Below are 56,662 nucleotides of genomic sequence, written 5' to 3'. Positions count from 1 at the left end.
CGAGCGCGCCTTGCCGGTGCGCACGAAGCCGAGCCACGCGGGGTTCGGCTTCGAATACGGCGCGGTGATCACCTCGACGATGTCGCCGCTCTTCAGCTCGGTGCGCAGCGGCAGCAGCTCGTTGTTGATCTTCACGGCGACGCACTGGTTGCCGAGATCGCTGTGGATCGAATACGCGAAGTCGAGCGCCGTGGCGCCGCGCGGCAGCGCCATGATCTTCGACTTCGGCGTGAACACGTAGACCGCATCCGGGAACAGGTCGATCTTCACGTGCTCGAGGAATTCGCTCGAATCGCCGGCCTCGCTCTGGATGTCGAGCAGCGACTTCAGCCACTGGTGCGCGCGCTTCTGCACGTCGCTGAGATCCGCGCTGCTGCCGTTCTTGTACAACCAGTGGGCGGCAACGCCCGCCTCGGCGATCTCGTGCATCTTGCGCGTGCGCACCTGGAACTCGATCGGCGCGCCGAACGGGCCGACGAGCGTCGTATGCAGCGACTGGTAGCCGTTGATCTTCGGGATCGCGATGTAGTCCTTGAACTTGCCCGGCACCGGCTTGTACAGCGCATGCAGCGCACCGATGCACGTATAGCAGTCGAGCGGATTCTCGACGACGACCCGGAAGCCGTACACGTCGAGCACCTGCGAGAACGACAGCTGCTTGTCGCGCATCTTCCGGTAGACGCTGTAGATGGTCTTCTCGCGCCCGGTGATCTCGGCGTCGATCTTCGCATCCGCCATCGCGCGCTGTGCGGCTTCGAGGATCTTGCCGATCACCTCGCGGCGGTTGCCGCGCGCGGCCTTCACGGCTTTCTCGAGCGTCGCGTAGCGATGCGGGTTGAAGTTCGCGAAGCTCATGTCCTGCAGCTCGCGATAGGTATTGTTCAGACCGAGGCGGTGCGCGATCGGCGCATAGATGTCGAGCGTCTCGCGCGCGACGCGGCGGCGCTTTTCCATCGGCACCGCGCCGAGCGTGCGCATGTTGTGCAGGCGATCGGCGAGCTTGACGAGGATGACCCGCACGTCGCGCGCCATCGCGAGCAGCATCTTGCGGAAGTTTTCCGCCTGCGCTTCCTCGCGGCTGCGGAACTCCATCTTGTCGAGCTTGGACAGGCCGTCGACCAGCTCCGCGACCTTCGGCCCGAACCGCTCGGCCAGCTCGCTCTTGGTCACGCCCTGGTCTTCCATCACGTCATGCAGGAGCGCCGCCATCACGGCCTGCGCGTCGAGCTTCCAGCCGGCGCAGATTTCCGCGACGGCGACGGGATGGGTGATGTAGGGTTCGCCGCTCTGGCGATATTGACCGAGGTGGGCTTCGTCGCTGAAATGGAACGCCGCCTTGACCTCTTTGATTTCCTCCGGCGCGAGATACTCGGCGAGCGTGGCGGTCAGTTTCGCGATCGAAACGACGCCATGCTTGCGCGGCTGCTCCGGGGTGGCGGTCGGCCCGAACAGATGCCGGAACGACTGTTCGAGGACCGCATTGATGTACTGGCGCGCAGGCGATTGTGCCGTGGCTTCGGTGGTCGGATCCGCGGAGGCGGACGATGGGGTGGTGCTCATATTCGCCTCCTCGGTCAGCAATCGTTGCGCGCGTGGACTACATGGCTGGAGCGAAGCAGGCGCGGTTAGACCGGCACCTTCTTCAGCATCTCGATGCCGACCTGGCCGGCCGCGATCTCGCGCAGCGCGACGACGGTCGGCTTGTCGCGGCTTTCGATCTTCGGCGTATGGCCTTGCGCGAGCTGCCGCGCGCGATAGGTGGCGGCGAGCGCCAGTTCGAAGCGGTTCGGGATTTGCTTCAGGCAGTCTTCGACGGTAATGCGAGCCATGTTGGGTAATTCCTTCTGAATATAGTGCTTATTCTACCTTATGTCCCTCGTCCCTCGCGTCATTCCGCGTGCGGCAGGTGGATGCCGAGCTCGATGAACAGCTCCGCATGTCGAGCGTACTGCGAAGCAAAGCGAAGGCGCGTCGCGGCGACGATGCATTCCAGCTCGGCGAGCGCGCGGTCGAAGTTCTCGTTGATCACGACATATTCCGCTTCCGACGCGTGCGCGATCTCGCTGCCGGCCGCGAGGAGGCGCCGCGTGATCACGTTCGGCTCGTCCTGGCCGCGCTTCTTCAGGCGCTCCTCGAGCGCGTCGAGCGACGGCGGCAGGATGAAGATGCCGACCGCGTTGCGGAACTGCTTCTTCACCTGCAACGCGCCCTGCCAGTCGATTTCGAGCAGCACGTCGTGGCCGTTTTTCATCTGCTCTTCGATCCACACGCGCGATGTGCCGTAGTAGTTACCGTGCACTTCCGCGCTCTCGAGGAACTCGTGCGCCGCGTGACGCGCGCGGAAATCGTCGACCGTCGTGAAGTGGTAATGCTGGCCGTCCTGCTCGCCCGGCCGCGGCTTGCGCGTCGTGTACGAGATCGACAGGCAGATCTCGTCGTCCTTTGACAGGAGCGCGTTCACGAGCGTGGACTTGCCGGCGCCCGACGGCGCGACGACCATGAACAGGTTGCCGGGATAGACGCCCGCGTGCAGCGAATGTGCGGCGTGGCCGTCGTGGGGAATTGCGGTCATGTTGCGTTACTCCAGGTTTTGCACTTGCTCGCGCATCTGCTCGATCAGCAGCTTGAGCGCCATCGACGCGTCGGCCAGCTCCTTGGCCGCCGCTTTCGAGCCGAGCGTGTTCGCTTCGCGATTCAGTTCCTGCATCATGAAGTCGAGACGCTTGCCGACGCGGCCGCCCTTCTCGATCACATGGCGCGTTTCGTTCAGGTGCGCGGTGAGCCGCGACAGCTCCTCCGCGATGTCGATCCGGATCCCGTACATCGTCACTTCCTGACGGATGCGCTCCGCGGCTTCCTCGCGCGACACGATCGGCGCGCTGCCCTCCGGCGCCGCGATGCCGAGCGCTTCCTGCAGCCGCTCGACGATCTTCTGCTGATGCTTCGCGATCAGCTCCGGCACGAGCGGCGTGATGCGCGCGACGATCGCTTCCATCTCGGCAACGTTCGACAGCAGCATCGTCGCGAGCTGCGCGCCTTCGCGCGAACGCACGACGACGAGCTCGCCGATCGCTTCCTTGCCGCATGCGAGCACCGCATCGCGGATCGCGTCGGCCGACACGCCGCTTTCCGCGATCACGCCGGGCCAGCGCAGGATCTCGCCCGCGCGCAGGCGGCCGACGCCCGGGAACGATTCGAGCACCGTGCGCTCGAGGTCGGCGAGCTGGCCGAGCGCCGTCTGGTTCAGCGCGCCCGCGCCGATGCTCTGCTCGCCGCGCTGCAGGTTGATGCGCACGTCCACCTTGCCGCGCGACAGCTTGTTCATCAGCATTTCGCGCAGCGCCGGCTCGCATGCGCGCACGTCGTCGGGCATGCGGAAATTCAGGTCGAGGAAGCGCGAGTTCACGGTACGCAATTCGACCGACACGCTGGTGCCGCCGTTGCCTGTCGCCGCCGCGAGTTCGCGCGTCGCGCTCGCATAGCCCGTCATGCTGTAGATCATGGTTCGTCTCGCCGTCTGGATGCCCTTGCGGGCCGGGAATCAATCGAGGCGCCCGGCGCATCCGAAGCGCGGGGCGGAAACGCGCATTATCCCATTTTTGGCGCCGACCCCGCCGGGCGCGCGGGCCGTTCGGCGCTAAAATCGGGGTTTCCTCTCCCACTCTCCATCTCGCTCATGACGCAATCCTTTTCCCGTCCGAGCGGCCGCCGCGCCGACGAGCTGCGCAAGGTCGCCATCACGCGCCACTACACGAAGCATGCGGAAGGCTCCGTGCTGGTCGAATTCGGTGACACCAAGGTGATCTGCACGGCGAGCGTCGCCGAGCGCGTGCCGGAATTCCTGCGCGATCGCGGCCAAGGCTGGCTGACGGCCGAATACGGGATGCTGCCGCGCGCGACGCATACGCGCAGCGACCGCGAAGCCGCGCGCGGCAAGCAGACGGGCCGCACGCAGGAAATTCAGCGCCTGATCGGCCGCGCGCTGCGCGCGGTGTTCGACCTCGAGGCGCTCGGCCCGCGCACGATCCATATCGACTGCGACGTGATCCAGGCCGACGGCGGCACGCGCACCGCGAGCATCACCGGCGCGTTCGTCGCCGCGCACGACGCGGTGTCGAAGCTGATCGCCGCCGGCAAGCTCGCGCGCTCGCCGATCACCGCCCACGTGGCCGCGATCTCGGTCGGCGTGTTAGAGGGCACCCCCTTGCTCGATCTCGATTACGCCGAGGATTCGCGCTGCGACACCGACATGAACGTCGTGATGACGGGTGCGGGCGGCTTCGTCGAGGTCCAGGGCACCGCCGAAGGCGTGCCGTTCTCGCGCGACGAGATGAACGCGCTGCTCGATCTCGCGCAAAGCGGCATCGGCGCGCTCGTGCAGATGCAGAAGGACGCGCTGGGTGCGAGTCATGTCTGACGATCGCACCACGCCGCCGCTGTCGCGCATCGTGCTCGCGTCGAACAACGCCGGCAAGCTGCGCGAATTCACGGCGATGTTCTCGACCGTCGGCATCGACGTGATTCCGCAGGGCGACCTCGCGGTGCCGGAAGCGGAAGAGCCGTTCCGCACGTTCATCGAGAATGCGCTGACGAAAGCGCGTCACGCGGCCGAGCTCACCGGGCTGCCGGCGATCGCGGACGATTCCGGCCTGTGCGTGCGCGCGCTGCGCGGCGCCCCCGGCGTCTACTCCGCACGCTATGCGCAGCGCGCGGGGCTCGAGAAAGGCGACGCAGCGAACAATGCGCATCTGGTCGACCAGCTGCGCGGCGTCGCGGACCGCAGCGCGTATTACTGCTGCGTGCTCGCACTCGTGCGCCACGCCGACGATCCGGAGCCGCTGTTTGCAGAAGGCCGCTGGCACGGCGAGATCGTCGACGCGCCGCGCGGCGCGCACGGATTCGGCTACGACCCGTATTTCTACCTGCCGGCGCTCGGCGCGACGGCCGCCGAGCTCGAACCGCCGGTGAAGAACGCGCTCAGTCATCGCGCACTCGCGCTCAAGGCGCTGCTCGCGCGGCTCGCGGAGGGAGAATGATCAACAGCCCCCACGCATACCGTCATTCGTCGCAGGAGGCAGCATGAGCCAGGCTGCGGACACCGGCGCGCGCGTCGTCGCGACCTTCACGTCGCCGGGCCAGGTGCGGCTGACGTCGCTGCCGCCGCTCGCGCTGTACGTGCACTTCCCGTGGTGCGTGCGCAAGTGCCCGTATTGCGACTTCAACTCGCACGAGTGGAAGGGCGAGCGGTTTCCGGAAACCGAGTATCTCGACGCACTGCGTGCCGATCTCGAGCACGCGCTGCCGCTCGTCTGGGGACGCCAGGTGCACACGGTGTTCATCGGCGGCGGCACGCCGAGCCTGCTGTCCGCAGCGGGCCTCGACCGCCTGCTGTCCGACGTGCGCGCGCTGCTGCCGCTCGACGCGGACGCGGAGATCACGCTCGAGGCGAATCCGGGCACGTTCGAGGCGGCGAAATTCGCGCAGTTCCGCGCGAGCGGCGTGAACCGCCTGTCGGTCGGCATCCAGAGCTTCAACGAGACGCACCTGAAGGCGCTCGGCCGCATCCACGACGCCGCGCAGGCGCGCGCGGCCGTCGAGGTCGCCGCGAAGACGTTCGACAACTTCAATCTCGACCTGATGTTCGCGCTGCCGAACCAGACGCTGGACGAATGCCGCACCGATATCGAAACGGCACTGTCGTTCGCGCCGCCGCATCTGTCGCTGTATCACCTGACGCTCGAGCCGAACACGCTGTTCGCGAAGTTTCCGCCTGCCGTGCCCGACGACGACGCGTCCGCCGACATGCAGGAGTGGATCCACGCGCGCACCGCCGAAGCCGGCTACGCGCGCTACGAGGTGTCCGCCTATGCGAAGCCGCATCATCAGTGCAAGCACAACCTGAATTACTGGCGCTTCGGCGACTATCTCGGGATCGGCGCGGGCGCGCACACGAAGCTGTCGTTCCCGAACCGCATCGTGCGGCAGGCGCGCTACAAGCACCCGGCCACCTTCATCGAGCAGGCAATGGCCGGCACGCCGGTGCAGGAAGAGCGAGAAGTCGGCGCGCGCGACCTGCCGTTCGAGTTCATGCTGAACACGCTGCGGCTCGTCGAGGGGTTCCCGGTGCATAGCTTCGCCGAACGCACGGGCCTGCCGATGAGCACGATCGAACCGGCGCTCAAGGAGGCGGAACGGCGCGGGCTGATCGCGCGCGATTTCGCGCAGATCGCGCCGACGCCGCTCGGCCAGCGCTTCCTCAACGACCTGCAGGAACTGTTCCTGCGCGACGATTGACGATGACAGGGGCGGCATTTCGGTTACAATGCCGCCTCGTGGAAGCGTGGCCGAGCGGTTTAAGGCACTGGTCTTGAAAACCAGCGACGGGCAACTGTCCGTGAGTTCGAATCTCACCGCTTCCGCCAGCAGCATGCGCAAAACCCCGTCAATTCGATGAATGGCGGGGTTTTTTGTTGTTCCGCGTGCCGCGTGGCAACCACTCGCGCGCTCCGCCATTCGGATGCGCTCGACGGGATCCCGTTACAATCCCGCGCTCTGAACCGCATCACGGGAGCCCATGCCATGAAGCACCTCATCGCTTCGACGCTCGTCGCAACGTTGGCCGCCATCAGCGCGCACGCGTCGGCCGACTCGTCGACCGGCAACGACACGCCGGCGCAATCATGCGCGATCGCGTACGTCTCGGGCGTCGGCGGATCGGCGCAGAGCCTGCGCGAATATCTCGCGAGCGCCAATCCGTACCGCTACCTCGCGGACAACGAGATCCAATGCAAGATCTCCGACGATGGCCGCGCGACGGGCTGCACCGGCGTCACGAACCTGCGGCACGAGCGGGTCAGCGTGTACGACGACTCCGACCCGACGACGATGACCGTCGTCGCGCGCGTCGAGCTCGACCGGGGGACGTATCCGGTGATCATCGTCGTGCAGAGGAAAGACGTGCAGTGCGTGCAGTAACGCTCGCCGTGCCGCGCCGCTTCAGCCGGGACCGTAAGCCTGCACGCCGGGGCGCGCGCGGCGGCCGACCGTACGCCGCCATCCGGGTCGCCCCGAACGTGTCCGGCCAGCCCGCCATCGCCTAGAATTCGGATCAGAACGGCGACACGAACGCCGCCGCGAACTCGCAGCCGCGTGAGCCTACCGGCTCGCACGGCGCACGGAGACCGCCATGTCCGAACAGTCGACACCCACCCGCCACGTCGATTACGAAGGCTTCGAGATCCACGTCGTGCCGGGCCCGATGCCGGGCGACGACACGCGCTTCACCTACACGGGCTACGTCTGCCATCCGGGCGCGAACCCCGCGCTGCCCGGCCACGCGGTTCCGTTCCATGCGGACGGCGAGGAAAGCTTCGCGACCCTCGACGACGCGTTCCACGAAGCCGTCCATATCGGCAAGAGCATCGTCGACGGCACGCATCCCGATCTGTCGGTGCTGTCGCTCGTCACGCACGGATATTGAACCGTCCGGCTGGCCGTGCGCGATGCGCACGTGCGGATGCCGGGCGACGTGTCCCGATCGCGCGGCATCGCACCACCTCCTCGGTGCGCATGCAGCACGCGTCAGCTTTCGTTTTTGCGACACGCGCGATCCGCATCATCAGCCTGCGCAGCGTCGCGCGACGCGCGATATGCGTTTGTCCCGATGTCGTGTCACCGGTGCGCGACTATCATTTGTCTATCCTGTTCCTCGGCGCCGCTCCATGTCCGCCCTCCCCGTTCCGAGCGTCGTCCGGCTGCGCGTCGCCGCGCTGGCCGCCGTCGCCATGCTTGCCGCCTGCACGATCACGCTGCCCCCGCCGCATGCGGTCGTGACACTGCCGTCGATCACGCGCAGCGCGAATCTCGACCAATACCGCACCGAAGTCGCCGAACGCGTTGCCGAGCGCAATCCGTCCGGCATGCTGCACGGCGCGCCGCAAGCGATGCTGCGCTCGCTCGTCGTGCTCGCGTTCACGATCGATCGCAATGGCGGACTCGTGCACGCCTCCGTGTATCGCAGCAACGGCGACGCCGAAGCCGAAGCGCTCGCGCTCGCGTCGCTGCGCCGGGCGGCGCCGCTGCCACCGCCTCCCGCGAAGCTGCTCGACGGCAAGGGGCAGGTCGAGCTGCTGGAAGGCTGGCTCTTCAACGATAACGGCAAGTTCCAGTTGCAGAGCACGGCGTCCGCGCAAGCACAGTCGCTCGACTGAGCCTGTACACCACGCGCACGATTGCCGATGCGCGATGCCGCTGGCTATAATTTTCCGCGTTCGCGCGGCCATCACGCCGTGCGCGTGTTCGCGCGCCTCACCGGGCAAGCGGGCAACCATGCCGGCTCCGGACGGCGGCGACACACCCGTCTCCGTCATCGGCCGGCAAGCGGATGTGCGTGACTGCGCACATCCGCGCCGCCATCGCATTCCGGGCGACCGTCCCGGCAGACGCCCGCCTGCAAGGGCACACGCGTCGCCAAGCATTCCCAGAACAATTCGGAGACACCTATGTCCGCATCCCCACCGGCCGTTGCGCACGCAACCAGTTCGGCCGGCGCCATCAGCCACAAGCGCATCGTATTCGCGAGCTTCATCGGCACCGCGATCGAGTTCTACGATTTCTACGTCTATGCGACCGCCGCCGCGCTCGTGATCGGCCCCGTGTTCTTTCCGCACGGCTCCGCAACCGCGCAGGCGCTGTCCGCGTTCGTCACGTTCGGCATCGCGTTCATCGCGCGGCCGATCGGCTCGTTCCTGTTCGGCCATTTCGGCGACCGCATCGGCCGCAAGTCGACGCTCGTCGCGTCACTGCTCGTGATGGGACTGTCGACCACCGCGATCGGCCTCGTGCCGGGCTACGACGCGATCGGTACGCTTGCGCCGGTGCTGCTGTGCGTACTGCGCTTCGGCCAGGGGATCGGCCTCGGCGGCGAATGGGGCGGGGCCGCGCTGCTGGCGACCGAGCACGCGCCGCAAGGCAAGCGCGGCTGGTTCGGGATGTTTCCGCAGCTCGGTCCGTCGGTCGGTTTCCTGATGTCGAACGGGCTGTTCTTCGCGCTGGCGCTGTCGCTGTCCGATGCGCAGTTCCGCAGCTGGGGCTGGCGCATCCCGTTTCTCGTCAGCGCGGTGCTCGTCGCGCTCGGCCTGTACGTGCGGCTGAAGATCGCCGAAACGCCCGCGTTCCAGGCTGCGCTCGACCGCAACGAACGCGTGCGCGTGCCGGTCGCGGCACTCGTCACGCAACACTGGCGGCCGACGCTGCTCGGCGCGCTCGCGATGGTCGTCTGCTACACGCTGTTCTATATCTCGACGGTGTTCTCGCTGTCCTACGGCGTCGCCACGCTGCATATCCCGCGCCAGAGCTTCCTCGGCCTGCTGTGCGTTGCGGTCGTGTTCATGGGACTCGCGACACCGTTGTCGGCATGGGCGTCGGATCGCTTCGGCCGCAAGCCGGTGCTGATCGCCGGCTCGATCGCCGCGCTGCTGTCGGGCTTCACGATGGCGCCGCTGCTCGGCAGCGGCTCGATGCCGCTCGTCGCGCTGTTCCTGACGCTCGAGCTGTTCCTGATGGGGGTGACGTTCGCGCCGATGGGCGCACTGCTGCCGGAGCTGTTCCCGACCAACGTCCGCTATACGGGCGCCGGCGTCGCGTACAACCTCGGCGGGATCCTCGGCGCGTCGATCGCGCCCTACATCGCGCAGCTGCTGGCCGCTCAGGGCGGCCTGTCGTGGGTCGGCGGCTATGTGTCCATTGCGGCGGCGATCAGCCTGCTCGGCGTGCTGCTGATGCGCGAGACCCGCGACACGTCGCTCGTCTGACCCCCGGGGCGGCCCCGGTTGTGCGCCTGCGGGCGCTGCCTATACTCGAACCGAGCTCGAACCGGGCTCGAACCGAGTTCGATTCGAAGCGCGCCGGCGGGCGTGCCGCGATCGTGAGGGAGCCGCCGCCATGAACATTCACCTCCGCAACGCCGATCTCGTCCTGATCCTCGCGCTCGCGCTGGGCGGCGCGCTGCTGCTCGCAGCCCGCTTCCGTCCGAAGACGTGGCGCGGCCTCGTGTTCGAGGCACTGCTCGCGAATGCCGCGGCCATCGCCGCGGTCGTCGCCGTCGAAGCGCTGCTCGCCTGATCGCGCGTCGGTGCGGCGCCCGTCAGGCCGCCACCGGCCTGCGTTGCGCGCCATACGTGGGACCGACTGCATCGATCGCCGCGAGCGCCTCGTCGACGGTCGGCGCAGCGCCCGGCTCGCCGATCGACAGCGCATGCGGCGCACCGCCGATCCCGCAGTGGTGGCGCGACGTCGCGACGAAGATCATCACGGTCGGCCGCCGCAACGCGTGCGCCATGTGCACGAATCCCGTATCGACGCCCACCACCAGCGCAGCCCGGCCAATCGCCGCGCCCAGCTCACGCACGGACATCGCAGGCAGCACCACCGCGCCGGGCGCACGCGCGGCGATGTCCTGCGCGTCGTCGTGCTCGGCAGGCGAACCCCACGGCAGCAACACGCGCACGCCGCGCGCCATCATCCGCGTCGCGAGCGCCGCCCAGCAATCGGCCGGCCACTTCTTGTCGACGTTCGACGTCGCATGGAACAGCAGCATGAACGGCGCGCTGTCGGTCACGGCGGCCGGCAGGCTCACATCCTGCGGCGCGACGATCCCGTAATCGGCGATCCCCTGCGGTTCGTAGCCGAGCGCCTCGCCCGCGCTCACGCGCATCCCGTGCCACGCGTCGCAGGCCGGCCGCGGGCCGAAGCGGTGCGAATACGCGAAGCGCGCGCCCGTCTCGCCGAGATCCCGGGTCTGGTAGCCGACGCGGCGCCCGGCGCGCGCCAGGACCGAAATGATCGCGCTCTTGTAGACGCCATGCAGGTCAATCACCGCGTCGTAGCGGTGCGCGCGCAACGCGCCGATCGACGAGGAAATCGCCTTCAGGTCGCCCCGGTTGCGCAGCTTCTTGAAGCGGCGCAGCGGCGCGCACAGCACGCTGCTCACGCCCGGGTGCCAGCGCACGACCTCCGCGCACGACTCGTCGACGGCCCAGTCGACCGTCACACCCGGAAAAGCGCGGTGCAGGTCGGCAACGACGGGCAACGTCTGGACGACATCGCCGAGCGACGTCACTTTCACGATGAGAATGCGTTTCATTTCTGTCATGCTGGAACGAAGGTAGGGCATTTGGGCATGCTAACGACGAACGGTAACGGCTGATATTACAAATAAATTACATTTGCAACAAAATAACTCACAACGGTCAAAGAGTGTTGGACGCACCCCGGCTGCGCTTCTTTTTATAATCGGCTCTTTGCCGACCACGGCCCGCCGATGCAATCCACCACCCTGCTTCCCGCGCTGACCCGCCGCACCCAACGCATCTGGCGCCAATATGGCGTGTTCTGGCTCGGCGCGATCGCCGTCGGTCTCACCGCCGTACTCTACGCCCGGTTGATCGACTGGGGTTATGAATCGTTTCGTACGCTGCAGCAACACGCGCCGTGGCTGCCGCTGCTGCTGACGCCGGCGATCGCGGCCGGCTCCGTGTGGCTCACCCGGCGCTATTTCCGCGGCGCGGAAGGCAGCGGCATCCCGCAGGTGATCGCGACGCTGCATGCGCGTCCGAGCCAGTTCGGCGCGCGGCTGCTGACGCTGCGCATCCTGTTCGGCAAGATCCTGATCTCGTTCCTCGGCATCCTCGGCGGCTTCACGATCGGCCGCGAGGGGCCGACCGTGCAGGTCGGCGCATCGCTGATGTTCAACCTGCGGCGTTTCTATCCGCGCTCGAACGCGCAGATCGAGCGCCAGCTTGTGCTCGCGGGCGCCGCGGCCGGCCTGTCGGCCGCGTTCAACACGCCACTCGCCGGCATCGTGTTCGCGATCGAGGAGCTGACCCGCAGCTTCTCGTCGCGCGCGAGCGGCGTGCTGATCACCGCGATCATCATCGCCGGCGTCGTCGCGCTCGGCCTGAACGGCAACTACACGTACTTCGGCACGATCGACGTCGGTCCGCATTTCCCGAAGCTGCTCGCGCTCGCCGTGCTCGTAACCGCAATCGTCACGGGCATCGCGGGCGGGCTGTTCAGCTGGGTATTGCTGAACGTCGGCCGCTGGCTGCCGGCCCAGCTGCTCGGGCTGTATCGCGAACGGCCGATCAGGTTCGCCGCGCTGTGCGGGTTCGTGATCGCGGTCGTCGGCCTCGTGTCGGGCGGCACGACGTTCGGCAGCGGCTATGCGGAAGCGCGCGGCCTGCTCGATGGCCGCGAGCACCTGTCGGTGCTCTATCCGTTCCTGAAGATGGTGTCGATGGTCGCGTCGTATTTGCCGGGCATCCCGGGCGGGATCTTCGCGCCGTCGCTGTCGATCGGCGCCGGGTTCGGCAACCTGCTGCATCTGGTATTCGGCGACATGCCCCTGCCGATGCTGATCGCGCTCGCGATGGTCGGCTATCTCGCGGCCGTCACGCAATCGCCGATCACGTCATTCGTGATCGTGATGGAAATGATCAACGGCCACGCGCTCGTGATTTCGCTGATGGCCGCTGCGCTGATCGCGAGCCGCGTGTCGCGCTTCTTCGCACCGCCGCTGTACGAGACGCTTGCACAGCGCTATCTCGCGCCGCCCGCCCCCGCTGCAGCCGCGGCGCCGGCGGCCGGTGCGACGCCGGTATCCGGCGTCACGGAGCCGCAGGACGCGGCCGCGGCGCCCGCCGATCCGCTTGAAACGCTGCACGACGAGACCGGCGGCGAAACCGCCGGCAGAGCGGCCGGGCTGGCATCGGGCAAACGCGCGGCCGAAGGCGGCGAACCGGCTGCTGCGGCGGCGAACGCCGCCGCGACGCAGGCCGGCCCGCGCGACGCTCAGTAAATCACCACCGGCGCCGGCCGATAGTAGACGGGCCTCGCCGGCACAACGATGCAGCCGGCGAGCGTGACGGCGACGAGCGCGATCACGAATACGGTCCTTTTCATCGCGCGCCTCCGTTACGCCCAGTAGCCGCGCGTCCAGAACCAGTTCGGACCGCGCTGGTCCCAGTGGCCCGGCACCCACTGCATGCCGACGCGCTCGGCCTCCCAGTGGCCGCCGATCCACACGTAGCGGCCGTGGTCCCAGCGCCAGTGGCCGCGCTCCCACACGTAGCCGACCCGCGCGTCCGGCACGACCTCATAGCGCACGGGCGGCGGCGCGTTCGGCGCAATCACGACGACCTCTTCGGTGCGCGCGGCAACCGGCTCGGCAATCACGACTTCGCCCGGCCGGGTGACGACCGGCGTGGCGACGAGAATTTCATCCGCGCGGGCAGCGAGCGGTGCAGCAAAAGCGGACACGCCGGCAGCGACAGCGGCAAACGCGACAACAACGCGACGAATCGATGAGACAGCCATCACAACCTCCTGATTGAACAAGCAACGCGAGCGTATTCGTTCAATGCGGGAGCAGGGGTTTCGGCCGACAGGCGCCGTGTTACGGCGTGCCCGAATGTGCAACAGGGCGTAAGGCGCGCACGGCGGCACAGGCCGCCGTGCGGAATGGGAACAACGCGGGTCAGGCTTGCGGAATCTCGATCTTCACTTCGAGGACCTCGAGATCGTCCTGGCGCTCGAGGCTCACGCGGATGTCATCGTTCGAAATCTGCACGTACTTCGAGATCACGGCGACGAGTTCCTTCTGAAGCGCCGGCAGGTAGTCGGCCGGCGGCTTGCCCCCCACCCGCTCGTGCGCGATGATGAGCTGCAGGCGCTCCTTCGCGATCGATGCGGACTTCTTCTTCTCACCGAGGAGAAACGACAGAATGGACATGGCGGCCTCCGTTACTTGCTGCCGAAGAGGCGCTGCAGCAGGCCCGGCTTCTGGTATTCGGTGAAGCGCAGCGGCTTGTCTTCACCGAGGAAGCGCCCGACGATGTCCTTGTACGCTTCGGCGACGTCGGTGCCGTCGAGGTGCACGGCCGGCAGGCCCTGGTTCGACGCGTGCAGCACCGCTTCCGATTCCGGCACCACGCCGATCAGCTTGATGCGCAGGATCTCGCTGATGTCCTCGAGCGACAGCATCTCGCCTTCGTTGACGCGCTTCGGGCTGTAGCGCGTGATCAGCAGGTGCTCCTTGATCGGGTCCTTGCCTTCGGTCGCACGCTTGGTCTTCGACGACAAGATGCCGAGAATGCGATCCGAGTCGCGCACCGACGACACTTCCGGGTTCGTGACGATCAGCGCCTCATCCGCAAAGTACATCGCATGAAGCGCGCCGGCCTCGATGCCCGCCGGCGAATCGCAGACGATGTACTCGAAACCCATGCCGGCCAGGTCGTTCAGCACCTTCTCGACGCCGTCGCGCGTCAGCGCATCCTTGTCGCGGGTCTGCGACGCCGGCAGGATGAACAGGTTCTCGCACTTCTTGTCCTTGATCAGCGCCTGGTTCAGGTTCGCTTCACCCTGGATCACGTTCACGAGGTCGTACACGACGCGACGCTCGCAACCCATGATGAGATCGAGGTTGCGCAGGCCGACGTCAAAGTCGATCACGGCCGTCTTGTGGCCGCGCAGCGCGATACCGGACGCGAAGCTCGCGCTCGTCGTCGTCTTGCCAACGCCGCCCTTGCCCGAAGTCACCACGATGATTTTTGCCATTTACCCTATACCCTGTGTTCGTCAATGAGAGCCGATCGATCCGGCGTGCGCCGCGTGCTTCACGTCAGGCGCAGCGGTTCGATCATCAATTTTTCCTCTTCGAGCCGGATCTGCACCGGTTTGCCCAGCACGTCGGCGGGCAACGGGTTCTCGGTCGTTCGATAGATACCTGCGATCGAAATCAGTTCCGGCTCGAGACACGTGCAGAAAATGCGCGCGTCGTGATTGCCGTGCACGCCCGCGAGTGCGCGGCCGCGCAACGGCGCGTAGATGTGGATATTGCCTTCCGCAATGATCTCGGCGCCGTGACTGACCGGCGCGAGCACCACGAGGTCCCCTTTCGCGTAAATCTGCTGCCCCGAACGCAACGGCTTGTCGATCACGAGCGTCTGGCCGCCGGCCTGCTGCGGCGCCGGAGCCGCCTCCGGCGCGGGGGCCGGAACAGCCGCCGCTTCGGCGGCCGGCGCCGCCTGCTCGTCGCCCGACGCCTTCGCCGACGGCGCGCGACGGTCGCGCGCCTCGAGCAGCGGCAGCCCCGCTTCGCCCGCCCAGCCCTGCGACGCCAGCGCGACGACGCCTACCGGGCGCATCCGCACGTCGTTCAGCATCTGGCGGATGTCGGCCAGCGCCACGCGCTCGCCGTCCGCAAGACGGCGGACGTCGATCACGACGACATCGTCGGCAAAAAACTCGGGAGTCGCTTCGAAGCGCTTGACCAGCTCGGTACGCAACGCGTCGAGATCGGTCGTCTTCACGGTGAACAGCAACGTGTCGACCGTACCGCTGCGCAGTTCGAAGAATGGCGATTTTTTAAGCGACATGGACACTCTGCAAAAAATTTTTGCGTATTTTACAGGCGTCCACGCGGCGGGCCATTAAATTTGGGGCGTCGTGCAACAGGCGTCGTGCAACAGGCGTCGCGTAACAGCCGTCGTGCGACAAGGGAGGCGTGCGGATCGCAAGCCGGCCGCATCGTGCGCGCCGGACGGAGGGCCGGGGCAGCGCAGCCCCGCACGTCAGTGCTTCACCCGCGACACGAACAGCGTCTTCATCGCGCCGGGCATCCGCGCGATCGGCGCATGTTCCCCGGTATTGCCGAAACCGGCACGCTCATAGAAGCGGATCGCGTTGCGGTTGGCGTCGGCGATCCACGCGTAGATGTCCTGCGCACCGCGTTCGGCAAGCCACTCGCTCGCCGTCTCGACGAGCAGCAGGCCGCCGCGCAGATGACGCACCGCATGCGCGACCCACAGCTCGCTGACGAATGCGCGGCGCTCGGGCGTATTGTCGAAATACGCGCCGATCATCCCGGCCGGATGGCCTTCGGTATAAAGCAGGAACGTCGTCGACTGATCGGACGTCGCGCGTTGCGCGGCAATCACCGCCGCCGCGTCGGCGTCGACGTTCAGCAATTCGGCCTCCGGCGCTTCGCCCGGTGCGTAGGGCTCACGCAGCGACGCGGCGCGGAGTTCGCGATACACGATGCCCTGGTCGGCAGCGATACGACGAACGGTCAAGGTCGAACTCATGCAGGCACAGCCCCCTTCGGACAGCAAGCTATTAGCTTCAACCGAAAGCGGGGCATGAGTCAAATCGTTATTTTCAAATGCTGGCGCGAATCGAAAGGCAACAGGCGTTGCAACCGCACGGTGACACCGCCGCACGCGTGTTCCTGTGCACATGCAGCATCGCGGCCGGACCACTCGCTGCGCACCGCGACAGCTCGCCCGACGCTGGGTCCGTCGGGCGGGCCGCCTTGATCGACGGGGCCGTGCGCTCGACAACCCAAGCGCGCCGGGTCGGCATCGCCGTCATGTCGCGTAATACAGCCCGACCGGAATCGAACGAACCGCCAATTCGCCGCGCGCCCTTTTTGCGTCGCAACATCTGTTGTTCGGCACACACACCCGATGCGCACACTGTGCGCCGTCCGGATTTCGTCTGACAATTGCGCCGCTCCGGCCTGGCGAAATCTTGCCGCCCGTCTGTTTCAATCACGGCGCGCGCGCCCTTCCCCGCGCGCGCCGCCGACACCGCGCCGTTTGGAGTTTCCCGCCTAGCGTGCGGGTTTGGAAAAGCAGGGCCGCGAGTCGTATAACAGGCAGAACCGGGCCACGACCCGGTGCCGCGCACGCGTGCCGCGCGGACCAACGACCGGATTCAGACAAACACGGAGGGAGACAATGGCAATGACCGACGGATCGGCGTCGCGCTGGTCGGATGGCAAACGCTATCTCTGGCTGCTTGGCGCGCTGACGATCACGCTGCCGGTCCTGGCGGCCCAGCTCGCGCTGTCGACCGGCCTGCACATCTTCTGGTGGTTCGGGCCGCTGTTCGCATTCGGCGTGATCCCGGTCCTCGACACGCTGATCGGCGACGACCGCGACAATCCCCCAGAGGACGTCGTGCCGCGTCTCGAGAAGGAGCACTATTACCGGCTGATCGTCTACCTCGCGACGCTCGTCGAATACGTCGCGTTCTTCATCGGCGTGTGGATCGTCGGCACGCATGCGCTCGCGTGGTACGACTACGTCGGCTTCGCGATGTCACTCGGCGCGGCGACCGGCATCTCGATCAACACCGCGCACGAGCTCGGGCACAAGACCAGCCGCTTCGAACGCTGGCTCGCGAAGATCACGCTCGCGCCGGTCGCCTACGGGCACTTCTTCGTCGAGCACAACCGCGGCCATCACGTGCGCGTCGCGACCGCCGAGGATCCGGCGAGCGCCCGCTTCGGCGAATCGTTCTGGGCGTTCCTGCCGCGCACCGTCGTCGGCAGCATCCGCTCCGCGTGGCATCTGGAAAAGACCCGCCTCGCGCGGCTCGGCAAGTCGCCGTGGACCTGGCGCAACGAAGTGCTGCACGCGTGGGCGATGACGGCCGTCGTGTGGGGCGTCGCGATCGCACTGGCCGGCAAGGTCGTGATTCCGTTCCTGCTGATCCAGGCGGCTTACGGCGCGTCGCTGCTCGAGGTCGTGAACTACGTCGAGCATTACGGGCTCGGGCGCAGGAAACTGCCGAGCGGCCGCTACGCGCGCTGTACGCCGCAGCATTCGTGGAACAGCAATCACGTCGTGACGAACCTGTTCCTGTACCAATTGCAGCGGCACGCCGACCATCACGCGAATCCGACCCGCTCGTACCAGGCGCTGCGCCACTTCGACGATTCGCCGCAACTGCCGGCCGGCTACGCGACGATGATCCTGCTCGCGTACATCCCGCCGCTCTGGTATCGCGTGATGAACCCGCGCGTCGTCGCGCACTACGGCGGCGACATGGCGCAATCGAACATCAAGCCGTCGATCCGGCACAAGGTGCTCGCGCAGTACGGGGCGGCGGCTTGAGCGTGCGGCGTGCGGCAGGTGTCCGGGGGCATCGGGCACGTGCCGCGCGCCGCACCGTCATCGTCACACGGCCACTGCGTCCGGTAGCCTGAACACCGTCACCGCGTGCCGCAGCGCGCTGGCCTGCTCCGCGAGCGCCTGCGTCGCCGCCGATGCCTGTTCGACCAGCGCCGCGTTGCGCTGCGTCGCGTCGTCCATCTGCGTGACCGCGATGTTGACCTGCTGAATCCCGCCGCTCTGCTCCTGCGTTGCCGACGCGATCTCCGCGACGATCGTCGTGACCCGCTGCGCCGCGCCGACGATCTCCTGGATCGATTCGCCTGCGCGGCCGATCAGCGCGGCGCCTGCATCGACGCGCTGCGTCGACTGTTCGATCAGCCCCTTGATTTCCTTCGCCGCGGCGGCGCTGCGCTGCGCGAGCGTGCGCACCTCGGCCGCGACGACCGCGAACCCGCGCCCCTGCTCGCCCGCGCGCGCGGCTTCGACCGCCGCGTTCAGCGCGAGGATGTTGGTCTGGAACGCGATCCCGTCGATCACGGCGATGATCTCGCCAACCTTCGCCGAGCTATCGGCGATCCCGCTCATCGTCTCCACTGCCTGCGTCATCACGCCGCCGCCTGCCGACGCGATGCCGGACGCGTCGTTGGCAAGCCGGGCCGCCTGCTGCGCATGTTCGGCCGACTGCCGCACGGTGCCCGTCAGTTGCTCCATGCTCGCCGCGGTTTCTTCCAGCGACGCGGCCTGCGCTTCCGTGCGCGCGGACAGGTCGTGGTTGCCCGCCGCGATCTGCGCGCTCGCAGCCGCAACCGCTTCCGCATGCGTGCGGACCTCGAGCACGACACCCGACAGGCTCGTCTGCATCGTCTGCAGCGCGCGCAGCAACTCGGCGATCTCGTCGCGGCCGCTTGCGTCGACTTCGCGCGTCAGGTCGCCGTCGGCGACCGCCTTCGCGCAGGCGACTGCCGCGTCGAGCGGCCGCAGGATCGAGCGGCTGAACAGGAACGCGCCGATCATCGCGATGCCGAGCACGACAACCATCAGCACAAGACTCGCGACCGTCGCATGGCGCGCGTCGCGGCTCGCCTGCTCGGACACCGCAGCGCTTTCGTCGGCGATCGTCTTCGCGGCCCGTTCGAGCAGCGCGGCCGGCTCGCGATCGACGCCCGCGACGGCCGCATCGCCCGCCGTCGGCTCGAAGCCGGCGGCCTTGAACGCGTCGAAGCCGCGCCGATAGCCGTCGCCCATCGCCGCATGCGCGCGCATGAACTGCTCGACGAGCGCGCGGCTTTCGCCGGGCGGCAACTGCTTGTCGAGCTGCGCGGCGAGCGTATCGACCGTGCGCTCGCGCGTCTGGAACGCGCTCCAGTACTTGTCGAGCTTGTCCGGCTGCTTGCCGCGCAGCAGCGTGTCCTTCCATTCCTGGACCTGCAGCTTGAACTGCACGAGGGTCGCGGACGCGAGCCGCTCGTTGGCGACGTTCGTCTGCACGTCGTTCGCGAACGTGTCGATCGAGCGATTGAGGATGTGAATGCCGTACAGCGCGCCGGACAGCATCAGCAGCAGCGCAACGGCGAATGCGAGGGGAATCTTGTAGCTCAGCTTCATGGGACCTTGAGTCGACAGGGCGCGGCGTCGCAACATGGACGCCTGCCGCCGAACCCAGTTAACGGCGCACAAGCTGAAGGCTTAAAGCAGAGGAAAACGATTGGCGCGAATTGCAGTCGCGTGCCGAATGGCGAATCGAATCGAGCGACCCAAAACGAAAAACCCCTTGATCCTTCCGGATCAAGGGGCTTCGTATTCTGGCGGAGAGGGTGGGATTCGAACCCACGGTACGGGGAAACCGTACGCCTGATTTCGAGTCAGGTACATTCGACCACTCTGCCACCTCTCCTTCCTTGCTGCTTCATTTCCCGGTTGGTCGTTTCCGGGAAAGAAAAGATTATAAAACGATCTCTTCGAAACTCACAAGCCCTTTTTGCAAATTCTTTTGCGGGGCCTTCGGAAGCCGATCGCGGGGCAATCTCACGACGCCTGTGCAGGCGCGTCGATCCGCTCGAGACCGCCCATGTACGGACGCAGCACCTCGGGCACCGTGACCGAGCCGTCGGCGTTCTGGTAGTTCTCGAGCACGGCCACCAGCGTGCGACCGACCGCGAGGCCCGACCCGTTCAGCGTATGCACGAGCTCCGGCTTGCCCTGCGCATTGCGGAAGCGTGCCTGCATCCGGCGCGCCTGGAACGCCTCGGTGTTCGAGCAGCTCGAGATCTCGCGATACGTGTTCTGCGCGGGCAGCCACACTTCGAGGTCGAACGTCTTCGCGGCCGCGAAGCCCATGTCGCCCGTGCACAGCGTGATCACGCGGTACGGCAGGCCGAGCTTCTGCAGGATCGCTTCCGCATGACCGACCATCTCGTCGAGCGCCGCGTACGACGCTTCCGGCGCGACGATCTGCACCATCTCGACCTTGTCGAACTGGTGCTGGCGGATCATCCCGCGCGTGTCGCGGCCGTACGAGCCCGCTTCCGAACGGAAGCACGGCGAATGCGCGGTCAGCTTGATCGGCAGCGCGGATGCGTCGACGATCGATTCGCGCACGGTGTTCGTCAGCGAGATTTCCGACGTCGAGATCAGGTATTGCGTGACGGTGTTTTCCGCGCCGCCCTTCTCGACGCGGAACATGTCGTCCGCGAATTTCGGCAGCTGGCCCGTGCCGTACAGGATGTCCGGGTTCACGATGTACGGCGTGTACGTTTCCGTATAGCCGTGCTGCTGCGTGTGCGTGTCGATCATGAACTGCGCGAGCGCGCGGTGCAGGCGTGCGATCGCCCCGCGCAGCATCGTGAAGCGCGCGCCGGCCAGCTTCGCGCCGGTTTCGAAATCGAGACCGAGCGGCGTGCCGACGTCGACGTGATCCTTCACGTCGAAATCGAACTGTCGCGGCGTGCCCCAGCGGCGCACCTCGACGTTGTCGTTCTCGTCGTTGCCGACCGGCACGCTGTCGTGCGCGATGTTCGGCATGCCCAGCATCAGGTCGGACAGGCGCGCCTGGATGTCGACGAGCGTCGCCTCCGACGCCTTCATCTCGTCGCCGATGCCGCCGACCTCGGCCATCACCGCCGACGTGTCCTCGCCCTTGCCCTTCATCGCGCCGATCTGCTTCGACAGGCTGTTGCGACGCGCCTGGAGTTCTTCGGTACGGGTCTGGATCGCACGGCGTTCCGCTTCGAGCGCGGAGAACGCGGCGACGTCGAGGGTGTAGCCGCGATCGGCGAGGCGCTTCGCGACGCCGTCGAGGTCTTTGCGCAGCAACTGGATGTCGAGCATGGGAGGACTGGAGAATCGTTGTGTAAGACGGGAATTCTAACGCACCGCGAGGCTGCCACGGCGTCGGCCTGATGGACGACGCCGCAAACCGGCGCCCCGTGGCAGTATCGCATTGCCGGTACGCGTGTCGCGCCGGCAACACGCCCCGAATGGAGAACCGATGGCCATCGAACTGGACAAGGACGTGCGCGACCGCGCAATCGCGTCGCTGCAACGCTATTTCACCGAAAACATGGAGGAGCCGATCGGCAATATCCAGGCCGGCGCGCTGCTGCATTTCTTCGTCGAGGAAATCGCGCCCGCGATCTACAACGTCGCGATCGCCGACGCGCAACAACGCCTGCACGCGCGCATCGCCGAACTCGACATCGAGTGTCACGAGGAGCCGTTCGGCTACTGGAAGAAGCAGCCGGCACGCAAGCGCTGACGCGGGACCACAGCGGCGGGCCTGCATCGAGCCCGTTGCCGAAGCGCACGGCCGCAGCTCAGACCGGAGCCCGCTACGCGCGCCACCCCGCGCCGACGCGGCCCATGAACGTCCCGCGCCATCGGCAAGACCGGCGCTAGTCCTTCTTGCCGGCCTCGCGATCGAGTTCGCGCAGCCATGCGAGCTTGTCGGCGATCTTCGATTCGAGCCCGCGCGGCACCGGCTTGTACCAGCGCGGCTCGCGCATGCCGTCCGGCAGATACGTCTCGCCCGCCGCGTATGCGTTCGGCTCGTCGTGCGCGTAGCGGTACGCGTGGCCGTAGCCGAGCTCCTTCATCAGCTTGGTCGGCGCATTGCGCAGATGCACGGGCACCTCGCGCGACTTGTCCTGCTTCACGAACGCCATCGCCTGGTTGAATGCGTTGTAGCCGGCGTTGCTCTTCGCGGCGCACGCGAGATAGATCACCGCCTGGCCGAGCGCCAGCTCGCCTTCGGGCGAGCCGAGCCGTTCGTAGGTCTCGGCCGCGTCGTTCGCCATCTGCATCGCGCGCGGATCGGCGAGGCCGATGTCTTCCCACGCCATCCGCACGATCCGCCGCGCGAGGTACTTCGGATCCGCGCCGCCGTCGATCATCCGGCAGAACCAGTACAGCGCGCCGTCCGGGCTCGATCCGCGCACCGACTTGTGCAGCGCCGAGATCTGGTCGTAGAAGTTGTCGCCGCCCTTGTCGAAACGGCGCGCATTCAGCGTCATCGCGCTGCTGACGAACTCGGCGTCGATCGTCGTCACGCCCGCGGACGCCGCCGCCGTCTGCGCCTGCTCGAGCAGGTTCAGGAAGCGGCGCGCGTCGCCGTCCGCATAGCCGACCAGCGTATCGATCGCCTTGTCGTCGAACGCGAGGCCGTCGAGCGCGATTTCCTGCGCGCGCTTCAGCAGCTGGCGCATCTCGTCGTCGGTCAGCGACTTCAGCACGTACACCTGCGCGCGCGACAGCAGCGCCGAGTTGACCTCGAAGCTCGGGTTCTCGGTCGTCGCGCCAATGAAGGTCACGAGCCCCGATTCGACGAACGGCAGCAGCGCATCCTGCTGCCCCTTGTTGAAGCGGTGGATCTCGTCGACGAACAGGATCGTGTGGCGGCCCGTGCGGTTGAGCGTATCCTGCGCGTGCTCCATCGACTCGCGGATGTCCTTCACGCCGCCGAGCACCGCGGACAGCGCAATGAACTCGCAATCGAACGCGAGCGCGGTGAGCCGCGCGAGCGTGGTCTTGCCGACGCCGGGCGGCCCCCACAGGATCATCGAATGCGGCTTGCCCGATTCGAACGCGAGCCGCAGCGGCTTGCCTTCACCGAGCAAATGCGTCTGGCCGATCACCTCGGCGAGCGTCTTCGGCCGCAGCGCCTCGGCGAGCGGCCGGCGCGGTTCGACTTGAAACAGGTCGGACATGAACCCTCGCTCCACATCAAACGTTGGCGGCCGAACGCGGCCGCCGGACCCGCCATTATGACAGCCGCACGACGGCGCCGCCGCGCCCGGTGCCCGCGCCCGGAAACGACACGGGCCTGCCGTCGCTGGCAGGCCCGTGTCGGCCTCGACGCGCCGGCGCCGGTCAGCCGGTGATCACGTCCGCGCCCTTCGGCACGACGAACTTGAACGTGTCGGACTTCAGCGGCGGGTTGGTCTGGATGTTCGTGAACGTCAGCAGCGTAACGTTGCCGAACACGTCGTGCAGCTCCATCGCGGCGAGCGTGCCGTTCTTGAAACCGATGCCGATCCGCTGGAACTGCGTGTCCTGCGCCTTCGGCAGCATCTCGAGCCACTCGATGCCGCCCTTCTCGCCCGCATCGCGCAGCGTGTAGTTCTTGTCGACGTCGTTGCTGCCGAACAGGATCGCGGCGGGGCTCGCGCCAAGCGCGCCGGCCAGCTTGCGCTCGGTGACCTGGTTCAGGTCGCGGTCGTAGACGTACAGCTTGTCGCCGTCGGCCTGCAGCACCTGCTGGTACGGCTTCTGGTACGTCCAGATGAACTTGCCCGGACGCGAGAACACGAACGTGCCGCTTGAATTGTCGGTGGCCTTCGGCACCGCCTGCGCGGCGCTCGCGCCCTTCGCGGGCGCCTTGACGATCTGCTGCGTGAACTCGCCCTTCGCCGAACGCACTTGCGACACGAAGGCCTTCAGCTGTTCGGTGCCGCCCGCGAACGCGTGCGTCGCCGCGAGCATCAGCGATGCGCCGGCGAGCGCCGCGCCGAGCCAGCGCCGCGTCGAACGAAGGGAATGGGCGAACGGATGTTGCTGCATGGTGCGGTTTTCTCCCTGGGTGGCCGGCGCCGCGAGCGCCGCGGACTCATTCCGCGTCGCGCGCCGGCACAAGAATTTCGCGGTTGCCGCTCGACGACATCGCCGACACGAGCCCCGACTGCTCCATCTGCTCGAGCAGGCGTGCCGCGCGGTTGTAGCCGATCCGCAGATGGCGCTGCACGAGCGAGATCGACGCGCGGCGGTTCTTGATGACGATCTCGACCGCCTGGTCGTACAGCGGATCAGACTCGCCGCCGCCTTCGCCGGTTCCCGCGCCGGCCGAGCCCTCGTCGCCGTCGGCGGTGCCGCCTTCGAGCAGGCCCTCGATGTAGTTCGGCTCGCCCTGCTCCTTGAGCTTGTCGACGACGCGGTGCACTTCGTCGTCGGCGACGAACGCGCCGTGCACGCGCACCGGCAGCCCGGTGCCGGGCGGCAGGTAAAGCATGTCGCCCATCCCGAGCAGCGATTCGGCGCCCATCTGGTCGAGAATCGTGCGCGAGTCGATCTTCGACGACACCTGGAATGCGATGCGCGTCGGCACGTTGGCCTTGATGAGGCCCGTGATCACGTCGACCGACGGACGCTGCGTCGCGAGGATCAGGTGAATCCCGGCCGCGCGCGCCTTCTGCGCGATCCGCGCGATCAGCTCCTCGACCTTCTTGCCGACGACCATCATCAGGTCGGCGAGCTCGTCGATCACGACGACGATGTTCGGCAGCCGGCCGAGCGGCTCCGGATCGTCCGGCGTCAGGCTGAACGGATTCGGGATCTTCTCCTCGCGCTTGTTCGCCTCATCGATCTTGTTGTTGTAGCCCGCGAGGTTGCGCACGCCGAGCTTGCTCATCAGCTTGTAGCGGCGCTCCATCTCGGCGACCGTCCAGTTGAGCGCGTTGCCCGCCTGGCGCATGTCGGTAACGACCGGGCACAGCAGATGCGGAATGCCTTCGTAGACGCTCATTTCGAGCATCTTCGGATCGATCAGGATCAGGCGCACCTGCTCGGCGCTCGCCTTGTACAGCAGCGACAGGATCATCGCGTTGATGCCGACCGACTTGCCCGAGCCCGTGGTGCCCGCCACCAGCAGGTGCGGCATCTTCGCGAGATCCGCGCACACGGGCTTGCCGCCGATGTCCTTGCCGAGGCTCAACGTCAGCGCCGACGGCGCGGCCGCGTACACCTCGGAGCCGATGATCTCCGACAGGTGCACGGTCTGGCGGCGCTGGTTCGGCAGTTCGAGCGCCATGTAGTTCTTGCCTGGGATCGTCTCGACGACGCGGATCGACACGAGCGACAGCGAGCGCGCGAGGTCCTTCGCGAGGTTGACGATCTGGCTGCCCTTCACGCCGGTCGCCGGCTCGATCTCGTAGCGCGTGACGACCGGGCCCGGATACGCGGCGACGACGCTCGCCTCGACGCCGAAGTCCTTCAGCTTCTTCTCGATCAGGCGCGACGTGAATTCGAGCGTGTCGGCAGGGATCGCTTCCTGCGCCTTCGGCGCCGGGTCGAGCAGCGAGATCGGCGGCAGCGTCGAATCGCCCGGCAGGTCGGTGAAGAGCGGCACCTGGCGCTCCTTCTCGACGCGCTCGGACTTCGCCGGCGTCACCACCGGCGGCACGATCGTCACCGGCTCGTGATCCTCGATGCGCACGCGCTCCTCCTCGACCTTGCCTTCGCGGCGCACGGCCGCGGCCTCGCCGAGCTTGCGGTCGCGCTCGGCCTCGCGGCGCAGCTTCGCGACGTTGACGGCCGACAGGATCGCGCCGCCGATGCGTTCGGCGACCGACAGCCACGAGAACCGGAAATACAGCGACAGGCCGATCGCGAGCGCGACCAGCAGCAGCAGCGTGCCGCCCGTGAAGCCGAACGCATGCGACATCGCGCCCGCGACCGCCTCGCCGACGACGCCGCCCGGCGCGCGCGGCAGCTGCACCTTCAGCGACCACATGCGCAGCGCCTCGATGCCGTCGCACGCGAGCAGCACGAGCACGAACGCGAACACTTCGGTCAGCCAGCCGATCGGCCGCTCCGGCTCGTCGGCGAGCGCCTCGTGGCGGGTGATGCGTCGGTAGTTGGCGGCGATGCGCCGCCCGAGCGGCACGATCAGCCAGTAGGCCGACAGGCCGAACAGCAGCAGGATGATGTCGGCCGTCCACGCGCCGACGCGGCCCGCCCAGTTCGTGATGTGATCGACCTGCGCCGCGTGCGTCCAGCTCGGATCGCGGCGGCTGTAGCTCAACAGGGCCATCACCAGAAACGCGCAGAGCGCAACCTGGAGAATCCAGCGGATCTCCGTGAGGAGCTTCGACATCCGGTGCGGCAACGCCTGTGCCTGAGCGGAATAAGGAGCTTTTGCCATGAATCCGTATAAAGAAGACGGGCCGCGCACGCTGCACGCCCGTCAATCGTTCGATCCCGCTTATTGTAAACGCTGCGCCGCCCGCCCAAGTGTAAATGACGGTTACATGGGGCCGCCGAGGTGGGGCCGCCGAGGTGCGGCCGGCGAGGTGGGGCCGCCTAGGTGTGGCCGCGCAGTTGGAGCCGCCGAGGTAGGGCCGCGTAGTAGATGCGGCCGGCCACGTGTGGCCGCCTAGGTGGGACCGCCTGGGTGGATCCGCCCTGGTGCGCCCGGCGACGCGGGGTCGCCCAGATGCGGCCACTCGCCGGCGCGACAGCCCCTCCCCCGCGAAACGCTATCGCCGCGATTGAAACTCTCGTTCGGCAGCGCAGCAACAGGGCCTTTATAATGCGCGTCTGATACCCATCTACGGTGGCATCCCGGTCACCCTCGACCGTCCGGCGCGCTCACCCCGCACGCCGCGGCCGCCTTTTACGGATTTCGCACATGTCCACGCCCAAACACGCCAAAGTCCTGATTCTCGGTTCCGGCCCCGCCGGCTATACGGCTGCCGTCTACGCGGCGCGCGCCAACCTGTCCCCGGTGCTGGTCACCGGCATCGCTCAGGGCGGCCAGCTGATGACCACGACCGACGTCGAAAACTGGCCGGCGGACGCGAAGGGCGTGCAGGGTCCCGATCTGATGCAGCGCTTCCTCGAACACGCGGAACGCTTCAACACCGAGATCCTGTTCGACCACATCCACACCGCGAAGCTGCACGAGAAGCCGATCCGCCTGATCGGCGACGCCGGCGAATACACGTGCGACTCGCTGATCATCGCGACCGGCGCGTCCGCGCAGTATCTCGGCCTGCCGTCCGAGGAAGCGTTCATGGGCAAGGGCGTGTCGGCCTGCGCGACCTGCGACGGCTTCTTCTATCGCGGCCAGAACGTCGCGGTGGTCGGCGGCGGCAACACCGCGGTCGAGGAAGCGCTCTACCTGACGGGCATCGCGAACAAGGTCACGGTGATCCACCGCCGCGACAAGTTCCGCGCGGAGCCGATCCTCGTCGACCGCCTGCTCGAGAAGGAAAAGGAAGGCAAGGTCGAGATCAAGTGGAACCACGTGCTCGACGAAGTGACGGGCGAGGATTCGGGCGTAACGGGCCTGCGCCTGAAGAACGTGCAGACCGGCGCAACGGAAGACATCCAGGTGCAGGGCCTGTTCGTCGCGATCGGCCACAAGCCGAACACGGACATCTTCCAGGGCCAGCTCGAGATGAAGGACGGCTACATCCTGACGCAGAGCGGCCTGCACGGCAACGCGACGGCCACCAGCGTGCCGGGCGTGTTCGCCGCGGGCGACGTGCAGGACAACGTGTACCGCCAGGCGATCACGAGCGCCGGCACCGGCTGCATGGCCGCGCTCGACGCGCAGCGCTACCTCGAGGGCCTGCACGACCACAAGTAAGCAGGCCCGCAGCGCGTGCCATTGCGCGGCGGGCGCTACAATGGCGTCCGCTGCCGCGACGCAGGCCCGCCGAAAAGCCGCTGCCGACGCAGCGGCTTTTTTTCGTGCCCGCGCGTGCCCGCGCGATTGCCTTGCGTGTGTGAATCATGGCGAAGAATCAACCCCATCCGAGCGACCCCGCGAAGCGGCAGGCCGCCGCCCGTCCCAAGCAACCCGCGCCCGCCGCGCCACCGGCGCCCGAGCCCGCCGCGCTGCGCGGCCAGGGACTCGCCGGCCTCGGCGCGCTGCGCACGGCGCTCAAGGGCGAAGCCGAGCGCCGCGAGCGCGAGCGCACCGAAACCGCGAAGGCAACGCGCCAGGCCGAAGCCGACGCGAACCTGTTCCGCAACGAGATCGGTGCGATCCGGCCGCTCAACGCGCCGCCGCGCGCGGCGGCCGGCCGCACGCCGCCCGACCCCGTGCCGAAGCAGACGCAGCGCGACGAGGAAGCGGTGCTGAACGCGACGCTGTCCGACGAGTTCGATCCCGAAACGCTGCTCGACAGCGACGAGTCGCTGTACTACCACCGCCCCGGCGTGAGCCGCGACGTCGTGCGCAAGCTGCGCAGCGGCGCGTGGATCGTCCAGGCGCAGCTCGACCTGCACGGAATGCGGCGCGACGAAGCGCGCGACGCGCTGGCCGCCTTCATCCGCGAGTCCGGCAAGAAAGGGCTGCGCTGCCTGCGCGTGATCCACGGCAAGGGCCTGGGCTCCATCGGCAAGGAGCCGGTGCTGAAAGGCAAGGTGCGCGCGTGGCTCGTCCAGAAGGAAGAAGTGATCGCGTTCTGCGAGGCGCGCAGCCACGACGGCGGCGCGGGCGCGGTGCTCGTGCTGCTGCAGCCGCTCACGGCGCCCGCCGATCGGGGGCCGCGTGCCGCATCCTAGGCTGACGCTCGCGATCGCGGTACTCGAGGCGATCGCGACGCTCGCGTTCGCGATTTCCGGCTTCATCGAAGCGCGCAAGAACCGGCTCGACTCGGTCGGCACGTTCGTCGTCGCGCTCGCCACCGCCTTCGGCGGCGGCACGCTGCGCGACATCCTGCTCGAACGCCGGCCGTTCTACTGGGTCGTGCACGACGACTACGTGATCGCGATCTTCGTGCTGGCGCTGTTCGCGCCGTTCGTGCTGAGGATGCTGTCGCGGCTGTCGGCCGAGCGGCTGCTGCTCGTCGCGGACGCGGTCGGGCTCGGCATCTTCAGCATCTCCGGCACGTCGATCGCGCTCGACGCCGAGATGCCACACTTCATCGCGGTGATGATGGGCGTGATCACCGGCGTCGTCGGCGGGATCATCCGCGACGTGCTGTGCAACGACATCCCGCTGATCCTGCGCGATTCGCGGCCGTACGCGACCTGCGCGTTCGTCGGCTGCTGGTTCTACCTGCTGCTCGTGTGGCTGCAGGTCGATTCCGTCTACAGCGTGCTGCTGGCGACCGGCTTCATCCTCGCCGCGCGGCTCGCCACATTCAAGTTCGACGTGCGGCTGCCGCACTGAGCGGCACACGCGTCCGCACAAAAACAAGGGGCCGTCGAAACGGCCCCTTGTCGTTTGAGCGACCTGCGCTGACGCGTCAGGCGATCCGCTCCTCCGACGCCGGATCGAACAGCACCGCCTTCGACACGTCGAACAGCAGCGACAGCGTCTGCTCCGGCTGCGGGTTCGCGGCCGGATGCACGCGGCTCACGATGCGCTTGCCGTTCACCTGCGCGAACACGTGCGTGTCCGGGCCGGTCGGCTCGGTCACGTCGACGCGCACGTCGAGCGGCTGCAGGTGCGACGCATCGCCGTTGTGCGCGCTGCGCGCGTCGGTGATGCGCTCCGGGCGCAGCCCGAGGATCACCTCGCGGCCGACGTAGGACTTCAGCTTCGCCGCGTCGAACGGCAGGTTCAGCGCGCCGCGCGCGACGCCCGTGTCGATCTCCAGCGCAACGCCGCTGCCCTGCTCGACGAGCCGGCCGTTGATGAAGTTCATCGGCGGCGCGCCGATGAAGCCCGCGACGAACAGGTTCGACGGCGAATCGTAGATCTCCTGCGGCGCGCCGAACTGCTGGACGACGCCATCCTTCATCACCGCGATGCGATCGCCGAGCGTCATCGCCTCGATCTGGTCGTGCGTCACGTAGACGATCGTCGTGCCGAGACGCTGGTGCAGCAGCTTGATCTCCGCGCGCATCTCGATGCGCAGCTTCGCGTCGAGGTTCGAAAGCGGCTCGTCGAACAGGAACATCACGGGATCGCGCGCAAGCGCGCGGCCCATCGCGACACGCTGCCGCTGGCCGCCCGACAGCTGCCCGGGCTTGCGGTCGAGCAAGTGCGAGATCTGCAGCATGTTCGACACGCGATCGACGATCTGCGCCTGCTCGCTCTTCGGCACCTTGCGGATGTTCAGGCCGAACGAGATGTTCTCGCGCACCGTCATCGACGGATACAGCGCGTACGACTGGAACACCATCGCGATGTCGCGGTCCTTCGGCGACAGGTCGTTGACGACCTTGCCGTCGATCCGGATCTCGCCGCTCGTGACCGTCTCGAGCCCGGCGATCATGTTGAGCAGCGTCGATTTCCCGCAGCCCGAGCCGCCGACGAGAATCAGGAACTGACCGTCCTCGATGTCGATGTCGACACCCTTCAGGACGGGCACGCCGTTCGGGTAGGTCTTGTACACGTCACGGATGGAAAGGCTTGCCATGCTGTGAATCCTCTGTCTCTTGCGGTGCGCCGCGCGCACCGCGTCCGGTTCGTTTCGATGCGCCGCGCGTCGCGCGGCAGGTTCGTCGTGTCGTGGAAAACCGCGCTCAGCCCTTCACCGCGCCCGCCGTCAGGCCGCGCACGAAGTAGCGGCCGGCGATCACGTAGACGAGCAGCGTCGGCAGCGCGGCGATGATCGCGCCCGCCATGTCGACGTTGTATTCCTTCACGCCCGTCGACGTGTTGACGAGGTTGTTCAGCGCGACCGTGATCGGCATCGAGTCGACGCCGGAGAACACGATCCCGAACAGGAAGTCGTTCCAGATCTGCGTGAACTGCCAGATCAGGCACACCATGAAGATCGGCAGCGACACCGGCAGCAGGATCTTCGTGAAGATCGTGAAGAAGCCCGCGCCGTCGATCCGCGCGGCCTTCACGAGCTCGGCCGGCACGCTCACGTAGAAGTTGCGGAAGAACATCGTCGTGAACGCGATCCCGTACACGACGTGCACGAACACGAGGCCGGGAATCGTGTTGGCGAGGCCCAGCATTCCCTGCAGGCGCGCCATCGGCAGCAGGATCACCTGGAACGGGATGAAGCAGCCGACCAGCAGCATCGTGAACAGCGCATCCGCGCCGCGGAAGCGCCAGTGCGTGAGCACGTAGCCGTTGAACGCGCCGATCAGCGACGAGATCAGCACGGCCGGGATCACCATCTGCAGCGAGTTCAGGAAGAACGGTTTCATGCCGTCGCAGCGCACGCCGGTGCACGCTCCGCTCCACGCCTTCACCCACGGATCGATGGTCCAGTGCGTCGGCGGCGTCAGCAGGTTGCCGGTGCGCAGCTGGTCGAGATCCTTGAACGACGTCGACAGCATCACGTAGATCGGGAACAGGAAGTACAGCGCGAACAGGATCAATGCGGCGTAAATGACCGCACGGCTGATGGTCATCTTAGGCTGCATTGCGCGTGCTCCTCGATTCCAGGTACATCAGCGGCACGAGCACCGCGACGACGGTCGCGAGCATCATCACCGACGATGCGGCGCCGAGGCCGAGCTGGCCGCGGTTGAACGAAAACGTGTACATGAACATCGCCGGCAGCGACGACGACGTGCCGGGCCCGCCGGCCGTCAGCGCGACGACGAGGTCGAAGGTCTTGATCGTGATGTGGCACAGGATCAGCAGCACCGAGAAGAACACCGGGCGCATGCTCGGGATCACGATCTTGCGGTAGATCGTCGGCATTGTCGCGCCGTCGACCTGCGCGGCCTTGAAGATCTCGCTGTCGACGCCGCGCAGCCCGGCCAGGAACAGCGCCATCACGAAGCCGGTCGATTGCCAGACGGCCGCGATCACGACGCAGAAGATCGCCTTGTCCGGATCGCCGAGCCAGTCGAACGAGAAGCTCGTCCAGCCCCAGTCGTGCATCACCTTCTCGAGGCCGAGGCCCGGGTTCAGGATCCACTGCCACGCGGTGCCCGTCACGATGAACGACAGCGCCATCGGATACAGGAAGATCGCGCGCAGCGCGCCTTCGTTGCGGATCTTCTGGTCGAGCAGGATCGCGAGAAAGAGACCGAGCGCGACGCAGATCGCGATGAACGGAATGCCGAACCAGCCGAGGTTCGCGGCGGAGGTCCACCACACGTCGTTCTGGAACAGGTCCGTGTAACGGCCGAAGCCGTCGAATTCGTAGTTTGGCAACAGCCGCGAACGGGTCAGCGACAGATAGCCGGTAATCAGGATGAAACCGTAGATGAACACCACGGCGATCGCCACGCTGGGCGCGAGCACGAGCTTCGGTATCCAGCGGTCGGCGAAGGCCGACATCGGCGACACGCGCCGTGCGGCGGCAGCGCCGGATCCGTTTCCGCTAAGAGGGGCAGCCACTTGATTCGACTCCTGGGACGAAAGTGACGCCGGCCGGCCAAACCGGCGCCGGCGTCGGGTACGGCGCGGGCCCGGACGGCGGGCCCGTTTGCTGCTGAGACAAACGATACGAAAGCGCCCGGCAGGTGAAGCAGGTCCGGCCGGGCGTTCGTCGCGCGCGTTACTTCACCTTCGCGGCCTTCGCGAGCGCGGCGACCGCGCTCTTCGAATCCTGCTGCGAGTTCATGAACTTCGTCACGACGTCGGTGATCGCGCCGGCGGTTGCGTCACCCTGCGCCATCCCGTGCGCGAGCGACGGCACGAAGCCGCCCGACTTGATCGCCGTCTGCTCGTCCGCATACGACTTCTTCGCGCAGTCGTCGAACTTGTCCATCTTCACGCCGAGGCGCACCGGCACCGAGCCTTTCAGCAGGCTGAACTGCTCCTGGAAGTCAGGCGACATGATGGTTTTCGCGAGCGCGATCTGGCCCGGCGTCGCGGCGTTCTGGCCCTTCTGCTGGAAGAACACGAACGAATCGACGTTGAACGTGTAGGCGTTCGCGGTGCCCGGCACCGGCGCGCAGACATAGTCCTTGCCCGGCTGCTTGCCGGCGTTCACGAACTCGCCCTTCGCCCAGTCGCCCATGAACTGCATGCCGGCCTTGCCGTTGATGACCATCGCGGTCGCGAGGTTCCAGTCGCGGCCGTTGCGGCCGCTGTCGAAGTAGCCCTGGATCTTGCGCACCGTGTTGAACACGTCGAGCATCTGCGGCGACGTGAGCGTCGCCTGGTCGAGATCGACGAGCGCCTTCTTGTAGAACGCCGGGCCCTGCGACAGCACGACGTCTTCCCACAGCGTCAGGTCCTGCCACGGCTGGCCGCCCATCGCGACCGGCTGGATGCCCGCAGCCTTCAGCTTGTCGGCGACCGCGAAGAATTCGGGCCAGGTGGTCGGCACCTTCGCGCCGACCTTGTCGAGCGCGGTCTTGTTGATATAGAGCCAGTTCACGCGGTGCACCGAGAACGGCGCGCCGACGGTGTGGCCCTTGTATTTCATGATCTTGTCGATTTCCGGCGGCAGGTTCTGCTTCCAGTCGCCGGCGGCCGGATCGATGTTGACGAGCACGCCCTGGTCGGCCCAGTCCTGGATCAGCGGACCCTTGATCTGCGCGGCCGACGGCGCGTCGCCGCTGATCACCTTGGTCTTCAGCGCGGTCATCGCCGCTGCGCCCGCGCCGCCCGCGACCGCGAAGTCCTTCCAGACGTAGCCCTGCTTCTGCAGGTCGTCCTTCAGCACGCCGACGGCCTTCGACTCGCCGCCCGAGGTCCACCAGTGCAGCACCGTCACATTCTCGGCCGCCTGCGCCGCCACGGCGCCAGCCATCAGGCCTGCGGCGCCGAGCGCGCCCATGATCGCGCGTACTTTCATTACTTATCTCCTCCAGACTGAATCAACTCGTGAGGTTCCCTCGTGGGAACCAGCTTCTTGGTGACGACTGGGAAATCGAGCCGCGGGACGCTGCGCGCGCACGGGGCCGATGACCGGCCGGGCTCTTACAGAAAGCGTGACTTGAGATTCAACGGCGTGTCTCCTCTTGTGTTTCTGGCCCGCCGCGACGCGGCACGGGCCCCGGGGCCGACGACCTGCGCACGATGCGCGTCGTCAATGTCCGATAACATTCGGCACTTGGCGCTCCCGACGACGAAGCACGCGCTGTTGCATCGACCGCGCTTCATTTTTTCTTCGTCCAGGTGCTACCCCTTGCGGCGGATTGTAGTTAAACTACAATTCAGTGTCAAAAATATTTTTATCGCACTACGGATCGCTTCAGCGCACGCTTCACAGCTACCCCAACCGGGCGGAGACACATGCATACGGATTCCAGCTTTACCTTCGTACTTTTCGGCGGCACCGGCGACCTGTCGATGCGCAAGATCCTCCCGGCGCTGTTCGAGGCGCACCGCGCGAACATGCTGGCGGCGAGCGGCCGGATCGTCGCGGTCGCGCGCCATGCGACCGATCGCGCCGGGTATCTCGAGTGGGTCGAGGAACACGTGAAGCCGCACGCGGCGAAGGCATCGCGCGGCGCGTTCGATGAAGCGGCGTGGAAGACCTTCGTCGAGCGCATCGTCTACGTGAAGCTCGACCTCGGCCGCGCGGAAGACTACGCCCTGCTGCGCGACACGATCGACCCGCTGCCCGGCACCCGGGTGTTCTATCTCGCGACGGGCCCGTCGCTGTTCGAGCCGATCTGCAAGGCGCTCGCATCGGTCGGCCTGAACCAGGGCTCGCGCATCGTGCTCGAGAAGCCGCTCGGCTACGACCTGCGTTCGTCGAATGCGATCAACGACGCGGTCGGCGAGATCTTCGCGGAAGACCAGATCTACCGGATCGACCACTACCTCGGGAAGGAGCCGGTGCAGAACCTGCTCGCGCTGCGCTTCGGCAACGCGCTGTTCGAGCCGCTGTGGCGCCGCGAATGGGTCGAGAGCATCCAGATCACGATCGCCGAGGAGCTCGGCGTCGAAGCACGCGGCGACTTCTACGACAACACGGGCGCGCTGCGCGACATGGTGCAGAATCACCTGCTGCAGCTGCTGTCGATCGTCGCGATGGAGCCGCCGCATTCGATGGATTCCGACTCGGTGCGCGACGAGAAGCTGCGCGTGCTGCGCGCGCTGAAGCCCATCGATCCGCGCGACATCGGCAAGGTCGCGGTGCGCGGCCAGTATCACGCGGGCGTGATCAAGGGCGCACAGGTGCCCGCCTATGCGACCGAGCCGGGCGTGAAGCCGGACAGCCCGACCGAGACCTTCGTCGCGCTGAAGGTGGAAATCGAGAACTGGCGCTGGGCCGGCGTGCCGTTCTTCCTGCGCACCGGCAAGCGGCTCGCCGACCGCGTCGCGGAGATCGTCGTCAACTTCCGTCCGGTGCCGCACTCGGCGCTCGGGCCGACCGCGCTGCGCCCCGGCTCGAACCGCCTCGTGATCCGCCTGCAGCCGAACGAGTCGATTCGTCTGTACTGCCTCGCGAAGCAGCCCGGCGAAGGGATGAACCTCGCGAGCGTGCACCTCGACCTCGCGTTCGACCAGTTCTTCAAGGAAGGCCAGATGGAGGCGTACCAGCGCCTGCTGCTCGACGTGATCAACGGCCGCCTCGCGCTGTTCGTGCGGCGCGACGAGCAGGAAGCCGCGTGGCGCTGGGTCGAGCCGATCCTGAACGAATGGGCGCGCTCGCTGAAGCCGCCGAAGCCGTACGCGGCGGGCACGTGGGGGCCGGCCGCGGCGAGCGCGATGCTCGCGCAGCACGGCACCTGCTGGCTCGAAGAAGAGAACTGATGCAAGCGGCGGGCGCCGCACTATCCGGTGCCCGCCGTCGTACCCCACACTATTACAGACAACAGCAGTCCGGAGGAGATGTGATCGAGATCCACGCTTTCGACACCCAGGAAGCGCAAAGCCAGGCGCTCGCGCAGGCAGTCGGCGACGCGCTGCGCGCGGTGCTCGCGCGCCCCGCACGCCCGACGCTCGCGGTGTCCGGCGGCACCAGCCCGCGCCCGTTCCTGCAGACGCTGTCGCACGCGGCGCTCGACTGGTCGCACGTCGACGTCACGCTGGTCGACGACCGCTGGGTGCCGGAAGACGACGCGGCAAGCAACGCGCGCCTCGTGCGCGACACGCTGCTGCAGCACGCGGCCGCGAGCGCGACGTTCCTGCCGCTCGTCGACACGCGCGCGGCGCTCGACGCGCATATCGCCGCGCTGAACGCGAACCCCGCGCACCGCGTGCCCGACATCGCCGTGCTCGGGATGGGCGAGGACGGCCACACCGCGTCGATCTTCGCCGACGCGCCCGAATGGGATCACGCGATCACGACCGCCGAGCGCTTCGTCGCCGTGCATCCGGGCGCCGCGCCGCATGCGCGCGTGAGCTTTTCGCTCGATGCGCTGAAGCGCATCGACCGGCTGTTCCTGCTGATCGCGGGCAACCGCAAACGCGAGGTGCTCGAGGCCGCCGCCTCGGCGCCGCAGAAGAACGCCATTTCGCAACTGGCCAACGACAAGGGGACCAAGCTCGATGTCTACTGGTGCGCACAGTAAAGCCGCCGCCGCGAGCCAACATGCCGACGGTCCGCGCCTGCTCGCGGACGTCGGCGGCACCAACGCGCGTTTCGCGCTGGAGACCGGGCCGGGCGAGATCACGCAGATCCGCGTCTACCCGGGCGCCGAGTATCCGACGCTCACCGACGCGATCCGCAAGTACCTGAAGGACGTGAAGATCACCCGCGTGAACCACGCGGCGATCGCGATCGCGAACCCGGTCGACGGCGACCAGGTCACGATGACCAACCACGACTGGACCTTCTCGATCGAGGCGACGCGCCGCGCGCTCGGCTTCGACACGCTGCTCGTCGTCAACGACTTCACCGCGCTCGCGATGGCGCTGCCGGGCCTGACCGACGCGCAGCGCGTGCAGATCGGCGGCGGCGCGCGCCGCCAGAACAGCGTGATCGGGCTGCTCGGGCCCGGCACCGGGCTCGGCGTGTCAGGGCTGATTCCGGCCGACGACCGCTGGATCGCGCTCGGCAGCGAAGGCGGCCACGCGTCGTTCGCGCCGCAGGACGAGCGCGAGGACCTCGTGCTGCAGTACGCGCGCAAGAAGTTTCCGCACGTGTCGTTCGAGCGCGTGTGCGCGGGGCCCGGCATCGAGATCATCTATCGCGCGCTCGCCGCGCGCGACAAGAAGCGCGTCGCGGCAACCGTCGACACCGCCGAGATCGTCGAGCGCGCGCATGCGGGCGATGCACTCGCGCTCGAGACGGTCGAGTGCTTCTGCGGGATTCTCGGCGCGTTCGCGGGCAGCGTCGCGCTGACGCTCGGCGCGCTCGGCGGCGTCTATATCGGCGGCGGTGTCGCGCTGAAGCTCGGCGAGCTGTTCACGCGCTCGTCGTTCCGCGCGCGCTTCGAGGCGAAGGGCCGCTTCACGCAGTACCTCGAGAACATCCCGACCTACCTGATCACCGCCGAATATCCGGCGTTCCTCGGCGTGTCGGCGATCCTCGCGGAGCAGTTGTCGAACCGCTCGGGCGGCGCGTCGTCGGCCGTGTTCGAACGGATCCGCCAGATGCGCGACGCGCTGACGCCGGCCGAGCGCCGCGTCGCCGACCTCGCGCTGAACCACCCGCGCTCGATCATCAACGATCCGATCGTCGACATCGCGCGCAAGGCCGACGTCAGCCAGCCGACGGTGATCCGCTTCTGCCGCTCGCTCGGCTGCCAGGGGCTGTCCGACTTCAAGCTGAAGCTCGCGACGGGCCTGACCGGCACGATCCCGATGAGCCACAGCCAGGTGCATCTCGGCGATACGGCGACCGACTTTGGCGCGAAGGTGCTCGACAACACGGTGTCCGCGATCCTGCAGCTGCGCGAGCACCTGAATTTCGAGCACGTCGAAAAGGCGATCGAGATCCTGAACAGCGCGCGGCGCATCGAGTTCTACGGGCTCGGCAACTCGAACATCGTCGCGCAGGACGCGCACTACAAGTTCTTCCGCTTCGGGATTCCGACGATCGCGTACGGCGACCTGTACATGCAGGCCGCGTCAGCCGCGCTGCTCGGCAAGGGCGACGTGATCGTCGCGGTGTCGAAGTCCGGGCGTGCGCCCGAGCTGCTGCGCGTGCTCGAAGTCGCGATGCAGGCCGGCGCGAAGGTGATCGCGATCACGTCGAGCAACACGCCGCTCGCGAAGCGCGCGACCGTCGCGCTCGAAACCGATCACATCGAGATGCGCGAGTCGCAGTTGTCGATGATCTCGCGGATCCTGCATCTGCTGATGATCGACATCCTCGCGGTCGGCGTCGCAATTCGCCGCGCGTCGCCGAACGCGGAGCTGAGCGAGGCCGTCGCGCAGGCAAAGGCGCGCGCGAGCGACGACGAGACGGCCGACGTGCTCGACTGGCTGAGCCACGGCGCGTCGCCGGCGACGAAGGACGCAACGCGGGACTGACGCGCGAAGGTGCGCGGCAGTCGAAGCGCAGACATGCCACCGGGCGTTTCGTCCGGTGGCATGTTTCATTTGCGAGCGGTCCGCACGACGCGCAGGATGCGGCAACGGCCATCCGCGATGAAAAACGCCACCGGCGCGTCGCGCACGGTGGCGTTCGTCGATCCGGCGTCGCCGCTCAGGCGCCGGACTTCACCGGCCTTCCGTGCCAGCGCAGCACGAGGAATCGTCCGGCAAAGCACAGCACGCCGGTGACGCCGATCGTCACGCCCATCGCGAACGGCGTGCCGTCCGCGAGCGCACCGATCGCGATGCTCGCGAGCGCGCCGAGCGCGAGCTGCATCGCGCCGAACACGGCCGCCGACGCGCCCGCGTTGTGCGGATAGCGATGCATCAGGTCGGTCGTGCAGTTCGCGGACAGGATCCCGACGACGCCGACGACGAAGAACAGGCACACGACGATCGACCACAGCCCGCCCCACCCCGTCAGCGCGACGAGCGCGACCGCGAGCGATGCGATGCCGCTGACGAGCGCCGCCGCCGAGATGATCCGCAGCGAGCCGACACTGCCGACGAGCCGCGTGTTCGTGAAGTTGCCGATCATGATGCCGACGACATTCAGGCCGAACAGCAGCCCGTAATGCTGCGGCGACACGTGGAAATACTCGATGTAGACGAACGGCGTGGCCGTGATGTACGAGAACATCGACGCGAACGCCATCCCGCCACACAGCATGTGCCCCCATGCGACGGGGTCGGACAGGATGCGTCCGTACGATGCGAACGACGCGAGCACGGCCGCGCTCTTGCGCCGCTCCTTCGGCCAGGTCTCGGGCACGCGCAGGTACGCGGTCACCGCGCACAGCGCGCCGAACGCCGCGAGCACGACGAATACGCCGCGCCAGCCCGCGAAGCGCAGGATCTGTCCGCCGATGAGCGGCGCGAGCAGCGGCCCGACCGCGGTGACGATCGCCACCATCGACAGCACTTTCGCGGCGTCGCTCGGCTCGTGCGCGTCGCGCGCGATCGCCCGCGCGAGCACCGACGCCGCGCCGGCACCGAGCGCCTGCAGGAAGCGCACGGCGATCAGCATGTCGATCGAGCCCGCGACGAAGCAGCCGATGCTCGCGAGCGTGAACAGCGCGATGCCGCCGAGCAGCACGGGACGCCGCCCCCAGGTGTCGGACAGCGGGCCGTACAGCAGCATGCCGATCGAGAAGCCGGCCATGAAGCTCGTCAGCGTGCGCTGCGCGGCGCCGGGGCTGACGGAGAAGCCGTCCGCGATCGACGGCAGGCTCGGCAGGTACATGTCGGTGGCGATCGGCCCGCAGGCGGCGAGCGCGCCGAGCAACAGGATCAGCCGGGCATCGGGCCGGCGCCGGACGGCGTGGGACATGGGAATCCGGGTAGGAGCCGGCGCGCATCGTGGCGCGCGCGGCGGTGAAGACGGGAAAGGCGGCCGCCGCAGGCGTGCCGCCAGGCTCATGATTGTACGCGCAACTTTTTCCGGTTACCCGGGCCATCGAATGCCGCCCCGTGACGGAACCACGCGGCCACGCCGCGCGGGTACCGACCGGTTGCGCGTCCGGCGTTGCGCGCGGCCCCCTGTCCGGCTGGCCCCGGCCGGCCGCGAATGCACGGCGCGCCGTCGCGGGCGGATTCGATTAAGCTTGCTTCCCTTGTCTGACCAATCCGTCGCCCGACCGATGACCGCCTTCCTGCTGATCTGGAGCCCCAAGAAATGGCCATGGCCCGAGCTGCCCGACGTCGCCGCGCGCGTGAAGGCCGGCGAGGCCGTGCACGACGTGTGGGGCTGCGGCTTCGCGCGCAGCATCCTGCCCGGCGACCGCGTATTCCTGCACCGCGTCGCGAAGGCGCCCAAGGGCGTGTTCGGCTCCGGCTACGTGACGCGCGCGCCGTACGAAATTCCCGATCCGGCGATGAAGCGCGGCTACCGGCTGTGCATCGACTTCGTGTACGACTGGCTCGTCGACGGCCACCAGGAAGTCGTGATCCCGCGCGACGCGCTGCGCGTCCATCCTTACTCGGTGCAGACCTGGGACGCGCAGACGTCCGGCACGTCGATCAAGCCGATGGTCGAGGGCCCGCTCGAAAAGCGCTGGGCCGAGCTGACCGGCAAGCGCAAGCCGCCGCGCTAGGGCCTGTTCACGCTAATAGCGGGCCCTGCCCCAAATCCCCACGCGCCGAATGGCCACATCCCGCCCGCGGGCCCGCCGTGCGCGTCTCCGGTACAATCGGACGGATGTTCCGCCCAGGCGCCGCGGCCCGTGCACAGGCCCCCCGCGCCCTTCTCTCGCAGGTTTCGCCCATGTCCAACAATCAGATCCTCTTCGAACGCGCCCAGAAAACCATCCCCGGCGGCGTCAACTCGCCGGTCCGCGCGTTCCGTTCGGTCGGCGGCACGCCGCGCTTCGTCGCGCGCGCACAAGGTCCGTATTTCTGGGACGCCGACGGCAAGCAGTACATCGACTACATCGGCTCGTGGGGCCCGATGATCGTCGGCCACGTCCATCCGGAAGTGCTCGCCGCCGTGCAGAACGTGCTGGCCGACGGCTTCTCGTTCGGCGCGCCGACCGAAGCCGAGATCGAGATCGCCGAGGAAATCTGCAAGCTCGTGCCGTCGATCGAGCAGGTGCGGATGGTGTCGAGCGGCACCGAGGCCACGATGAGCGCGCTGCGCCTCGCGCGCGGCTTCACGGGCCGCAGCCGTATCGTCAAGTTCGAGGGCTGCTACCACGGCCACGCGGACAGCCTGCTCGTGAAGGCCGGCTCGGGCCTGCTGACGTTCGGCAACCCGACGTCGGCCGGCGTGCCCGCCGACATCGCGAAACACACCACCGTGCTCGAATACAACAACGTCGCCGCGCTCGAGGAAGCGTTCGGCGCGTTCGGCGACGAGATCGCCGCGGTGATCGTCGAGCCGGTCGCCGGCAACATGAACCTCGTGCGCGGCACGCCCGAATTCCTGAACGCGCTGCGCGCGCTGTGCACGAAGCACGGCGCCGTGCTGATCTTCGACGAAGTGATGTGCGGCTTCCGCGTCGCGCTCGGCGGCGCGCAGGCGCATTACGGGATCGCGGCCGATCTCACCTGCCTCGGCAAGGTGATCGGCGGCGGGATGCCGGCCGCCGCGTTCGGCGGCCGCCGCGACATCATGGCCCACCTCGCGCCGCTCGGCGGCGTCTACCAGGCCGGCACGCTGTCGGGCAACCCGATCGCGGTCGCCGCGGGCCTGAAGACGCTGCAGCTGATCCAGGCGCCGGGCTTCTACGACGCGCTGACCGCGCAGACGAAACGCCTCGCCGACGGCCTTGCCGCCGAGGCACGCGCGGCCGGCGTGCCGTTCGCGGCCGATTCGATCGGCGCGATGTTCGGCCTCTACTTCGCCGAGCGCGTGCCGACGAGCTTCGCGGAAGTCACGAAGAGCGACATCGAGCGTTTCAACCGCTTCTTCCACCTGATGCTCGACGAAGGCGTGTACTTCGCGCCGTCCGCGTACGAAGCCGGCTTCGTGTCGAGCACGCACGACGACGCGGTGATCGACGCGACGCTCGCCGCCGCGCGCCGCGCGTTCGCGGCGCTGGCCGCCTGACCCGGGGCCGCGCGGATGTTCTCGGATACCGATTTCGCCCACATGCAGCGCGCGCTCGCGCTGGCCGCGCGCGGGATGTACACGACGACGCCGAATCCGCGCGTCGGCTGCGTGATCGTCAAGGACGGCAACGTGATCGGCGAAGGCCACACTCAGCCGGCCGGCCAGGATCACGCGGAAGTGCAGGCGCTGAAGGACGCGCGCTCGCACGGCCACGACGTCGCGGGTGCGACCGTCTACGTGACGCTCGAGCCGTGCAGCCACTTCGGCCGCACGCCGCCGTGCGCGAACGCGCTGATCGACGCACGCGTCGGGAAGGTCGTCGCCGCGATGGAAGACCCGAATCCGCAGGTGTCGGGGCGCGGCCTCGGGATGCTGCGCGACGCGGGCATCGACGTGCGCTGCGGGCTGCTCGCGCATGAGGCGGGCGAGCTGAACATCGGCTTCGTGTCGCGGATGACGCGCGGCCGCCCGTGGGTGCGGATGAAGACCGCCGCATCGCTCGACGGCCGCACCGCGCTGCCGTCCGGCGAGAGCCAGTGGATCACCGGCGGTGCAGCGCGGCTCGACGGGCACGCGTGGCGCGCACGCGCGTGCGCGATCCTCACCGGCATCGGCACCGTGCGCGAGGACAACCCGCAGCTGACCGTGCGCGGCATCGACACGCCGCGCCAGCCGCTGCGCGTGGTGGTCGACAGCCGCCTCGAGCTGCCGCTCGACGCGCGCCTGCTCGAAGGCGCACCGCTGCTGATCTTCTGCGGCCGGCTCGACGACGCGGGCGAAGCGCGCGCCGCCGCACTGAAGGCGCGCGGCGCGGAAATCGTGCCGCTGCCGAACGCGCGCGGCAAGGTCGACCTGCCGGCACTGCTGACGGCGCTCGGCGCGCGCGGCATCAACGAGTTGCATGTCGAGGCCGGTCACAAGCTGAACGGCTCGCTGCTGCGCGAGCACTGCGTCGACGAACTGCTGGTCTACCTCGCGCCGAGCCTGCTCGGCGCGGACGCGGCCGGCATGTTCGATCTCGCCGCGCCCGCGAGCCTCGACGCCCGCGCGCAGCTCACGTTTCACAGCATCGAGCGGATCGGCGACGATCTGCGGATCCTGGCGCGCTTCGCGCCGCCCACCGCCACTCATTGAACGGAATCGTCACGATGTTTACCGGAATTGTCGCGGCCGTCGGCCGCATTGAATCGATCCAGCCGCTCGGCGCATCGCCCGAGGCCGGCGTGCGCCTGTCCGTGCAGGCCGGCGGGCTCGACCTCGCCGACGTCGCGCTCGGCGACAGCATCGCGATCCAGGGCGCGTGCATGACGGTGATCGAGAAGACCGACACCGCGTTCGACGTCGAGGTGTCGCGCGAAAGCCTGAACCGCACGGTCGGTCTCTCAGCGCCCGGCGACGTCAATCTCGAGAAGGCGCTGCGCGCGCACGACCGGCTCGGCGGCCACATCGTGTCGGGCCACGTCGACGGGCTCGGCACCGTGTCGCACTTCGCGCCGGTCGGCGAATCGCACGAGCTGCGCATCGTCGCGCCGCGCGAGCTCGGCCGCTATCTCGCGTACAAGGGCTCGATCACGGTCAACGGCGTGAGCCTGACCGTCAACGCAGTCACCGACCGCGCCGACGGCTGCGAATTCTCGATCAACCTGATTCCGCACACGGTCGAGGTCACGACGCTGCGCCATCTGCAGGCGGGCAGCACCGTGAATCTCGAGGTCGACATGATTGCGCGGTATGTCGAGCGGATGCTGTCGACATCGCAGCACGCGGGCATGCCGCAGGACTGACCGGCCCACCCCGGCGCGCACGCCCGTTGCCGCCGGGATACCACCGCGCCGGGACCATCCCGTCAAAGCCTTCGCCCCGTCACGCACCCGCGTGACGCGCGGCCGCCCGCTCAGCCGCCTGCGGCAAGCACCGGCCCGAGCCCGTCGATGAGCGGTCGCAACACGCCCGCCTCGGGACGCCAGCGCCGCATCACGTCCCGATAGAGCGGCTGACGCACCTGGGCCGCGCACGCGGTCGTCACGTGCCGCCGGGTTTCGTGAAATGCCGCGCAGCGCTCGCTCCAGTCCAGCCCGCAATGCGCGAGCATCCGCCGGACCGCCCCGCCGAAATCGTCGACCACACGCTCGTACCGGACCTCCAGCAGTACGCCCGGCGGCAACACCGCGCGCCAATGCGCGAGCAGCGCGTCGTAGGCGCGATAGAAACGGCCGAGTTCGCCAAGGTCATAGCCGAACGGCACGTCGCGGAAGCACCGCGCGTAGATCGACAGGCAGGTTTCGACCGGATGCGCGCGCAATGCGTTTAATCCGCGTCGAAAGGCGATTCGAACATCGACGCCTGGCGGCACGCACGGCGACGCCGACTATGTGCCGCTCGAACAGCGCGAGCGGATGTTCGCGGCGCTGACCCTGCTGAAGCGCACCGTGCGGCGGCACGCCGCCCGCCGTACCGCCGCCTCGCAAGCGCCGGTCGCCTTGAGTTTCCCCCCTCTCCACGCTACATTGCGGCTCGCGGTTTTCCGGATGGATCCCGGCGGCAGCACAACCGGCCGCGCCGTAACACGTACGTAAGGAAACTTCGATGGAGCATCGGGCGGAAGACGGGAACGACGACAACCGGCACGCGCCGGCCGGCCGCGATGCGCTCGCGGCCATCGCCGGCGCCGCCGCGTTGCTGGTTGCCGCGCTGGGTACGCTGAGCGTCGTGGACGTGCTGCCCGTCGACCTGCGCTGGTGCGCGCCGCTCGCCAGCGCGTGGTGCAACGTGCTCGTCGTCGCGATCGGCGTGATGGTCGCCGACCGCGCACGCCGCCACCCGCCGGCAGGCTTGCGAAGCGATCTGCTCGCAGCCGCGCTCCGCAATGCGTTCCGCCGCAAGCAGCGGCAAGAGCAAGAACCGGAACAGGAGCGGGAGCAGCACGACAACCCGTGGCCCGCGATCGCCGCCGCGATCGACTGGCGGCCGTGGGCCGTCACCGCGGGCGCCGCGCCCTCCGCCGCGATCGCGCTGATCGCGTGGCAACCGCCGCCGCCCGTCGCGCTGATCCGCGCGATGGCGGCGCCCGAACCGACGCTCGCCGCCGGCGCGGCCTGTATCGCCCTCGCCTTCATCACGCTCGTCGCCGAACGCCATCAAGCGGCGGCGGCCGCCGGTTCGCCGGTATCGGCGTCGCTCACGCGGATGCTGCGCGTCGCGCTCGTCACCGCGCTCGCGGCCGCCGCGGCAGCCGCGTGGTTCGCGTTCGAGCACCGCAGCGCGGACGGGCTCGTGCGCGCGGTCGCGCTGCTCAATGCGGCCGTGGCCGTCGAGCTGGCCGTCCGCGGCGCGCTGTCATGGTTTGCCGTGCCGCGCGGCGCGATCGTGCCATCCAGCGCGATCGCCGGCCTGCTGCGCCGGCGCCCGTCGCCGCTCGCGTCGCTCGGCACCGAACTGCGTCACCGCTACGGCATCGACCTGCGGCAGAGCTGGGGCTGGCGCAGCTTCGTGCGACTGCTGCCCGGCGCACTCGGCGCGACGGCCGCGTGCGCGTGGCTGCTCACCGCCGTCGTCGTGCTGACCCCGGAGCAGCGCGCGGTCTACGAACGCTTCGGCGCGCCGGTCGCGGTCTGGCAGCCCGGCCTGCACGTCGGCCTGCCCTGGCCGTTCGGCCGTGCGCGCATCGTCGACAACGGCACCGTGCATCAGGTCGCCATCTCGGGCGGCACGAACGGCGGCGGCGTCGACAACGTCGGCACACCCGCCGCGTCCGCCGACGGCCCGACGCCCGACCAGCTGAACCGCCTGTGGGACGCGCCGCATCCATGGGAAACGACCCAGGTGATCGCCGGCGCGAACGGCGACCGCCAGAACTTCCAGATCGTCAACGCCGACGTGCGGGTCGACTACCGGCTCGGCCCGACCGATGCCGACGCCCGCGCGGCGCTCTATCGCGCGGTCGATCCGGAGCGCACGGTGCGCGTCACCGCTGATCGGGAACTGCTCCATTACCTCGCCTCGCAAACGCTCGAATCGCTGCTCGAGACGAACCAGGCCGCGATGGCCGACCACCTGAAGCGCACGATCCAGCAGCAGCTCGACCGGCTGCAGAGCGGCGTCGACGTGATCGCGGTCGTGATCGAGAGCGTGCACCCGCCGACCGGCGCGGCAGCCGCCTATCACGACGTGCAGGCCGCGCAGATCCGCGCGCAGGCGAGCGTCGCGCAGGCGCGCGGGTTCGCGGCGGGCCTGCTCGGCAACGCGCAGCAGCAGGCGCTCACGCGGATCGCGCAGGCGGAGGCGCAGGCGGGCGACACGCTGTCGTCGGCGCGCGTGCAGCGGATCGATTTCGATGCCGACCTCGTCGCGTACCGGCTCGGCGGCCCCGCGTTTCCGTTCGAGTATTACCTCGGCAGCCTGCAACGCGGGCTGCGCAACGCGCGCATGACGATCATCGACGACCGGCTCGCCGACGGCACGCGGGCCACCGTCGACCTTCGCAACTATTCCGCCGGCGATCTGGCCGGCATCCATTGACATGTCCCGGCGATTTCCGCGCGGGCGGCACACGCCGGCGGCACGCTGCGCCGCCACGCCGCACCGGGAACACGCCGCACTCGGGGTGACATCGTGAGTCTGTTTCATTCGCACGCGCATGATCATGCGCACCACGGTCATGGCCATGACCACCCCGCGCATCACGGCGCGCCGCAGCCGCCCGGCGCGTTCCGCGTGCGCGCGGCCGTCGCGCTGCTGTGCGTCGTCGTCGCGATCACGGTCGCGAGCTTCGTGCAGGTGCGCGCCGGCGAGGCGTCGGTGATCACGCGCTTCGGGCGGCCCGTGCGGGTGCTGCTCGAACCGGGGCTGTCATGGCGCCTGCCCGCGCCGATCGACGCGGTGACGCCGGTCGACCTGCGCCTGCACACGACGTCGAGCGGACTGCAGGACGTCGGCACCCGCGACGGCCTGCGGATCATCGTCGAGGCCTACGTCGCATGGCGCGTGCCGGCCGACGCGCGCGACGTCGGCCGCTTCGTGCGCGCGGTCGGCAACGAACCGGACGAAGCGGCGCGGCAGATCCGCTCGCTCGTCGGCTCCGCGCTGCAGACGACGTCCGCCGGCTTCGACCTCGCGTCGCTCGTCAACACCGATCCGGCTCAGGTGAAGCTCGGCGAATTCGAGGACGCGCTGCGCCGGCAGATCGACGCGCAGCTTTATGCGGCCTACGGCGTGCGCGTCATCCAGGTCGGACTCGAGCGCCTCACGCTGCCGGCCGTCACGCTCGCCGCGACCGTCGACCGGATGAGCGCCGAGCGGCAGACGGTTGCCGCGCAGCGCACCGCCGACGGCAACCGCGAGGCCGCGCAGATCCGCTCGGACGCCGAGCGCGATGCGCGCATCGCGCTCGCGGACGCGAACGTGAAGGCCGCCGACATCGAGGCGCAATCGCGCAAGGACGCGGCCGACATCTACGGCAAGAGCTATGCGGGCAACCCGCGGCTGTACACGATGCTGCGTTCGCTCGACACGCTGAATTCGGTCGTCGGCACCAATACGAACCTGATCCTGCGCACCGACGCCGCGCCGTTCCGCGTACTCGTGCAGGGCCCGGCCGACGCGTCCGGCCAGGCCGCGCCGGCGGCCAAGCCGCACAAGGCTGCCCGATGAGCGCCGAAGCGGCCACGCCGCCGCTCGGCCCCGGCGCACAGGCCGTGCGCCTGTCGTTCTGGTTCGTCGTCGCGCTCGCGGTGCTGGCCGCGTGCGCGTGGGCAAGCTCGAACATCCGGCGGATTCCGGCGGACAGCCGCGCCGTCGTGATGCGCTTCGGCGCGTTCGTGCGCACCCAGGACGCGGGGCTCGTGGTCGCCTGGCCGCGGCCGTTCGAGACGGTGCTGCTCGTGCCGGGCCCCGCGCGCGTGCTCGAGCAAAAAATCCGCTCGCTCGATCGCGATCCGCGTGCGCGCGCGGCCGACGCCGCCGCACCGGGCGCGCCCGCGCCGTCGGAGTCGGGCGTCGCGCGGCTGCCCGACGCGCTCGCCGGCTCCGGCTACGTGCTGACGGGCGACGGCGGCGCCGTCGAATTGAGCGCCGTCCTCTATTACCGCGTCAGCGATCCGTACGCGTATGTGCTGCAGCAGGACCGCCTCGACGCGGCACTCGAGCGGATCGTGTCCGCGTCGGCCGCCGAAGTCGCGGCGAAACGCGACCTCGACGCGATCCTGGTCGCGCGGCCCGAGCAGCTCGCCGCCGACCGCCAGATGGCCGCGCGCCGCGAGCGGCTGCGCGGCGATCTCGCGGACGAGATCGCGCGCCACTTGCGCGCGCTCGACGCGGCGCACGCGGGGCTCGGCATCGAAGTCGCGCGCGTCGACGTGCAGGCCGCGTTTCCCGGCGCGGCAGCCGATGCGTTCAACTCGGTGCTGACGTCGCTGCAGCTCGCCGAACGGACCATCGCCGAAGCACGTACCGCCGCCGAACAGCGTCGCCAGGACGCGCAGCAGGACGCCGACCGGATCGTCCAGAACGCGCAAGCGCGCGCGGCCGAGCGGGTCGCGACCGCGCAGACCGACACGCTGGAGATCCGGCAGCTCGACGCGACGCTGCGCGAGAACGGCGATCCGGGCCTGCTGGCGCGACTCTATCGCGACCGCGTGCAGCGCCTGCTGTCGAAAGCGGGCCGCGTGACGACGATCGATCCGCGCGATACCTCGAACCTGATCCTGCCGGGGAACGCCCGATGAATCGCCTCGCCGAACCGGCCCTGCGGCCTGAGCCCGCGCCCGACGACACCGCGCCTGCCGCGACGGTCCACGCGCTGTCCACCGACGAACGGCGCACGATCACGCGGCAGATCGCGCTCGCGCTGCTCGCGGGCGGGCTGCTCGTACTGTCGCTCGCGTGGCAACACCTGTCGACCGGCGGCGAGCCGCTCGCGCAGGTGCTCGCCGCGCTCGCGTCGCTGATCGTCGCGGGGCCCGTATTTGCGAGCGCGTGGAACAGCCTGCGCGCGCCGAGCCTGCACGGCGTGACCGACCGCCTGATCGCGCTCGCGATGCTGGCCGCGTGGGCGGTCGGCGACATGACGACCGCCGCGCTGCTGCCGATCGTGATGACCTTCGGGCACGCACTGGAGGAACGCAGCGTGCTCGGCTCGCAGGAAGCGATTCGCGCGCTCGGCAGGCTGACGGCCGGCCGCGTGCGCCGCATCGGCGCGGGCGGCGACATCGACGAAGTCGCGTACGACGCGCTTCGCGCGGGCGATCGCATCGAAATCGTCGCCGGCGCGCGCATCCCGGCGGACGGCGTCGTGTACGCGGGCGCGTCGAGCGTCGACAACGGGCCGATCACCGGCGAATCCGTGCCGCTCGACGTGCACGAAGGCAGCGTCGTCTACGGCGGCGCGCTGAACCTCGACGGCGTGCTGCGCATCGAGGTCACCCATACCGGCAAGGAATCGACGCTCGGCAAGATCATCGAACTGATGCAGCACGCGGAACAGGCGAAGCCGCCCGTCACGCAGGTGCTCGAACGGCACATGGGCGCGTACCTCGCGCTCGTGCTGCTGATCGCGGCGATCGTCTGGTTCACGTCCGCGAACGCATCCGCGATGCTCGCGGTGATCGTCGCCGCGTGCCCGTGCGCGCTGGTGCTGGCGGCGCCGTCGACGGCGATCGCCGGGATCGCGGTCGGCGCGCGGCACGGCATCCTGTTTCGCAACGCGGCGTTCCTCGACAAGATTGCCGAGATCGACACGCTCGTGATCGACAAGACCGGCACCTTGACCCACGGGGAATTGCAGGTCCGGCAGGTGTGGCTGCAGCCCGGCGCCGACGGCGCGCAGGTGCGCGCGCTGGCCGCGCGCCTCGGCGAAAGCAGCGCGCACCCGGCGAGCCGCGCGCTCGTCCGGCATGCGACTGCAGCCGGCCTCGCGGGCACCGCCGCCGCGCCGTTCGAACGAACCCGGGAATTGCGCGGGCTCGGCGTCGTCGCCGATACGCCGGACGGCACCGCGGTGCTGGGCCGGCCCGCGCTACTCGCCGACCATGCGGTGGCGCTGCCGCCGCCCCCCGAAGGGTTCGACGGCCCGATCGTCGGCCTCGTGCTCGACGGCACGCTGCTCGCGTGGTTCGGCTTCGCGGACACGCTGCGGCCCGAGGCGCACGACGCGCTCGCCGAGCTGCGCGCGCTCGGTCTCGTGCGGCAGACGCTGCTGACGGGCGACCGCGAGCCGGTCGCGCGCAAGGTCGCGGCCGAGACCGGCATCGAGACCGTGGTCGCGCAGGCGCTGCCGCACGACAAGCTCGACTACGTGATGCGCGAGATCGGTGCCGGCCGGCACCCGCTCGTCGTCGGCGACGGGCTCAACGACGTGCTGGCGATCAAGGCCGGCTCGACCAGCATCGCGATGGGCGAACACGGGATCGACATCGCAGTCGCGTCGGCGGACGTCGTGCTGCTCGGCGACGACCTGCGGCGGATCCCGACCTGCATTCGGCTCGGCCGGCGCTGCCGGCGCACCGCGACGGTCAACGCAGCGATCGGGCTCGCGTGGACGCTTGCGGTGATCGCGCTGGCCGCGACCGGCGTGCTCGGCGCGGTGTGGGCCGCGATCCTGCACAACGTCGGCACGTTCGTCGTGATCGCGAACGCCGGCCGGCTGCTGCGGATCGACGACGGCGCCGGGCTGCCCGATACGGTTCCGGATGGCGAGGTGAGCCGGGCCTGATGCGGAGCCGGCAGGCAGCCGCCCTCGTTCAGACGACGACTCCGATGCGTTGCTCCGACGCAGCGACTGCCACCCGGTCACGCCCGGCCGACTTCGCCGCATAGAGCGCGGCATCGGCACGCGCCATCAATTGCGACAGCGGCTCGTCGGCGGCGCGCTCGGCTACGCCCGCGCTGAACGTGAACCGGACGACGCCGGCGGCATCCGGCACGGCGCCTCCGGCGCCCGCGAGCGCCGCTCGCAGGCGGTCGAACGCGCGCGCCGCATCGTCGGCGAACGCATCCGGGCACAGCACCGCGAACTCCTCGCCGCCGAGCCGCCCGAACAGATCGCACGGCCGGATCCCGCCCGATATCACCGCCGCAAAATGCACGAGCGCGTGGTCGCCCGCCGCATGTCCGTGGCGATCGTTGATGGTCTTGAAGTTGTCGAGGTCGACGATGACGAGCGACAGCGGCGCACCGGCGCGCGCCGCGCGCTGGCAGCGCTGCTCGGCCTGGTCGAGGAAGGCGCCGCGCATCAGCGCGCCCGTCAGGCCGTCGATGGTCGCGAGCCGCTCGAGACGTTCGGCCATGCGGTCGTGCGCGAGCATCACGACACCCATCGACAGGCACAGCAGGCTCAACACGCCGAGCGCGACGAACGCGACGTTCAGCGGCGTCGGGTGCAGCAGCGACGCGTCGTGGCCGCGCCCGAGCGCGAACGCGGCGCCACGGGCGAACTGGACGATCGCGCCGGCGATCGCGACCACCCATACGAACACATACGCGAACGCCGGACGATGCGCGGGGCGGCGCCGGTACGCGAGCCAGCCGATCGCGACGCGGACGTACACGGCCATCGCGGACACGAGCACGACACGCAGATCGGACAGCGATCCGGCCAGCGCGCAGCCGACGAGCGCCGCCGCCAGCAGCGCGGCCGCGGCCTGCTCGGCGCGATACACGGGCCGCAGGCCGAAGAACTGCCGGAAACCCTGCAGGATCGCGAGCGTTCCGCCCACATACAGCGCGGCGGCGGCGGCCACGGCCGCCTGCGACGACGGCGCGGCCAGCAGCGCGCCGACCGCCATCGCGAGCAGCGCCTGCGACGCGAGCCAGCGGCTGACGCCCGGCACGCCCGCACGCCACAGCGAGCCGAGCACTGTCGACGTCGCAACGCAGTTGATCATCAGGACGAGCAGCAGAACGGCGGGAGTCGACATGTCCGGGGAGCATCCGATCGAGATCGCCAAACGCCGGTGTGTACGCCGCTGCCGGCGCGCGCCACGGGCGCAGCCGGCGCCCCGCACGGGCCGGCGCTGGCGCGCGGCGCGCGAAGCCGGCCCGACGATGGCCGTTGGCACGGGCACGATACGTCACATCGCGTCACGCCCGACGTTTTGGCATGTCCGCCGATGGGGCGGACGTGTGCGCGCATTTTAACCGGTACGTGCAGCCGGTCGCGACTCGTCCGTCCGGCCAGGCGCGCTTGCCACCCGATCGCCACTCCCCCTCCCGGTCGCCCCCTTGTTCGTTCGGCCAACGTCACGCACGCGAGATGCCGCCGCGCTATGATGCTGCAGCGGCAATTTCGCCGCCTCATTGCATCACGCGCCGGACTCCATCGCGTGCCGGCGCGCGCACGATCGTCCCCTTCGAGGAACCGTCCATGTCCATTTCGATGTACCAGGCCTCGGTGCCTGTCCTGATCCGCGGCCTCACCAACCTGCAGCACATTCTCGGCAAGGCTCAGGCGCATGCGGCCGAAAAGCAGATCGATCCGTCGGTGCTGATCGGCGCCCGCCTGTACCCGGACATGCTGCCGCTCGCGCGCCAGGTCTTCATCGCGACCGACACCGCGAAGGGCTGCGCCGCACGGCTGGCGGACGTCGAGATCCCGAGCTACGCGGACGTCGAGCAGACGTTCGACGAACTGCACGCGCGCCTGCAGAAAACGATCGACTTCCTGACGGGCTTCGACGCGGCGCAGATCGACGGCTCGGAAACGCGCCAGATCGTGCTCAAGATGCGCGTCGGCCCGCGCGAGTTCACGGGCCAGTCGTACCTGCTGGATTTCGTGCTGCCGAACTTCTTCTTCCACGTGACGACCGCATATGACATCCTGCGTCACAACGGCGTCGAACTCGGCAAGCTCGACTTCCTCGGGCGGCCGTAAGGCCAGGCGCAACCGGAGCCGGCCGCGCAGCATGGCCGCGCAAACGCTCCGCCTGCGCAGCCGCCGTCCCGCGCCGCGGCTGAAGCACACGATGCGCCGGAGGGCCGCCGGGCCGGCCCGGCGGCCGCTCGCGCCGGCGTTTTCGGCGCCCGGCGCCGCTGCTGCCGCCCGCGCGAGCCGAAACCCGGCCCGGCTGGCGTAAAATACGCACTTTCCTCTTACTCGCCCCTCCCCCTTTATGACGCTCGCCTCCACGCCCGACATCATTGCCGAGCTGAAAGCCGGCCGGATGGTGATCCTGGTTGACGAAGAAGACCGCGAAAACGAAGGCGATCTGGTGATCGCCGCCGAATTCGTGACGCCGGAAGCGATCAACTTCATGGCGAAGTTCGGCCGCGGCCTGATTTGTCTGACGTTGACGCAGGAACGCTGCAAGCAGCTGCACCTGCCGTTGATGACGTACCGCAACGGCACGCAGTACGGCACCGCGTTCACGGTCAGCATCGAAGCGGCCGAAGGCGTGACGACCGGGATCTCGGCCGCCGACCGCGCGCACACGATCGCGACGGCGGTCGCGCACGACGTGCGCCCCGAGCAGATCGTGCAGCCGGGCCACGTGTTCCCGATCATGGCGCAGCCGGGCGGCGTGCTCGTGCGTGCCGGTCATACCGAGGCCGGCTGCGACTTCACCGCGCTTGCCGGCCTCACGCCCGCCGCGGTGATCTGCGAGATCATCAAGGACGACGGGACGATGGCCCGCCTGCCGGACCTGATCGAATTCGCGAAGGAACATGGCCTGATGATCGGCACGATCGCCGACCTGATCCATTACCGCAGCCGCACCGAGTCGATCATCGAGCGCGTCGCCGAGCGCACGATGCAGACCGCGCACGGCACGTTCCGCGCGGTGCTGTACCGCGACCAGCCGACCGGCTCGCCGCACATCGCGCTGGTGCGCGGCACGCCGTCGCCGGATCGCGACACGCCGGTGCGCGTGCACGAGCCGCTGTCGGTCCTCGACCTGCTCGAGACCGGCGTGTCGACGCACTCGTGGACGCTCGACGCGGCCATGCGCGAGATCGCGCAGCGCGACCACGGCGTGATCGTGCTGCTCAATTGCGGCGACACGAAGGAACATCTGGTCGACGTCTTCAAGGCGTTCGACGAGGAAGAGAAGGCCGCGGCGCTGAAGCGCCGGCCGGTCGATTTCAAGACGTTCGGCATCGGCGCGCAGATCCTGCGCGATGTCGGCGTCAGCAAGATGCAGGTGCTGTCGAATCCGCGCAAGCTGGGCAGCATGTCCGGCTACGGCCTCGAAGTCACGGGCTTCGTGCCGATGCCAGGCGGCGAAGCCAAGGCCTGCGGCTCGACGCCGCACGCGTAATCCGTCACGGCATTTTCGACTTATAACCGTTCATCCACACCACGGACAAAGATCATGGAAATCGGACAATACCAACCGAATCTCGAAGGCGACGGCCTGCGTATCGGCATCGTGCAATCGCGCTTCAACGAGCCCGTGTGCAACGGCCTCGCTGACGCATGCGTCGAAGAGCTGGAACGCCTCGGCGTCACCGGCGAAGACGTGCTGCTCGTGTCGGTGCCGGGCGCGCTGGAAATCCCGCTCGCGCTGCAGAAGCTCGCGGAAAGCGGCCAGTTCGACGCGCTGATCGCGCTCGGCGCGGTGATCCGCGGCGAGACCTATCACTTCGAGCTCGTGTCGAACGAGAGCGGCGCGGGCATCACCCGCATCGCCCTCGACTTCAACCTGCCGATCGCAAACGCGGTCCTGACGACCGAAACCGACGAGCAGGCCGTCGCACGCATGACCGAGAAGGGCCGTGACGCGGCGCGTGTCGCGGTCGAGATGGCCAATCTGACGATGGCGCTCGATCAGCTCGGCGACGAGGAAGACGAAGAAGAAGAGGAAGACGAAGACGACGAAGAGGAGCGCGCATGAAGAAGAGCGCCCGCCGACAATCGCGCGAGCTGGCGACGCAAGGCCTGTATCAGTGGCTGCTGTCGAACGCGTCCGCAGGCGAGATCGACGCGCAACTGCGCGGCGCGCTGGGTTACGACAAGGCCGACAAGGACCTGCTCGAAGCAATCCTGCACGGCGTGATCCGCGAGCACGCGACGCTCGCGGACGCGCTCGCGCCCTGCCTCGATCGTCCGATCGACCAGCTTTCCCCGATCGAACGGGCGGTGCTGCTGATCGCGACGTTCGAACTCACGCACCACGTCGAAACGCCGTATCGCGTGATCATCAATGAAGCAGTCGAGCTGACCAAGACGTTCGGCGGCTCCGACGGCTACAAGTACGTGAACGGCGTGCTCGACAAGCTCGCAGCGCAATTGCGCCCCGCCGAAACGCAGGCGCGCCGCAACGGCTGATCCTCGACGGGCGCGCATGCGCCCGTTTTTTTCGCTTGTTTCGTTTGACGCTCCCCTCTCCCGACCGACCGATGAATACCACCGCCGATTCGCTCGTCACGCTCGCAGCGCGCGTCGACGCGATCCAGCCGTTTTACGTGATGGAGCTGATGAAGGAGGCGCAGCGGCTCGAAGCCGCGGGCCGCGACATCATCCACATGGGCATCGGCGAGCCGGACTTCACCGCGCCGGAACCGGTTGTCGAGGCGGCCGCCGCGGCGCTGCGCCGCGGCGTCACGCAGTACACGAGCGCGCTCGGCATCGCGCCGCTGCGCGAGGCGATCGCCGCGCACTATGCGCGCGCGTACGGGCTGACGATCAGCCCGGAGCGGATCGTCGTGACGGCCGGCGCATCGGCCGCGCTGCTGCTCGCGTGCCTTGCGCTCGTCGGCCGCGACGACGAGGTGCTGATGCCGGACCCGTCGTACCCGTGCAACCGGCACTTCGTCGCGGCGGCCGAAGGTCGCCCGGTGCTCGTGCCGAGCGGCCCGGCCGCGCGCTTCCAGCTCACCGCGGACGACGTGCGCCGGCTGTGGAGCGACAAGACGCGCGGCGTGCTGCTCGCGTCGCCGTCGAACCCGACCGGCACGTCGCTCGAGCCCGACGAGCTGAAGCGGATCGTCGAAGCCGTGCGTGCGCGCGGCGGCTTCACGATCGTCGACGAGATCTACCAGGGGCTCAGCTACGACGCGCCGCCCGTGTCGGCACTGTCGTTCGGCGACGACGTCGTCACCGTCAACAGCTTCTCGAAGTACTTCAGCATGACCGGCTGGCGGCTCGGCTGGCTCGTCGTGCCGCCGGCGCTCGTCGGCATCTTCGAGAAGCTCGCGCAGAACCTGTTCATCTGCCCGTCCGCGCTCGCGCAGCATGCGGCGCTCGCGTGCTTCGAGCCCGAGGCGCTCGACATCTACGAAGCGCGCCGCCTCGAATTCAAGCGGCGCCGCGATTTCATCGCGCCGGCCCTCGAACGTCTCGGCTTCACGGTGCCCGTGATGCCCGACGGCGCGTTCTACGTGTACGCGCACTGCGGCGGCGTCGCGCACCCGGCGGCCGGCGACAGCGCGGCGCTCACGCAGGCGATGCTGCACGATGCCGGCGTCGTGCTCGTGCCGGGGATGGATTTCGGTGTGCATGCGCCGCGCGACTATATCCGGCTGTCTTATGCGACCGCCTACTCGCGGCTCGAAGAAGCCGTCGAGCGGCTCGCGACGCTGTTCAGGCTGCGCTGACCGGGCCACGCGGCCGCGATCGGCACGAGGCGCACCGGCCGTCGACATCGACTCGCCTCCCCTCGCACTTCGCGCCCGCGCAAAAAAAAGCACCCACTC

52 protein-coding genes and 2 tRNA genes (1 of these 54 cut by a window edge) are annotated in these 56,662 nt (G+C 68.4%); 31 read left to right on the top strand and 23 right to left on the bottom strand.

From position 1 onward, the window contains the following. The 4 genes from ACV229_RS34585 to ACV229_RS34570 form a co-directional block, all read right to left on the bottom strand. Window positions 1-1,560, bottom strand: partial view of a RelA/SpoT family protein gene (locus ACV229_RS34585; protein ID WP_448087573.1) — the 5' portion only. It extends 810 nt beyond the left edge of the window; the window shows 1,560 of its 2,370 coding nt (coding positions 1-1,560); it begins with the start codon at window positions 1,558-1,560; its stop codon lies off the left edge, out of view. A 65-nt stretch (window positions 1,561-1,625) separates the two neighbouring features. After that, window positions 1,626-1,829 carry a DNA-directed RNA polymerase subunit omega gene (gene rpoZ / locus ACV229_RS34580; RefSeq protein ID WP_006999799.1) on the bottom strand — a complete coding sequence of 68 codons (204 nt, stop codon included), beginning with the start codon at window positions 1,827-1,829 and terminating at the stop codon, window positions 1,626-1,628. Between the two features lie 59 nt (window positions 1,830-1,888). Then, complete coding sequence (gene gmk / locus ACV229_RS34575) at window positions 1,889-2,572, bottom strand: guanylate kinase (RefSeq protein WP_448087572.1); 684 nt, start codon at window positions 2,570-2,572, stop codon at window positions 1,889-1,891. 6 nt (window positions 2,573-2,578) lie between these two features. Then, a complete protein-coding gene (locus ACV229_RS34570) occupies window positions 2,579-3,502 on the bottom strand; it encodes a YicC/YloC family endoribonuclease (protein ID WP_448087571.1) in 924 nt (307 codons plus the stop codon). A 174-nt stretch (window positions 3,503-3,676) separates the two neighbouring features. On the opposite strand from ACV229_RS34570, the gene rph reads away from it, so the two are divergent. From rph to ACV229_RS34525, 9 genes are all read left to right on the top strand, one after another. Further along, window positions 3,677-4,417 carry a ribonuclease PH gene (gene rph, locus ACV229_RS34565; protein WP_448087570.1) on the top strand — a complete coding sequence of 247 codons (741 nt, stop codon included), beginning with the start codon at window positions 3,677-3,679 and terminating at the stop codon, window positions 4,415-4,417. Then, complete coding sequence (gene rdgB, locus ACV229_RS34560) at window positions 4,410-5,036, top strand: RdgB/HAM1 family non-canonical purine NTP pyrophosphatase (RefSeq protein ID WP_448087569.1); 627 nt, start codon at window positions 4,410-4,412, stop codon at window positions 5,034-5,036. The genes rph and rdgB overlap by 8 nt, the downstream gene beginning before the upstream one ends. A 43-nt stretch (window positions 5,037-5,079) precedes the next feature. After that, window positions 5,080-6,294 (top strand): radical SAM family heme chaperone HemW, encoded by a 1,215-nt coding sequence (hemW, locus tag ACV229_RS34555; RefSeq protein ID WP_448087568.1) that lies wholly within the window; start codon window positions 5,080-5,082, stop codon window positions 6,292-6,294. Window positions 6,295-6,334: 40 nt separating this feature from the next. After that, a tRNA-Ser gene (locus ACV229_RS34550) sits at window positions 6,335-6,422 on the top strand. Window positions 6,423-6,579: 157 nt separating this feature from the next. Beyond that, window positions 6,580-6,975, top strand: coding sequence for a hypothetical protein (locus ACV229_RS34545; RefSeq protein ID WP_448087567.1), 396 nt, complete (start codon window positions 6,580-6,582; stop codon window positions 6,973-6,975). Window positions 6,976-7,186: 211 nt separating this feature from the next. Next, window positions 7,187-7,480 carry a hypothetical protein gene (locus ACV229_RS34540; protein ID WP_448087566.1) on the top strand — a complete coding sequence of 98 codons (294 nt, stop codon included), beginning with the start codon at window positions 7,187-7,189 and terminating at the stop codon, window positions 7,478-7,480. A gap of 241 nt (window positions 7,481-7,721) precedes the next feature. After that, the gene (locus ACV229_RS34535; RefSeq protein WP_448087565.1) at window positions 7,722-8,210 is read left to right on the top strand and encodes a TonB family protein; all 489 of its coding nucleotides are present in this window, start codon (window positions 7,722-7,724) and stop codon (window positions 8,208-8,210) included. 291 nt (window positions 8,211-8,501) lie between these two features. Further along, complete coding sequence (locus ACV229_RS34530) at window positions 8,502-9,812, top strand: MFS transporter (RefSeq protein WP_448087564.1); 1,311 nt, start codon at window positions 8,502-8,504, stop codon at window positions 9,810-9,812. Window positions 9,813-9,942: 130 nt separating this feature from the next. Further along, the gene (locus tag ACV229_RS34525; protein WP_448087563.1) at window positions 9,943-10,122 is read left to right on the top strand and encodes a hypothetical protein; all 180 of its coding nucleotides are present in this window, start codon (window positions 9,943-9,945) and stop codon (window positions 10,120-10,122) included. A 22-nt stretch (window positions 10,123-10,144) separates the two neighbouring features. On the opposite strand, the gene waaC is transcribed toward ACV229_RS34525, so the two are convergent. Continuing rightward, complete coding sequence (gene waaC / locus ACV229_RS34520; protein ID WP_448087562.1) at window positions 10,145-11,143, bottom strand: lipopolysaccharide heptosyltransferase I; 999 nt, start codon at window positions 11,141-11,143, stop codon at window positions 10,145-10,147. 177 nt (window positions 11,144-11,320) lie between these two features. On the opposite strand from waaC, the gene ACV229_RS34515 reads away from it, so the two are divergent. After that, entirely contained in the window at window positions 11,321-12,856 is a 1,536-nt protein-coding gene (locus ACV229_RS34515; RefSeq protein WP_448087561.1) for a chloride channel protein, read from the top strand. A 116-nt stretch (window positions 12,857-12,972) separates the two neighbouring features. Here the strand turns inward: ACV229_RS34515 and ACV229_RS34510 are convergent, their stop codons facing one another. The 5 genes from ACV229_RS34510 to ACV229_RS34490 form a co-directional block, all read right to left on the bottom strand. After that, the gene (locus ACV229_RS34510; protein WP_448087560.1) at window positions 12,973-13,374 is read right to left on the bottom strand and encodes a YXWGXW repeat-containing protein; all 402 of its coding nucleotides are present in this window, start codon (window positions 13,372-13,374) and stop codon (window positions 12,973-12,975) included. A 160-nt stretch (window positions 13,375-13,534) separates the two neighbouring features. Further along, window positions 13,535-13,789: a cell division topological specificity factor MinE gene (gene minE / locus ACV229_RS34505; RefSeq protein ID WP_010091676.1), complete on the bottom strand. Its 255-nt coding sequence runs from the start codon at window positions 13,787-13,789 to the stop codon at window positions 13,535-13,537. Window positions 13,790-13,800: 11 nt separating this feature from the next. Next, on the bottom strand, window positions 13,801-14,616 hold the full coding sequence (gene minD / locus ACV229_RS34500; protein WP_448078168.1) for a septum site-determining protein MinD: 816 nt from the start codon (window positions 14,614-14,616) through the stop codon (window positions 13,801-13,803). Window positions 14,617-14,675: 59 nt separating this feature from the next. Next, window positions 14,676-15,437, bottom strand: coding sequence for a septum site-determining protein MinC (minC, locus tag ACV229_RS34495; protein WP_448087559.1), 762 nt, complete (start codon window positions 15,435-15,437; stop codon window positions 14,676-14,678). A 195-nt stretch (window positions 15,438-15,632) separates the two neighbouring features. Then, on the bottom strand, window positions 15,633-16,298 hold the full coding sequence (locus ACV229_RS34490; RefSeq protein ID WP_448087602.1) for a GNAT family N-acetyltransferase: 666 nt from the start codon (window positions 16,296-16,298) through the stop codon (window positions 15,633-15,635). A gap of 501 nt (window positions 16,299-16,799) precedes the next feature. Between ACV229_RS34490 and ACV229_RS34485 the strand changes: the two genes are divergently transcribed. Continuing rightward, window positions 16,800-17,960, top strand: a complete 1,161-nt coding sequence (locus tag ACV229_RS34485; RefSeq protein WP_448087558.1) for an alkane 1-monooxygenase — start codon at window positions 16,800-16,802, stop codon at window positions 17,958-17,960. Between the two features lie 63 nt (window positions 17,961-18,023). On the opposite strand, the gene ACV229_RS34480 is transcribed toward ACV229_RS34485, so the two are convergent. The 3 genes from ACV229_RS34480 to serS form a co-directional block, all read right to left on the bottom strand. Then, entirely contained in the window at window positions 18,024-19,565 is a 1,542-nt protein-coding gene (locus ACV229_RS34480; RefSeq protein ID WP_448087557.1) for a methyl-accepting chemotaxis protein, read from the bottom strand. A gap of 198 nt (window positions 19,566-19,763) precedes the next feature. Beyond that, window positions 19,764-19,854, bottom strand: a tRNA-Ser gene (locus tag ACV229_RS34475). Window positions 19,855-19,985: 131 nt separating this feature from the next. Continuing rightward, window positions 19,986-21,287 carry a serine--tRNA ligase gene (gene serS, locus ACV229_RS34470; protein ID WP_448087556.1) on the bottom strand — a complete coding sequence of 434 codons (1,302 nt, stop codon included), beginning with the start codon at window positions 21,285-21,287 and terminating at the stop codon, window positions 19,986-19,988. A gap of 160 nt (window positions 21,288-21,447) precedes the next feature. On the opposite strand from serS, the gene ACV229_RS34465 reads away from it, so the two are divergent. Further along, a complete protein-coding gene (locus ACV229_RS34465) occupies window positions 21,448-21,714 on the top strand; it encodes a DUF2164 domain-containing protein (protein ID WP_448087555.1) in 267 nt (88 codons plus the stop codon). 136 nt (window positions 21,715-21,850) lie between these two features. Here ACV229_RS34465 and ACV229_RS34460 read toward each other — a convergent pair whose 3' ends face one another. From ACV229_RS34460 to ACV229_RS34450, 3 genes are all read right to left on the bottom strand, one after another. After that, a complete protein-coding gene (locus ACV229_RS34460; RefSeq protein ID WP_448087554.1) occupies window positions 21,851-23,161 on the bottom strand; it encodes a replication-associated recombination protein A in 1,311 nt (436 codons plus the stop codon). A gap of 163 nt (window positions 23,162-23,324) precedes the next feature. Beyond that, entirely contained in the window at window positions 23,325-24,014 is a 690-nt protein-coding gene (lolA, locus tag ACV229_RS34455) for an outer membrane lipoprotein chaperone LolA (protein WP_448087553.1), read from the bottom strand. A gap of 46 nt (window positions 24,015-24,060) precedes the next feature. After that, window positions 24,061-26,370 (bottom strand): DNA translocase FtsK, encoded by a 2,310-nt coding sequence (locus ACV229_RS34450; RefSeq protein WP_448087552.1) that lies wholly within the window; start codon window positions 26,368-26,370, stop codon window positions 24,061-24,063. Window positions 26,371-26,856: 486 nt separating this feature from the next. Here ACV229_RS34450 and trxB point away from each other — a divergent pair, with 486 nt between their 5' ends. The 3 genes from trxB to ACV229_RS34435 all read left to right on the top strand — a co-directional run bounded on the left by trxB (window position 26,857) and on the right by ACV229_RS34435 (window position 29,352). Continuing rightward, window positions 26,857-27,819: a thioredoxin-disulfide reductase gene (trxB, locus tag ACV229_RS34445; protein WP_448087551.1), complete on the top strand. Its 963-nt coding sequence runs from the start codon at window positions 26,857-26,859 to the stop codon at window positions 27,817-27,819. A gap of 146 nt (window positions 27,820-27,965) precedes the next feature. After that, window positions 27,966-28,742, top strand: coding sequence for a Smr/MutS family protein (locus tag ACV229_RS34440; protein ID WP_448087550.1), 777 nt, complete (start codon window positions 27,966-27,968; stop codon window positions 28,740-28,742). Further along, window positions 28,729-29,352: a trimeric intracellular cation channel family protein gene (locus tag ACV229_RS34435; protein ID WP_448087549.1), complete on the top strand. Its 624-nt coding sequence runs from the start codon at window positions 28,729-28,731 to the stop codon at window positions 29,350-29,352. The genes ACV229_RS34440 and ACV229_RS34435 overlap by 14 nt, the downstream gene beginning before the upstream one ends. 76 nt (window positions 29,353-29,428) lie before the next feature. Here the strand turns inward: ACV229_RS34435 and ACV229_RS34430 are convergent, their stop codons facing one another. The 4 genes from ACV229_RS34430 to ACV229_RS34415 form a co-directional block, all read right to left on the bottom strand. Continuing rightward, the gene (locus ACV229_RS34430) at window positions 29,429-30,547 is read right to left on the bottom strand and encodes an ABC transporter ATP-binding protein (RefSeq protein ID WP_448087548.1); all 1,119 of its coding nucleotides are present in this window, start codon (window positions 30,545-30,547) and stop codon (window positions 29,429-29,431) included. Window positions 30,548-30,653: 106 nt separating this feature from the next. Continuing rightward, window positions 30,654-31,511 (bottom strand): carbohydrate ABC transporter permease, encoded by an 858-nt coding sequence (locus tag ACV229_RS34425; protein WP_448087547.1) that lies wholly within the window; start codon window positions 31,509-31,511, stop codon window positions 30,654-30,656. Continuing rightward, window positions 31,501-32,439, bottom strand: a complete 939-nt coding sequence (locus tag ACV229_RS34420; protein WP_448087546.1) for a carbohydrate ABC transporter permease — start codon at window positions 32,437-32,439, stop codon at window positions 31,501-31,503. Before ACV229_RS34420 ends, ACV229_RS34425 begins: the two co-directional genes overlap by 11 nt. Before the next feature lie 160 nt (window positions 32,440-32,599). Beyond that, the gene (locus ACV229_RS34415; RefSeq protein ID WP_448087545.1) at window positions 32,600-33,847 is read right to left on the bottom strand and encodes an ABC transporter substrate-binding protein; all 1,248 of its coding nucleotides are present in this window, start codon (window positions 33,845-33,847) and stop codon (window positions 32,600-32,602) included. A gap of 440 nt (window positions 33,848-34,287) precedes the next feature. Here ACV229_RS34415 and zwf point away from each other — a divergent pair, with 440 nt between their 5' ends. From zwf to ACV229_RS34400, 3 genes are all read left to right on the top strand, one after another. After that, window positions 34,288-35,757, top strand: a complete 1,470-nt coding sequence (gene zwf, locus ACV229_RS34410) for a glucose-6-phosphate dehydrogenase (protein WP_448087544.1) — start codon at window positions 34,288-34,290, stop codon at window positions 35,755-35,757. 80 nt (window positions 35,758-35,837) lie between these two features. Continuing rightward, window positions 35,838-36,518, top strand: coding sequence for a 6-phosphogluconolactonase (gene pgl / locus ACV229_RS34405; protein WP_448087543.1), 681 nt, complete (start codon window positions 35,838-35,840; stop codon window positions 36,516-36,518). Beyond that, window positions 36,496-38,424 (top strand): bifunctional transcriptional regulator/glucokinase, encoded by a 1,929-nt coding sequence (locus ACV229_RS34400; RefSeq protein WP_448087542.1) that lies wholly within the window; start codon window positions 36,496-36,498, stop codon window positions 38,422-38,424. Before pgl ends, ACV229_RS34400 begins: the two co-directional genes overlap by 23 nt. Window positions 38,425-38,599: 175 nt before the next feature. Here the strand turns inward: ACV229_RS34400 and ACV229_RS34395 are convergent, their stop codons facing one another. Further along, a complete protein-coding gene (locus tag ACV229_RS34395) occupies window positions 38,600-39,817 on the bottom strand; it encodes a Bcr/CflA family multidrug efflux MFS transporter (RefSeq protein ID WP_448087541.1) in 1,218 nt (405 codons plus the stop codon). 310 nt (window positions 39,818-40,127) lie between these two features. Between ACV229_RS34395 and ACV229_RS34390 the strand changes: the two genes are divergently transcribed. From ACV229_RS34390 to ACV229_RS34375, 4 genes are all read left to right on the top strand, one after another. Then, the gene (locus ACV229_RS34390) at window positions 40,128-40,580 is read left to right on the top strand and encodes a hypothetical protein (RefSeq protein WP_448087540.1); all 453 of its coding nucleotides are present in this window, start codon (window positions 40,128-40,130) and stop codon (window positions 40,578-40,580) included. A gap of 170 nt (window positions 40,581-40,750) precedes the next feature. Continuing rightward, entirely contained in the window at window positions 40,751-42,034 is a 1,284-nt protein-coding gene (gene hemL / locus ACV229_RS34385; RefSeq protein WP_448087539.1) for a glutamate-1-semialdehyde 2,1-aminomutase, read from the top strand. Between the two features lie 15 nt (window positions 42,035-42,049). After that, window positions 42,050-43,171: a bifunctional diaminohydroxyphosphoribosylaminopyrimidine deaminase/5-amino-6-(5-phosphoribosylamino)uracil reductase RibD gene (gene ribD, locus ACV229_RS34380; protein ID WP_448087538.1), complete on the top strand. Its 1,122-nt coding sequence runs from the start codon at window positions 42,050-42,052 to the stop codon at window positions 43,169-43,171. Window positions 43,172-43,185: 14 nt separating this feature from the next. Continuing rightward, window positions 43,186-43,821 carry a riboflavin synthase gene (locus tag ACV229_RS34375; RefSeq protein WP_448087537.1) on the top strand — a complete coding sequence of 212 codons (636 nt, stop codon included), beginning with the start codon at window positions 43,186-43,188 and terminating at the stop codon, window positions 43,819-43,821. A gap of 110 nt (window positions 43,822-43,931) precedes the next feature. Here ACV229_RS34375 and ACV229_RS34370 read toward each other — a convergent pair whose 3' ends face one another. Continuing rightward, on the bottom strand, window positions 43,932-44,390 hold the full coding sequence (locus tag ACV229_RS34370; protein WP_448087536.1) for a sulfotransferase family protein: 459 nt from the start codon (window positions 44,388-44,390) through the stop codon (window positions 43,932-43,934). Between the two features lie 233 nt (window positions 44,391-44,623). Here ACV229_RS34370 and hflK point away from each other — a divergent pair, with 233 nt between their 5' ends. The 4 genes from hflK (at window position 44,624) to ACV229_RS34350 (ending at window position 50,744) form a co-directional block, all read left to right on the top strand. Continuing rightward, window positions 44,624-46,555, top strand: a complete 1,932-nt coding sequence (gene hflK, locus ACV229_RS34365) for a protease modulator HflK (RefSeq protein WP_448087535.1) — start codon at window positions 44,624-44,626, stop codon at window positions 46,553-46,555. Window positions 46,556-46,648: 93 nt separating this feature from the next. Beyond that, the gene (gene hflC, locus ACV229_RS34360) at window positions 46,649-47,686 is read left to right on the top strand and encodes a protease modulator HflC (RefSeq protein WP_448087534.1); all 1,038 of its coding nucleotides are present in this window, start codon (window positions 46,649-46,651) and stop codon (window positions 47,684-47,686) included. Beyond that, window positions 47,683-48,759 carry an SPFH domain-containing protein gene (locus ACV229_RS34355; protein ID WP_448087533.1) on the top strand — a complete coding sequence of 359 codons (1,077 nt, stop codon included), beginning with the start codon at window positions 47,683-47,685 and terminating at the stop codon, window positions 48,757-48,759. The genes hflC and ACV229_RS34355 overlap by 4 nt, the downstream gene beginning before the upstream one ends. Next, window positions 48,756-50,744, top strand: a complete 1,989-nt coding sequence (locus ACV229_RS34350; RefSeq protein ID WP_448087532.1) for a heavy metal translocating P-type ATPase — start codon at window positions 48,756-48,758, stop codon at window positions 50,742-50,744. The genes ACV229_RS34355 and ACV229_RS34350 overlap by 4 nt, the downstream gene beginning before the upstream one ends. A 28-nt stretch (window positions 50,745-50,772) precedes the next feature. On the opposite strand, the gene ACV229_RS34345 is transcribed toward ACV229_RS34350, so the two are convergent. Further along, on the bottom strand, window positions 50,773-51,948 hold the full coding sequence (locus tag ACV229_RS34345) for a GGDEF domain-containing protein (RefSeq protein WP_448087531.1): 1,176 nt from the start codon (window positions 51,946-51,948) through the stop codon (window positions 50,773-50,775). Window positions 51,949-52,394: 446 nt separating this feature from the next. Here ACV229_RS34345 and ACV229_RS34340 point away from each other — a divergent pair, with 446 nt between their 5' ends. From ACV229_RS34340 to ACV229_RS34320, 5 genes are all read left to right on the top strand, one after another. Further along, window positions 52,395-52,901 (top strand): DUF1993 domain-containing protein, encoded by a 507-nt coding sequence (locus ACV229_RS34340; protein ID WP_448087530.1) that lies wholly within the window; start codon window positions 52,395-52,397, stop codon window positions 52,899-52,901. Between the two features lie 238 nt (window positions 52,902-53,139). Further along, window positions 53,140-54,285: a bifunctional 3,4-dihydroxy-2-butanone-4-phosphate synthase/GTP cyclohydrolase II gene (gene ribBA, locus ACV229_RS34335; protein ID WP_448087529.1), complete on the top strand. Its 1,146-nt coding sequence runs from the start codon at window positions 53,140-53,142 to the stop codon at window positions 54,283-54,285. 54 nt (window positions 54,286-54,339) lie between these two features. Continuing rightward, window positions 54,340-54,861, top strand: a complete 522-nt coding sequence (gene ribH, locus ACV229_RS34330) for a 6,7-dimethyl-8-ribityllumazine synthase (protein ID WP_448087528.1) — start codon at window positions 54,340-54,342, stop codon at window positions 54,859-54,861. Then, window positions 54,858-55,295 carry a transcription antitermination factor NusB gene (gene nusB / locus ACV229_RS34325; RefSeq protein ID WP_448087527.1) on the top strand — a complete coding sequence of 146 codons (438 nt, stop codon included), beginning with the start codon at window positions 54,858-54,860 and terminating at the stop codon, window positions 55,293-55,295. Before ribH ends, nusB begins: the two co-directional genes overlap by 4 nt. A 71-nt stretch (window positions 55,296-55,366) precedes the next feature. Beyond that, window positions 55,367-56,563 (top strand): pyridoxal phosphate-dependent aminotransferase, encoded by a 1,197-nt coding sequence (locus ACV229_RS34320; RefSeq protein WP_448087526.1) that lies wholly within the window; start codon window positions 55,367-55,369, stop codon window positions 56,561-56,563. Window positions 56,564-56,662 lie beyond the last annotated feature (99 nt).

It is taken from the genome of Burkholderia sp. MR1-5-21, from assembly GCF_053427715.1.
Note: the sequence above shows the minus strand (reverse complement) of the source record. Positions and strands in the feature narration are given on the sequence as shown.

Coding starts and splice junctions, on each gene's coding strand:
- serS (WP_448087556.1), bottom strand. CDS start 21,287: ATGCTCGACATCCAGTTGCTGCGCAAAGACCTCGACGGCGTCGCGAAG.
- nusB (WP_448087527.1), top strand. CDS start 54,858: ATGAAGAAGAGCGCCCGCCGACAATCGCGCGAGCTGGCGACGCAAGGC.
- ACV229_RS34485 (WP_448087558.1), top strand. CDS start 16,800: ATGGCAATGACCGACGGATCGGCGTCGCGCTGGTCGGATGGCAAACGC.
- ACV229_RS34395 (WP_448087541.1), bottom strand. CDS start 39,817: ATGTCCCACGCCGTCCGGCGCCGGCCCGATGCCCGGCTGATCCTGTTG.
- minE (WP_010091676.1), bottom strand. CDS start 13,789: ATGTCCATTCTGTCGTTTCTCCTCGGTGAGAAGAAGAAGTCCGCATCG.
- ACV229_RS34515 (WP_448087561.1), top strand. CDS start 11,321: ATGCAATCCACCACCCTGCTTCCCGCGCTGACCCGCCGCACCCAACGC.
- ACV229_RS34350 (WP_448087532.1), top strand. CDS start 48,756: ATGAATCGCCTCGCCGAACCGGCCCTGCGGCCTGAGCCCGCGCCCGAC.
- ACV229_RS34490 (WP_448087602.1), bottom strand. CDS start 16,298: ATGTGCACAGGAACACGCGTGCGGCGGTGTCACCGTGCGGTTGCAACG.
- rpoZ (WP_006999799.1), bottom strand. CDS start 1,829: ATGGCTCGCATTACCGTCGAAGACTGCCTGAAGCAAATCCCGAACCGC.
- ACV229_RS34400 (WP_448087542.1), top strand. CDS start 36,496: ATGTCTACTGGTGCGCACAGTAAAGCCGCCGCCGCGAGCCAACATGCC.
- zwf (WP_448087544.1), top strand. CDS start 34,288: ATGCATACGGATTCCAGCTTTACCTTCGTACTTTTCGGCGGCACCGGC.
- ACV229_RS34460 (WP_448087554.1), bottom strand. CDS start 23,161: ATGTCCGACCTGTTTCAAGTCGAACCGCGCCGGCCGCTCGCCGAGGCG.
- ACV229_RS34320 (WP_448087526.1), top strand. CDS start 55,367: ATGAATACCACCGCCGATTCGCTCGTCACGCTCGCAGCGCGCGTCGAC.
- ACV229_RS34355 (WP_448087533.1), top strand. CDS start 47,683: ATGAGCGCCGAAGCGGCCACGCCGCCGCTCGGCCCCGGCGCACAGGCC.
- ACV229_RS34345 (WP_448087531.1), bottom strand. CDS start 51,948: ATGTCGACTCCCGCCGTTCTGCTGCTCGTCCTGATGATCAACTGCGTT.
- lolA (WP_448087553.1), bottom strand. CDS start 24,014: ATGCAGCAACATCCGTTCGCCCATTCCCTTCGTTCGACGCGGCGCTGG.
- waaC (WP_448087562.1), bottom strand. CDS start 11,143: ATGAAACGCATTCTCATCGTGAAAGTGACGTCGCTCGGCGATGTCGTC.
- ACV229_RS34415 (WP_448087545.1), bottom strand. CDS start 33,847: ATGAAAGTACGCGCGATCATGGGCGCGCTCGGCGCCGCAGGCCTGATG.
- ribD (WP_448087538.1), top strand. CDS start 42,050: ATGTTCTCGGATACCGATTTCGCCCACATGCAGCGCGCGCTCGCGCTG.
- ACV229_RS34340 (WP_448087530.1), top strand. CDS start 52,395: ATGTCCATTTCGATGTACCAGGCCTCGGTGCCTGTCCTGATCCGCGGC.
- ACV229_RS34570 (WP_448087571.1), bottom strand. CDS start 3,502: ATGATCTACAGCATGACGGGCTATGCGAGCGCGACGCGCGAACTCGCG.
- rph (WP_448087570.1), top strand. CDS start 3,677: ATGACGCAATCCTTTTCCCGTCCGAGCGGCCGCCGCGCCGACGAGCTG.
- ACV229_RS34530 (WP_448087564.1), top strand. CDS start 8,502: ATGTCCGCATCCCCACCGGCCGTTGCGCACGCAACCAGTTCGGCCGGC.
- hemW (WP_448087568.1), top strand. CDS start 5,080: ATGAGCCAGGCTGCGGACACCGGCGCGCGCGTCGTCGCGACCTTCACG.
- ACV229_RS34525 (WP_448087563.1), top strand. CDS start 9,943: ATGAACATTCACCTCCGCAACGCCGATCTCGTCCTGATCCTCGCGCTC.
- ribBA (WP_448087529.1), top strand. CDS start 53,140: ATGACGCTCGCCTCCACGCCCGACATCATTGCCGAGCTGAAAGCCGGC.
- ACV229_RS34425 (WP_448087547.1), bottom strand. CDS start 31,511: ATGCAGCCTAAGATGACCATCAGCCGTGCGGTCATTTACGCCGCATTG.
- ACV229_RS34540 (WP_448087566.1), top strand. CDS start 7,187: ATGTCCGAACAGTCGACACCCACCCGCCACGTCGATTACGAAGGCTTC.
- ACV229_RS34535 (WP_448087565.1), top strand. CDS start 7,722: ATGTCCGCCCTCCCCGTTCCGAGCGTCGTCCGGCTGCGCGTCGCCGCG.
- ACV229_RS34480 (WP_448087557.1), bottom strand. CDS start 19,565: ATGAAGCTGAGCTACAAGATTCCCCTCGCATTCGCCGTTGCGCTGCTG.
- rdgB (WP_448087569.1), top strand. CDS start 4,410: ATGTCTGACGATCGCACCACGCCGCCGCTGTCGCGCATCGTGCTCGCG.
- gmk (WP_448087572.1), bottom strand. CDS start 2,572: ATGACCGCAATTCCCCACGACGGCCACGCCGCACATTCGCTGCACGCG.
- hemL (WP_448087539.1), top strand. CDS start 40,751: ATGTCCAACAATCAGATCCTCTTCGAACGCGCCCAGAAAACCATCCCC.
- ribH (WP_448087528.1), top strand. CDS start 54,340: ATGGAAATCGGACAATACCAACCGAATCTCGAAGGCGACGGCCTGCGT.
- ACV229_RS34430 (WP_448087548.1), bottom strand. CDS start 30,547: ATGGCAAGCCTTTCCATCCGTGACGTGTACAAGACCTACCCGAACGGC.
- ACV229_RS34545 (WP_448087567.1), top strand. CDS start 6,580: ATGAAGCACCTCATCGCTTCGACGCTCGTCGCAACGTTGGCCGCCATC.
- ACV229_RS34390 (WP_448087540.1), top strand. CDS start 40,128: ATGACCGCCTTCCTGCTGATCTGGAGCCCCAAGAAATGGCCATGGCCC.
- ACV229_RS34450 (WP_448087552.1), bottom strand. CDS start 26,370: ATGGCAAAAGCTCCTTATTCCGCTCAGGCACAGGCGTTGCCGCACCGG.
- ACV229_RS34510 (WP_448087560.1), bottom strand. CDS start 13,374: ATGGCTGTCTCATCGATTCGTCGCGTTGTTGTCGCGTTTGCCGCTGTC.
- ACV229_RS34440 (WP_448087550.1), top strand. CDS start 27,966: ATGGCGAAGAATCAACCCCATCCGAGCGACCCCGCGAAGCGGCAGGCC.
- hflK (WP_448087535.1), top strand. CDS start 44,624: ATGGAGCATCGGGCGGAAGACGGGAACGACGACAACCGGCACGCGCCG.
- trxB (WP_448087551.1), top strand. CDS start 26,857: ATGTCCACGCCCAAACACGCCAAAGTCCTGATTCTCGGTTCCGGCCCC.
- minD (WP_448078168.1), bottom strand. CDS start 14,616: ATGGCAAAAATCATCGTGGTGACTTCGGGCAAGGGCGGCGTTGGCAAG.
- ACV229_RS34465 (WP_448087555.1), top strand. CDS start 21,448: ATGGCCATCGAACTGGACAAGGACGTGCGCGACCGCGCAATCGCGTCG.
- ACV229_RS34375 (WP_448087537.1), top strand. CDS start 43,186: ATGTTTACCGGAATTGTCGCGGCCGTCGGCCGCATTGAATCGATCCAG.
- minC (WP_448087559.1), bottom strand. CDS start 15,437: ATGTCGCTTAAAAAATCGCCATTCTTCGAACTGCGCAGCGGTACGGTC.